Annotated in this window: 53 protein-coding genes, 3 tRNA genes and 2 pseudogenes (1 of these 58 running past the window's edge); 35 read left to right on the plus strand and 23 right to left on the minus strand. The window is 49.0% G+C overall.

Annotated features, from left to right (window positions below; translation table 11 throughout):
* From ACTHSA_RS09695 to ACTHSA_RS09735, 9 genes and pseudogenes are all read left to right on the plus strand, one after another.
* Positions 1-1,008: RHS repeat domain-containing protein (locus ACTHSA_RS09695; RefSeq protein WP_440378877.1), on the plus strand; the 1,008-nt coding region annotated here is incomplete at its 5' end.
* A 31-nt stretch (positions 1,009-1,039) separates the two neighbouring features.
* Positions 1,040-1,576 (plus strand): hypothetical protein, encoded by a 537-nt coding sequence (locus tag ACTHSA_RS09700; RefSeq protein WP_199900979.1) that lies wholly within the window; start codon positions 1,040-1,042, stop codon positions 1,574-1,576.
* Between the two features lie 140 nt (positions 1,577-1,716).
* Positions 1,717-2,400 (plus strand): annotated as a pseudogene (locus ACTHSA_RS09705) (RHS repeat-associated core domain-containing protein); the annotation flags it as partial.
* A 198-nt stretch (positions 2,401-2,598) separates the two neighbouring features.
* A complete protein-coding gene (locus tag ACTHSA_RS09710) occupies positions 2,599-2,991 on the plus strand; it encodes a hypothetical protein (RefSeq protein ID WP_108700234.1) in 393 nt (130 codons plus the stop codon).
* A gap of 252 nt (positions 2,992-3,243) precedes the next feature.
* Positions 3,244-3,408: a hypothetical protein gene (locus ACTHSA_RS09715; protein WP_159068261.1), complete on the plus strand. Its 165-nt coding sequence runs from the start codon at positions 3,244-3,246 to the stop codon at positions 3,406-3,408.
* Positions 3,409-3,421: 13 nt separating this feature from the next.
* Positions 3,422-3,640, plus strand: coding sequence for a hypothetical protein (locus tag ACTHSA_RS09720; RefSeq protein ID WP_159068262.1), 219 nt, complete (start codon positions 3,422-3,424; stop codon positions 3,638-3,640).
* 18 nt (positions 3,641-3,658) lie between these two features.
* Complete coding sequence (locus ACTHSA_RS09725) at positions 3,659-4,069, plus strand: tetratricopeptide repeat protein (RefSeq protein WP_224783393.1); 411 nt, start codon at positions 3,659-3,661, stop codon at positions 4,067-4,069.
* 40 nt (positions 4,070-4,109) lie between these two features.
* Positions 4,110-4,238, plus strand: a pseudogene (locus tag ACTHSA_RS09730) (colicin E3/pyocin S6 family cytotoxin); the annotation flags it as partial.
* A 449-nt stretch (positions 4,239-4,687) separates the two neighbouring features.
* Positions 4,688-4,843 (plus strand): hypothetical protein, encoded by a 156-nt coding sequence (locus ACTHSA_RS09735; protein WP_004521108.1) that lies wholly within the window; start codon positions 4,688-4,690, stop codon positions 4,841-4,843.
* Between the two features lie 210 nt (positions 4,844-5,053).
* Here the strand turns inward: ACTHSA_RS09735 and ACTHSA_RS09740 are convergent.
* Positions 5,054-5,128: transfer RNA gene (locus tag ACTHSA_RS09740), tRNA-Glu, on the minus strand.
* A 12-nt stretch (positions 5,129-5,140) separates the two neighbouring features.
* Positions 5,141-5,217, minus strand: a tRNA-Arg gene (locus ACTHSA_RS09745).
* Positions 5,218-5,332: 115 nt separating this feature from the next.
* On the opposite strand from ACTHSA_RS09745, the gene ACTHSA_RS09750 reads away from it, so the two are divergent.
* Together ACTHSA_RS09750 and ACTHSA_RS09755 are read left to right on the plus strand one after the other, a co-directional pair.
* Positions 5,333-6,724, plus strand: a complete 1,392-nt coding sequence (locus ACTHSA_RS09750; RefSeq protein WP_039862575.1) for a 3'-5' exonuclease family protein — start codon at positions 5,333-5,335, stop codon at positions 6,722-6,724.
* A gap of 198 nt (positions 6,725-6,922) precedes the next feature.
* Positions 6,923-7,714, plus strand: coding sequence for a Cof-type HAD-IIB family hydrolase (locus tag ACTHSA_RS09755; RefSeq protein ID WP_004521105.1), 792 nt, complete (start codon positions 6,923-6,925; stop codon positions 7,712-7,714).
* Between the two features lie 67 nt (positions 7,715-7,781).
* On the opposite strand, the gene ACTHSA_RS09760 is transcribed toward ACTHSA_RS09755, so the two are convergent.
* From ACTHSA_RS09760 to ACTHSA_RS09775, 4 genes are all read right to left on the minus strand, one after another.
* Positions 7,782-7,988: a DUF2788 domain-containing protein gene (locus ACTHSA_RS09760; protein ID WP_004521104.1), complete on the minus strand. Its 207-nt coding sequence runs from the start codon at positions 7,986-7,988 to the stop codon at positions 7,782-7,784.
* A gap of 89 nt (positions 7,989-8,077) precedes the next feature.
* Positions 8,078-9,247, minus strand: a complete 1,170-nt coding sequence (gene metZ, locus ACTHSA_RS09765; protein WP_004521103.1) for an O-succinylhomoserine sulfhydrylase — start codon at positions 9,245-9,247, stop codon at positions 8,078-8,080.
* A gap of 144 nt (positions 9,248-9,391) precedes the next feature.
* Positions 9,392-9,952: a DUF3465 domain-containing protein gene (locus ACTHSA_RS09770; protein WP_440378878.1), complete on the minus strand. Its 561-nt coding sequence runs from the start codon at positions 9,950-9,952 to the stop codon at positions 9,392-9,394.
* A gap of 121 nt (positions 9,953-10,073) precedes the next feature.
* On the minus strand, positions 10,074-10,880 hold the full coding sequence (locus tag ACTHSA_RS09775; protein ID WP_070624765.1) for a hypothetical protein: 807 nt from the start codon (positions 10,878-10,880) through the stop codon (positions 10,074-10,076).
* Positions 10,881-11,042: 162 nt separating this feature from the next.
* Here ACTHSA_RS09775 and ACTHSA_RS09780 point away from each other — a divergent pair, with 162 nt between their 5' ends.
* From ACTHSA_RS09780 to ACTHSA_RS09790, 3 genes are all read left to right on the plus strand, one after another.
* Complete coding sequence (locus ACTHSA_RS09780) at positions 11,043-11,294, plus strand: NGO1151 family protein (RefSeq protein WP_003680526.1); 252 nt, start codon at positions 11,043-11,045, stop codon at positions 11,292-11,294.
* 76 nt (positions 11,295-11,370) lie between these two features.
* Positions 11,371-12,174 carry a basic amino acid ABC transporter substrate-binding protein gene (locus tag ACTHSA_RS09785; RefSeq protein WP_049332057.1) on the plus strand — a complete coding sequence of 268 codons (804 nt, stop codon included), beginning with the start codon at positions 11,371-11,373 and terminating at the stop codon, positions 12,172-12,174.
* 128 nt (positions 12,175-12,302) lie between these two features.
* A complete protein-coding gene (locus tag ACTHSA_RS09790) occupies positions 12,303-12,542 on the plus strand; it encodes a putative hemolysin (RefSeq protein ID WP_440368009.1) in 240 nt (79 codons plus the stop codon).
* A 65-nt stretch (positions 12,543-12,607) separates the two neighbouring features.
* Here ACTHSA_RS09790 and serS read toward each other — a convergent pair whose 3' ends face one another.
* Positions 12,608-14,104 carry a serine--tRNA ligase gene (serS, locus tag ACTHSA_RS09795; protein WP_440378879.1) on the minus strand — a complete coding sequence of 499 codons (1,497 nt, stop codon included), beginning with the start codon at positions 14,102-14,104 and terminating at the stop codon, positions 12,608-12,610.
* A 125-nt stretch (positions 14,105-14,229) separates the two neighbouring features.
* Positions 14,230-14,305: transfer RNA gene (locus ACTHSA_RS09800), tRNA-Glu, on the minus strand.
* A 133-nt stretch (positions 14,306-14,438) separates the two neighbouring features.
* Between ACTHSA_RS09800 and ACTHSA_RS09805 the strand changes: the two genes are divergently transcribed.
* The 4 genes from ACTHSA_RS09805 to dcd all read left to right on the plus strand — a co-directional run bounded on the left by ACTHSA_RS09805 (position 14,439) and on the right by dcd (position 17,346).
* Positions 14,439-15,338, plus strand: coding sequence for a recombination-associated protein RdgC (locus tag ACTHSA_RS09805; RefSeq protein WP_049347929.1), 900 nt, complete (start codon positions 14,439-14,441; stop codon positions 15,336-15,338).
* Between the two features lie 78 nt (positions 15,339-15,416).
* Positions 15,417-16,199, plus strand: a complete 783-nt coding sequence (locus ACTHSA_RS09810; RefSeq protein WP_036491306.1) for an ADP-ribosylglycohydrolase family protein — start codon at positions 15,417-15,419, stop codon at positions 16,197-16,199.
* A 22-nt stretch (positions 16,200-16,221) separates the two neighbouring features.
* Entirely contained in the window at positions 16,222-16,653 is a 432-nt protein-coding gene (locus tag ACTHSA_RS09815; protein ID WP_070624771.1) for a hypothetical protein, read from the plus strand.
* Positions 16,654-16,779: 126 nt separating this feature from the next.
* The gene (gene dcd, locus ACTHSA_RS09820; protein ID WP_003680541.1) at positions 16,780-17,346 is read left to right on the plus strand and encodes a dCTP deaminase; all 567 of its coding nucleotides are present in this window, start codon (positions 16,780-16,782) and stop codon (positions 17,344-17,346) included.
* A 55-nt stretch (positions 17,347-17,401) separates the two neighbouring features.
* Here dcd and ppsR read toward each other — a convergent pair whose 3' ends face one another.
* Complete coding sequence (ppsR, locus tag ACTHSA_RS09825) at positions 17,402-18,223, minus strand: posphoenolpyruvate synthetase regulatory kinase/phosphorylase PpsR (RefSeq protein WP_070588146.1); 822 nt, start codon at positions 18,221-18,223, stop codon at positions 17,402-17,404.
* Between the two features lie 412 nt (positions 18,224-18,635).
* Between ppsR and ppsA the strand changes: the two genes are divergently transcribed.
* From ppsA to ACTHSA_RS09850, 5 genes are all read left to right on the plus strand, one after another.
* The gene (ppsA, locus tag ACTHSA_RS09830; protein ID WP_004520518.1) at positions 18,636-21,020 is read left to right on the plus strand and encodes a phosphoenolpyruvate synthase; all 2,385 of its coding nucleotides are present in this window, start codon (positions 18,636-18,638) and stop codon (positions 21,018-21,020) included.
* A 270-nt stretch (positions 21,021-21,290) separates the two neighbouring features.
* Entirely contained in the window at positions 21,291-21,995 is a 705-nt protein-coding gene (locus ACTHSA_RS09835) for a peptidoglycan DD-metalloendopeptidase family protein (RefSeq protein WP_070624773.1), read from the plus strand.
* A 170-nt stretch (positions 21,996-22,165) separates the two neighbouring features.
* The gene (locus tag ACTHSA_RS09840; RefSeq protein WP_049336190.1) at positions 22,166-22,648 is read left to right on the plus strand and encodes a hypothetical protein; all 483 of its coding nucleotides are present in this window, start codon (positions 22,166-22,168) and stop codon (positions 22,646-22,648) included.
* 205 nt (positions 22,649-22,853) lie between these two features.
* Positions 22,854-23,813, plus strand: a complete 960-nt coding sequence (locus ACTHSA_RS09845) for a DnaJ C-terminal domain-containing protein (protein ID WP_063068882.1) — start codon at positions 22,854-22,856, stop codon at positions 23,811-23,813.
* A 15-nt stretch (positions 23,814-23,828) separates the two neighbouring features.
* A complete protein-coding gene (locus tag ACTHSA_RS09850) occupies positions 23,829-24,119 on the plus strand; it encodes a chaperone modulator CbpM (protein ID WP_049336193.1) in 291 nt (96 codons plus the stop codon).
* A gap of 117 nt (positions 24,120-24,236) precedes the next feature.
* Here the strand turns inward: ACTHSA_RS09850 and ACTHSA_RS09855 are convergent, their stop codons facing one another.
* Both ACTHSA_RS09855 and ACTHSA_RS09860 read right to left on the minus strand, forming a co-directional pair.
* Positions 24,237-24,431, minus strand: coding sequence for a YbdD/YjiX family protein (locus tag ACTHSA_RS09855; protein WP_003747442.1), 195 nt, complete (start codon positions 24,429-24,431; stop codon positions 24,237-24,239).
* Entirely contained in the window at positions 24,421-26,502 is a 2,082-nt protein-coding gene (locus ACTHSA_RS09860; protein WP_049336196.1) for a carbon starvation CstA family protein, read from the minus strand. Before ACTHSA_RS09860 ends, ACTHSA_RS09855 begins: the two co-directional genes overlap by 11 nt.
* A 330-nt stretch (positions 26,503-26,832) precedes the next feature.
* Here ACTHSA_RS09860 and ACTHSA_RS09865 point away from each other — a divergent pair, with 330 nt between their 5' ends.
* On the plus strand, positions 26,833-27,576 hold the full coding sequence (locus ACTHSA_RS09865) for a pseudouridine synthase (protein ID WP_070624774.1): 744 nt from the start codon (positions 26,833-26,835) through the stop codon (positions 27,574-27,576).
* A gap of 59 nt (positions 27,577-27,635) precedes the next feature.
* Here ACTHSA_RS09865 and alr read toward each other — a convergent pair whose 3' ends face one another.
* Entirely contained in the window at positions 27,636-28,694 is a 1,059-nt protein-coding gene (alr, locus tag ACTHSA_RS09870; protein ID WP_295846513.1) for an alanine racemase, read from the minus strand.
* A gap of 216 nt (positions 28,695-28,910) precedes the next feature.
* On the opposite strand from alr, the gene ACTHSA_RS09875 reads away from it, so the two are divergent.
* Positions 28,911-29,372, plus strand: a complete 462-nt coding sequence (locus ACTHSA_RS09875; RefSeq protein WP_079453694.1) for a winged helix-turn-helix transcriptional regulator — start codon at positions 28,911-28,913, stop codon at positions 29,370-29,372.
* Between the two features lie 573 nt (positions 29,373-29,945).
* The gene (locus ACTHSA_RS09880) at positions 29,946-31,283 is read left to right on the plus strand and encodes a GTPase/DUF3482 domain-containing protein (RefSeq protein ID WP_440367246.1); all 1,338 of its coding nucleotides are present in this window, start codon (positions 29,946-29,948) and stop codon (positions 31,281-31,283) included.
* A gap of 74 nt (positions 31,284-31,357) precedes the next feature.
* Here ACTHSA_RS09880 and ACTHSA_RS09885 read toward each other — a convergent pair whose 3' ends face one another.
* The 3 genes from ACTHSA_RS09885 to ACTHSA_RS09895 are packed head-to-tail and all read right to left on the minus strand — an operon-like array spanning position 31,358 to position 37,313.
* A complete protein-coding gene (locus tag ACTHSA_RS09885) occupies positions 31,358-32,764 on the minus strand; it encodes an efflux transporter outer membrane subunit (RefSeq protein ID WP_107849056.1) in 1,407 nt (468 codons plus the stop codon).
* Positions 32,765-32,820: 56 nt separating this feature from the next.
* A complete protein-coding gene (locus ACTHSA_RS09890; RefSeq protein WP_440367249.1) occupies positions 32,821-36,033 on the minus strand; it encodes an efflux RND transporter permease subunit in 3,213 nt (1,070 codons plus the stop codon).
* A gap of 11 nt (positions 36,034-36,044) precedes the next feature.
* Positions 36,045-37,313 (minus strand): efflux RND transporter periplasmic adaptor subunit, encoded by a 1,269-nt coding sequence (locus ACTHSA_RS09895; protein WP_070646729.1) that lies wholly within the window; start codon positions 37,311-37,313, stop codon positions 36,045-36,047.
* 226 nt (positions 37,314-37,539) lie between these two features.
* Here ACTHSA_RS09895 and mtrR point away from each other — a divergent pair, with 226 nt between their 5' ends.
* Entirely contained in the window at positions 37,540-38,175 is a 636-nt protein-coding gene (gene mtrR, locus ACTHSA_RS09900) for a multidrug efflux system transcriptional repressor MtrR (RefSeq protein WP_440367251.1), read from the plus strand.
* 65 nt (positions 38,176-38,240) lie between these two features.
* Here the strand turns inward: mtrR and ettA are convergent, their stop codons facing one another.
* Complete coding sequence (ettA, locus tag ACTHSA_RS09905; RefSeq protein ID WP_049336209.1) at positions 38,241-39,917, minus strand: energy-dependent translational throttle protein EttA; 1,677 nt, start codon at positions 39,915-39,917, stop codon at positions 38,241-38,243.
* Between the two features lie 339 nt (positions 39,918-40,256).
* Between ettA and ACTHSA_RS09910 the strand changes: the two genes are divergently transcribed.
* From ACTHSA_RS09910 to pgmB, 3 genes are all read left to right on the plus strand, one after another.
* The gene (locus ACTHSA_RS09910; protein WP_049336211.1) at positions 40,257-41,609 is read left to right on the plus strand and encodes an SLC45 family MFS transporter; all 1,353 of its coding nucleotides are present in this window, start codon (positions 40,257-40,259) and stop codon (positions 41,607-41,609) included.
* A gap of 74 nt (positions 41,610-41,683) precedes the next feature.
* The gene (locus ACTHSA_RS09915) at positions 41,684-43,942 is read left to right on the plus strand and encodes a glycoside hydrolase family 65 protein (protein WP_049336213.1); all 2,259 of its coding nucleotides are present in this window, start codon (positions 41,684-41,686) and stop codon (positions 43,940-43,942) included.
* 12 nt (positions 43,943-43,954) lie between these two features.
* A complete protein-coding gene (pgmB, locus tag ACTHSA_RS09920) occupies positions 43,955-44,620 on the plus strand; it encodes a beta-phosphoglucomutase (protein WP_049336215.1) in 666 nt (221 codons plus the stop codon).
* A 161-nt stretch (positions 44,621-44,781) separates the two neighbouring features.
* Here the strand turns inward: pgmB and nadB are convergent, their stop codons facing one another.
* Together nadB and nadA are read right to left on the minus strand one after the other, a co-directional pair.
* Positions 44,782-46,290, minus strand: coding sequence for an L-aspartate oxidase (gene nadB, locus ACTHSA_RS09925; RefSeq protein WP_004520497.1), 1,509 nt, complete (start codon positions 46,288-46,290; stop codon positions 44,782-44,784).
* Positions 46,291-46,341: 51 nt separating this feature from the next.
* On the minus strand, positions 46,342-47,454 hold the full coding sequence (nadA, locus tag ACTHSA_RS09930; RefSeq protein WP_003747473.1) for a quinolinate synthase NadA: 1,113 nt from the start codon (positions 47,452-47,454) through the stop codon (positions 46,342-46,344).
* Positions 47,455-47,610: 156 nt separating this feature from the next.
* Here nadA and ACTHSA_RS09935 point away from each other — a divergent pair, with 156 nt between their 5' ends.
* Both ACTHSA_RS09935 and nadC read left to right on the plus strand, forming a co-directional pair.
* The gene (locus ACTHSA_RS09935; protein ID WP_049343932.1) at positions 47,611-48,549 is read left to right on the plus strand and encodes an NUDIX hydrolase; all 939 of its coding nucleotides are present in this window, start codon (positions 47,611-47,613) and stop codon (positions 48,547-48,549) included.
* Positions 48,550-48,624: 75 nt separating this feature from the next.
* Complete coding sequence (nadC, locus tag ACTHSA_RS09940; protein ID WP_004520494.1) at positions 48,625-49,506, plus strand: carboxylating nicotinate-nucleotide diphosphorylase; 882 nt, start codon at positions 48,625-48,627, stop codon at positions 49,504-49,506.
* A 62-nt stretch (positions 49,507-49,568) separates the two neighbouring features.
* Here nadC and murI read toward each other — a convergent pair whose 3' ends face one another.
* Both murI and ACTHSA_RS09950 read right to left on the minus strand, forming a co-directional pair.
* On the minus strand, positions 49,569-50,378 hold the full coding sequence (murI, locus tag ACTHSA_RS09945; protein ID WP_049343929.1) for a glutamate racemase: 810 nt from the start codon (positions 50,376-50,378) through the stop codon (positions 49,569-49,571).
* Positions 50,379-50,439: 61 nt separating this feature from the next.
* Positions 50,440-51,669, minus strand: a complete 1,230-nt coding sequence (locus ACTHSA_RS09950) for a multidrug effflux MFS transporter (RefSeq protein WP_440368023.1) — start codon at positions 51,667-51,669, stop codon at positions 50,440-50,442.
* 242 nt (positions 51,670-51,911) lie between these two features.
* On the opposite strand from ACTHSA_RS09950, the gene ACTHSA_RS09955 reads away from it, so the two are divergent.
* Positions 51,912-53,441 carry a helicase HerA-like domain-containing protein gene (locus ACTHSA_RS09955; protein ID WP_070711978.1) on the plus strand — a complete coding sequence of 510 codons (1,530 nt, stop codon included), beginning with the start codon at positions 51,912-51,914 and terminating at the stop codon, positions 53,439-53,441.
* Positions 53,442-53,508: 67 nt separating this feature from the next.
* On the opposite strand, the gene ACTHSA_RS09960 is transcribed toward ACTHSA_RS09955, so the two are convergent.
* The 3 genes from ACTHSA_RS09960 to ACTHSA_RS09970 form a co-directional block, all read right to left on the minus strand.
* Entirely contained in the window at positions 53,509-54,864 is a 1,356-nt protein-coding gene (locus tag ACTHSA_RS09960; RefSeq protein WP_070711977.1) for a PFL family protein, read from the minus strand.
* A gap of 15 nt (positions 54,865-54,879) precedes the next feature.
* The gene (locus ACTHSA_RS09965) at positions 54,880-55,152 is read right to left on the minus strand and encodes an ACT domain-containing protein (protein ID WP_003680574.1); all 273 of its coding nucleotides are present in this window, start codon (positions 55,150-55,152) and stop codon (positions 54,880-54,882) included.
* A gap of 107 nt (positions 55,153-55,259) precedes the next feature.
* On the minus strand, positions 55,260-56,399 hold the full coding sequence (locus tag ACTHSA_RS09970) for a polyamine ABC transporter substrate-binding protein (protein WP_440367948.1): 1,140 nt from the start codon (positions 56,397-56,399) through the stop codon (positions 55,260-55,262).
* Between the two features lie 328 nt (positions 56,400-56,727).
* Between ACTHSA_RS09970 and ACTHSA_RS09975 the strand changes: the two genes are divergently transcribed.
* Positions 56,728-57,264: an RNA pyrophosphohydrolase gene (locus ACTHSA_RS09975; protein WP_049343910.1), complete on the plus strand. Its 537-nt coding sequence runs from the start codon at positions 56,728-56,730 to the stop codon at positions 57,262-57,264.
* A gap of 68 nt (positions 57,265-57,332) precedes the next feature.
* Positions 57,333-57,671: the 5' end (the start) of a DNA topoisomerase IV subunit B gene (parE, locus tag ACTHSA_RS09980; protein ID WP_440378880.1), read on the plus strand. Its footprint extends 1,647 nt past the window's final position; the window shows 339 of its 1,986 coding nt (coding positions 1-339); it begins with the start codon at positions 57,333-57,335; its stop codon lies beyond the right edge, outside the window.

A 57,671-nucleotide genomic window follows, 5' to 3' on the forward strand; every position in this document is an offset into this window, starting at 1 on the left:
GAAATCTTCAAAAAAGACGGTACGAAAGAAACTTGGGCCTACACCTACGATGCCTTGGGCAGAAGGATAGGCAAAGGCCGTCTGAAAAACGAAGAAGCTTCAGACGGCCTCGAAGAAGAAACCGGATTCGTCTGGGACGGCAGCCACCTCTTGCAGGAAGTCCAACCGGACGGCAGGTATACCTATCTCTACACCGACCCGGATTCCTACGAACCCTTGGCGCAGGTACGCAACCACACCAATGCCGAAGGCGAAAGCAAACAGGAAATCCACTACTTCCACTGCGACCAAATCGGCATCCCGCGTGAAATGACCGATGACGAAGGCAACCTGGTTTGGTTTGGCAACTATACCGGCTGGGGTCGTCTGAAAGAGGAAACCAAGGTAACGGATAGCGCTTACCAACCCTTCCGCCTGCAAAACCAGTATGCCGACCGTGAGACGGGGTTGCATTACAATTTCTTTAGGTATTACGAGCCTGATGTGGGTCGGTTTATCAACCAAGACCCGATTAGACTGTGGGGTGGAAACAATTTTTATCAATTTGCGCCGAACGTGCAGGGATGGGTTGATATTTTTGGTTTATATAATGCTCAGAAATGTGCATCAATTGCAGCTAGAATAGAAAATCTTAAATACGAAATATACGTAAAACGTATTCCCGCACTTGAGAGTAATCCAAATAATTTACCGTGGCGAATTGGTCCAGGGGAAGCTCTTAGAGATACTGTCCGAGGTCATGTAAAGCTACTGAATGCTGCGTATAGTAAACTAGCTAAAGCCGAAAAAGAGTGGGTGGATAATGATTGCGACAAACCACCACCTCCTTCTTCTCCCGTAACAAAATGCACTAATTGCTCCACTGAAGACAAAACATCTACTAATAATGATGCTTTAACAGCAATCGCCCTTGTTGGAACTGTTGTGCTAGTTAGTGTTTGTATATATTCAACGGCGGGAGTATGTGGTGCTTTTGTGGCAGGAGGAAGTTTTGTAGGAGCAATGTGAAGTTTAATATTGATATAGGAGCATGATAATTATGCGCAATAGTGATTTTTATATACAAAATATGATTGAAGCTTCTTTAGAACAAGAAGATTTCAGTCAAATAATTATACTACTAGATTCGCTACCATCTAAAAATATACGTAGAGCATTGTATTTATTATCAGAAATATTCCCAAATAAAATAGAAATTACTGAGAATGAATTTAAATTTATTAAATATATATTATCTAATAATAAATTTATAGTAGTTCAAAGCATCTCTGATTTTCTGAGAGCAATATCTATACTCAACTTTAATGACCTACAAAAACAGGAAATTGCTGATTTGATTTTTCAAAATCTAAATATTTTAAGCAAAAATTGTGATTTTGAGTTAAATGTACTAATAACAAAATTAATAGAACCCAATAAATTTTTTATGCAAGTTGAGAAAATTAAAAATAATTTAGATGATTATTCAAGAAAATATTTATTAGATTTTATTTTTTATGAGAAAGAATATCTTGAAAATGGCTTTAATGAAGATGAAATAAATGATTTCATAAAATTTTTGAGCTACCCTAGATAAAATAGCAAGCCGTAGCCCGCACGTAGTATGTGTGCCCAAAGGCATGCACGCGGGTTTTGTTCTTACAATTTAAAAGGCCGTCTGAAAATCTTTCAGACGGCCTAACCAATGGAGAAACAGTCACCGTCGTCAGCCTTTGCTACGGCTACGACTATACCGGCAACCTGATCCACCGCAAACTGCCGGACGGCGAAGTGCAGAACTATTTCTACGATCTGCACGACCAACTGGTTAAAGCGGAAATCTTCAAAAAAGACGGCACGAAAGAGACTTGGGCCTACACCTACGACGCCTTGGGCAGAAGGATAGGCAAAGGCCGTCTGAAAAACGAAGAAGTTTCAGACGGCCTGAAAGAGGAAACCGGATTCGTTTGGGACGGCAGCCACCTCTTGCAAGAAATCCACCCGGACGGCAGGTATACCTATATCTACACCGATCCCGACAGCTATGAACCTTTGGCACAGGTACGCAACTGGACCAACGAAGACGGCGAAAGCAAACAGGAAATCCACTACTTTCACTGCGACCAAATCGGCATCCCGAGAGAGATGACCGATAAAGACGGCAACCTGGTTTGGTTTGGCAACTACACCGGTTGGGGCCGTCTGAAAGAGGAAACCAAGGTAACGTATAACGCATACCAACCCTTCCGATTGCAAAACCAGTACGCTGACCGTGAGACAGGGCTGCATTACAACTTCTTCAGGTACTATGAGCCTGATGCGGGTCGATTTATCAATCAGGACCCGATTAGGTTGTGGGGCGGGGATAATTTTTATTGGTTTGCACCAAATTCTAGTGCTTGGATTGATGTTTTAGGTTTAGCAAGTATTTTTGAGAAACTTAAAATTACAACTTCTGATGGATTTTTGTTTAAAGGATTTACTGTTAAGGCACCATTTAACATACCTGTACAGAGATTTGGAGATTTGCATCTTAATTCAAGTCGTGGAGATTTTTGGGGGCTACGTATAGGAACTAACAAATTCATAAAAAATTAAAAGAAAGGGAAAGTGTTAGAAATGCCTAAGTTAAAAATTTTGAATGAAACTCCTTTAGACTTTCAAGAAAAATTTTTGTTTGACAAATGGGAAGTCAGCTACCTTGATTTGATGGAAGTAAATCAAGGTTCTCCCTTAGTTGGGAGTCTATCCATTAACGGTCAAGTTATTATTAAAGAACAGGGGTTTGGAGGGCCTTTGTTGTATTTCAATAGAAAAATATATATTCCAGTTTTCATTAGACGATTTTGCGTTGTTGGATTTAGGCTTGCAACATTAAATTTAGATGATTTATCAATTAAGTATATTGGGGGTATTGAAGACTTGGTTTATCTGAAAGAGATAAAAGGTAATAGAATTTATTTCTATACAGATATATATAAAAGCACAGAAAAGAATTTAACTTTATATTAACAAATATATCTCAAGAATATGCTGTAAACTGAAGCGTGCCGAGATAAATAAGACGATTTTTTGAGAAAAATGAAGTGCTGTTTTATTTCATAATGTGAAAGCTATTTTCAAATCCTGCCGATCTTAAGGCAGGATTTTTAATTAAGCGATGGCGTCGTCGCTATCCGATAGGGTTGATGGGTGGGATAATCTTTATCAATTGCACCTAATACCCAAGTATGGGTCGATTGGTTAGGTTTAGCTGGAGTTGATATGAATTTATTCCCAAGTAATGAAGACATACACTCTTACGCTCAAAAAGTTGCCAATAAACCGAATACTTTCCAAGTAGGAGGGCATGGTAATCCTTCATTGATGGTAGATGGGGCTACAGGTGAAAGATTAGATGCTAAAAAATTAGCAGCGAGAATTACCTAACTATAAATCAGGTATGACAGTTGAGATTTTATTCTGTAATACAGGAAAAGGAGCAAACCCTCTTGGACAACAACTTGCTAATGAATTAAATACTACAGTTAAAGCACCAAATGAATATCTTTGGTTTTCAAGTAACGGGGAATTAACACCGATGGGAATGAAGGCTGATCGCTCGCAAGATACAAGCAAACCAGGCACCATGAGAAGCTTTACTCCTCAAAGTAAAAAATAAGTAAGGAACATGCTAACTATGGAAATACTGAAAAATTTCTTAATTTTATTTTTGTTATTAACCCCTTTAATATCATGTAAACAACATCCGGAAAGAAATGAGAAAATGACTGACTTCATATCAACAGGTAGTACTTATTGGATTCCAGATGAAGAAATTCAAATTCTCGAAAAGAACGCCACTAATGGAGATAAAAACTCAGCATTCAAATTATATCAATACCATATGTTTGTATCTTTAGATCAAGATTTGGAATTTAAATGGCTAGAGATAGCGGCAAAAAATGGACATCCAATTGCCCAATCCAATTTAGCCGATTTATTTTTCACACAAGGCAATAAAGAAAAAGCCATATTTTGGGCTAAAAAGGCATATATAAATGGTGCCAAACTACCAGACGAATTAAAAATATTGATAAATATCAATTAATTAATAAGATTTAGCGGACTATCGTTACAAACCTAAAACTTCTGGAGGAGGATTAAGAAAATGTTGGAAACTTCCTAAGGGGCACATTATCGAACAGGACTCATTCCATGGAGAATATTTGATATCAAATAAAGTTTCAAAAATTAATCTTACTTATTTAAGAAATTAGACACAAAAAATTATGACTATTTTTTGCCCTGTTAAGAAGATATTATTTACCCAATAATGTGAAGATAATATCTTAACAGAGCATTAAGTTTGTCTGGAAGGAATGTTTTAAGACAACCTTAATGCCATAGCTCATAATACCTGAAAAAGTTGTAATGCATAATCGAAATGGTTAGCGAGCAGTTCCAGATATATCCATTTCTCTTTTTAGTTTGCCCCAGTCGTAATAATTCCCAAACCAGAGGTTATCTTCACAGTCGGTCATCCCTCTTGGGATACCAATTTGATTACAGAGGAGGTAGTGTGTCTGTTGGCTGCTTTCTTCTGCAGTTGTCTAATCGTGAATTTACACCAGTAGCTTGACTCTTTCGGCACCTGAAAACCAGAAAGAGAAGATAGTACTGGAATAGAGGCAAGCCCTAATGGGTCAATCTATCTTTCCCCAAAAAATTGAACCTAATTCAACAAATCGTCCCTCATATACCGGACAACCCCCTTAAAGAATACAACGGCAGCAACTATTACTACGACCACTTCGGCAACCTGATCCACCGTGAACTGGCCGACGGCGAAGTACAGAACTACTTCTGCGATCTGCATGACTAACTGGTCAAAGCCGGAATCTTCAAAAAAGACGGCACAAAAGAGACTTGGGCCTACACCTACGATGCTTTGGGTAGAAGGATAGGCAAAGGACGTCTGAACAACTAAGAAAGCTATTTAAAAAATTAAATAACTATAAACTTATAAATGTAAAAATAAATGTAAAAAAATAAGCCATCACTATTCTTTAGTGATGGCTTATTTTAAAGTAACTGGCACGCCCACGGGGAATCGAACCCCGGTTACCGCCGTGAAAGGGCGATGTCCTAACCGCTAGACGATGGGCGCGGAGATTTTCTGTGGCGCACCCGGAGCGATTCGAACGCCCGACCCTCTGGTTCGTAGCCAGATACTCTATCCAACTGAGCTACGGGTGCATCAAGAAAGATTCGAATTATAAAGAGAGGGCTATTTATTGTCAAGCGTTTTATTTGGAAAACTTGCAGACAGCGTGTAAAATGCGCATTTGCTATTGAATTTACAGAGAATAAAATGTCAGATTTCGCACGCTGGCCGCTCTTATCCGAAGCATTTTCCCGTTTGGGACGGCCTGTGGTCGTGGTGGATTTGGAGACGACCGGTGGAAATTTCTATCAAGACAGGATAACGGAAGTCGCCCTTGTTCGCTTTGAGCAAGGACGCGCCTCACATTACGAGCAATTGGTCAATCCTTGCCGCAGCATTCCCGAATTTGTTGCCAGGCTGACCGGAATTCATGATGAAACGGTAAAAAACGCGCCTGTCTTTGCCGATATTGCAGGCGATTTGTTGCCGCTGCTGCAAGGTGCAGTGGTTGTTGCCCACAACAGCCGCTTTGACTACACCTTCCTGCGCCACGAGTTTGCCCGTATCCATACTGACTTTGCCGCTCCCTCGCTCTGTACGGTTCAACTGTCGCGCCGCCTGTATCCTGAGTTTTACAAACACAGCCTCGACAGCATTATCGAACGCACCGGCATTCAGACGACCAACCGCCACCGCGCCATGACCGATGTGGCCGCATTGTGTGATTATCTCGAATTAAGTCTGACAGAAAAAAATCATCAACAATGGGACGAACACGTCCGTGTATTGATGAATCCGAAAATGTTGCCCACTTGGCTGCCTGATTCGCTTGCCCAACAGCTCTATGCCCTGCCCGACAGTTACGGCGTATTGGTTTGGTTTGACTATTTCGGCAAAGCCCAAGCCATTGAAGCACATGAACGCACATACAGTGAAACCGCTACCCTGCTGCACAGCAAAAAACTGCCGCCGCACATCAAAGCCGCAGCCTCCATCCGTTTTATTCCGGCAGTCGGGCAGCTCCATACATTATGGCTCAAAGCCCAGACTATGCAGGAATACCAACTGATGCCGTCTGAAAAGTCCACATCGTTTTCTACCGTCCGCTTTATCGCTGACGAACACGGCGGCCTTCAAGCACGCATTGTCTTGTTAAACAGCGGCACCAGAAACTGGCGTCCTTACGGTTTGTTTGCCCACAAAAAAGCAGCCAAACGCGCTTTGACGCAATGGTCGCAAGAACACAGACTCTGCCCAGATTCGCTCAATATTTTGCCGACCGGCTACGCAAAGGGCGAACCCTGCCCTGTTGAGGCTGTCGGAAAATGCAATGGCAACTGCCGCCAGCCAAACGGCATCAAACATCAAAACCAACGCATTACCGAGCTTGCTGCCCTACTCCCCGTAACTGATTGGGGCAAAGCGCACGAAATTGAAATTACCGAAACCGACCCCCTGACCGGAAACAGCATTACCCTGCTCTGCGCCGGCGGCGCGTTGGCATTGCCTGATGGAAGCTGGTATTTCGACAGCAGCCTGCCTCTCGTGATTAAAAACAAATTCAGACAAGACAAAGAAAATATCCGTTTGATTGCTTAAAACAAGGCCGTCTGAAAACCAAATTTTCAGACGGCCTATTGTGAATAACTTTCCGCTTTATTCTCAAAATAAAACTCTGCCTAAATTTTAATCAGAACTTATTTTTATAATAGCAATCAAATACTAAACCAATTTATACACAAGCTGTTCACACAATTTTCAATGAAAGCTGTGTATACCCAGCCCGATGAGTAAACCATGAACAATCCTGAAATCATCTTCTTTGACATCGACGACACCCTCTACCGCAAATACACGGATACCCTGCGTCCTTCGGTTGCCCAAGCCATGCGCGCATTGAAAGCCAAAGGCATTTTAACTGCCATTGCCACCGGCCGTCCGAAAGCCGCCATTCCCGCCAAAGTCAAAGCCTTGATTCAAGAATGCGGTATCGACATGCTCGTTACCATCAACGGCCAATATATTTCCTTTCGCGGCGAACCTCTGCAAAGCTACCCCTTGGACATTGCCGACATCGAAACCGCCATCAACCTGCTTGAACAACACAAAATAGACTACGCCTTTGTCAACAACCAAGAAATTGCCGTTTCCTCCCATTCGCCACGCGTTGTCGAAGGCTTATCGCATATCCTGCCCAACTTCCTGACTGACAAAGAATATTTCCGCAAACAACCTGTTTATCAAATGTTGGTCTTTGTGGATAAGGAAGAAGAAAAAATCCTGCAACCGCTAACCCAGCAACACGGCTTCAAATCCGTCCGCTGGCATGAATATGCTGTGGACCTGCTGCGCAAAGAAGGTTCAAAAGCACGGGGCATCGCCCACGCAGTGGAAAAACTGGGGATTGATATGAACAAAGTGATGGCATTCGGCGACAGCTTCAACGACTTGGAAATGCTGTCAACCGTCGGCTTTGGTGTTGCCATGGGCAATGGCGAAGACGCTGCCAAATCTGCCGCACAATTCGTCTGCCCAAGTGTTGATGAAGACGGCGTCTTGCGCGGCTTGCAAGAATTGGGCGTAATTTAAAACATCAAATCAAAAGGCCGTCTGAACATTTTTTCAGACGGCCTTGTTCTATCAATAAACTTCCTGCCTACTTCGGCAATACCAAAAAGCTAATCAGCAATTCTTTAAATACGAACCCAAACACACCCAAGCCCAAAACCAAGAAGAGCATGGCAATGCCGAATTTGCCGGCTTTGGATTCTTTACCCAAGTTCCAAACGATAAAGCCCAAAAAGATAATCAGGCCACTCAGTAGGATTTTCATTGCCCATGAGGCGAATTCTGCTTCAGACATTATTTTTTTCCTTTTATTCTTAAGATGTGTGTTTAATTGCTTTCAGACGGCCTATTAAAATTTAAGGCCGTCTGAAATTTGTTTTTAGATTATTTGTTCAATGCTTGTTGCAAATCATCAATCAAATCGTCGATGTGTTCCAAACCGACAGAGAGGCGGATCAAGCCCGGGCGGATATTCGCGGCGAGTTTTTCTTCAGGCTGCATCCGGCCGTGCGTGGTTGTCCACGGATGGGTGATGGTCGAGCGCACATCGCCGAGGTTGGCAGTACGGGAAAAGAGCTCTACGCCGTCCACGATTTTCCATGCCGTTTCTTGGTCTGCGACTTCAAAACCTACCACAATACCGCCGCCATTTTGCTGTTTGCGGATCAGTTCGGCTTGCGGATGGTCGGGCAAACCGGTGTAGTACACAGCTTGGACTTGCAGCTGCTCTTTCAACCATTGTGCAATTTTCAGCGCATTGTCGTATTGTTTTTCCATACGCAGCGACAAGGTTTCCACGCCGCTCAACAGCTGCCATGCGTTAAACGGAGACATCGCCAAACCGCAAGAGTTGCAATACATGGCTACTTGCGTCATCAATTCATCCGAACCGGCCAACACGCCACCCATCACGCGGCCGTGGCCATCAATGGCTTTGGTTGCGGAAGACACGGAAATATCCGCACCGTGTTTCAAAGGTTGCGAACCGGCTGGCGACAAGAGACTGTTGTCCACCACCAAAAGCGCGCCGATGCGGTGTGCCAGTTCAGCTAAAGCTTCCAAATCGGCAACTTCGCCCAAAGGGTTGGACGGCGTTTCCAAGAAAAACAGTTTGGTATTGGGCTTGATGGCAGCTTTCCATTCATCCACATCAACCGGCGATACATGGCTGACTTCGATGCCGAACTTGGTAACGATGTTATTGATGAAACCGACAGTTGTACCAAACAGGCTGCGGCTGGAAATAACATGATCACCGGCTTGCAAGAAGGTAAAAAACGCTGCCTGAATCGCGGACATACCGGTCGAAGTGGCTACCGCGCGCTCTGCGCCTTCCAATGCAGCAATGCGTTTTTCAAAAGCGGCAGTAGTCGGATTGGCTGTACGGGTATAGGTAAAGCCTTTAATTTTTTTGGAAAACAAATCTGCCGCATGTTGCGCGCTTTCCCACATGAAGCTGCTGGTCAAAAACAGCGCCTGATTGTGTTCGCGATATTCGGTTTGCTCTTTGCCGCCCCGGATGGCCAGCGTTTGCGGATGAAGTTTTTTGTTCATTTATTTTCCAATCTACTGTGTATTCCAATGGACGGAACAATATTTTTCCGTCTGTTTAACTTGTTAACATTTTGCGCCGATTTCTACTATCTTTCAAGCCGAAGGCCGTGTTTCGGACCGTCTGAAAAAACAGGAAAACCGTTTTTACTGATAAAGGCGGCCGTCGTGTTTCAACCAGCCGTCAGTATGCCGGGCTGACGGGTCATGGTGCGTCCAATGGATAACGCCGCCCTGCTCCGACCATTCGTATTCGCCGTAAAACGCTACTTTATCGCCTTTTTTCAAACCCTTAATCTTATCGGCAAGGTCGATATTGTGTGCCACCAAAAGCGTCTGACCGCTGGAGAGCTTCAAGATAAAGCGTTGGTGGCGCGTGCCTTTGTTGTCATCCGGCAGGGTTTTCCATACCGTGCCCTCGCCCTCAACCTGAATATCGCTTTGCTCGTTTTCAAACGCCTGTTTCAAAACCGCTTCTGCCGATTGTTTGCCCGAACCGGTTTGCTGTTGAGCCGTATCGGCGTTTTCTCCGCCCGCATTGTTTTGTTTTTGAACGGCTTCTATTTTCTGCTGATGCTGCGATTGTAGCGGCTGCTTGTTTTGCATTTTTTGATAGGCAAATACGGCAACCAAAGCAATCAGCAATACAATGATTTTGTTTTTATTCATAACAATCTCAAAAAAAATGCCCGATTCTGCATCGGGCATATCAACTATTTAGAAAGGATATTTATCACGAAAACGTGAGCCGCCATTATACACGCTTCGCAAAATTTTAAGGGAAATTTATGCCAAAGGCCGTCTGAAACTTTTCAGACGGCCCGGATGCTCAGCGACGGTATTTCATTTCAACCTTCATATCGTCCAGAATACGTTTGACGTTGTGTTCCAATACATCTTCCACCAAACCCGGCGCCTGCTCGTTGAGCATTTGCTGCAACTGGTAAGTGAACACGGCCATTTGTTTTTGCACGGCAATCCGAATCATGCCGTTGACCGCATCGGCCACATGGGGGCGCAAACGTTTAATCAGACGCTCGGTCAAATCTTTTTCGGAAACGCAGAACACTTCCCGACGGCCAATCGCCTGCGGGTTCAAAACATTGATATGGACATTGACGGCCGGTTCTTTTTCAGGTTCAAGGCCGTCTGAAACCGCCCCTTCAGCCGCTTGCTCATCATCATTTTCCGGCTTTTCAGTTTCTTCTGCTTCAGGCACATCAAAATCTACGGCACCCGATTTCGGATTCAGTCTGACGGTGCGCGTCGATTCGATATGGCGGTCTGAAGCCGCAGCCTGCAACGCTGATTGCGCGCTCAACCAGTTGTCCTGCAAAACCACCATCGCATCGGTTTCCACTGCCTCGCCCTCGTCGGCAAGGGCAGTATTGTGTTCCAACTGCCAGCGGTACAAATATTCTTCCAATACTTTTTCACGATTGTCCGCATCTAATTTATATTCTTTTTTAGGCGCGGTTTTGGGCGCGGCATCGACAGCCTCTTCCGATTTTTTGACCAATGGCGCATGAGTCGGCGCGGTATTGAATTGTCGTGCCTGACGCAATCTTTCCAAGCGTTTTTCCCAATTCAGGTCTTCTTCCTCGAGGGCTGTGGGGTCAAGACGGTTGTTTTCCATAATAATCTCGTTTTTTCATTTTTATTGTGAACCGCATTCAAACCTAAAATCACTTGAAATACGGCCGATGGTTGGACATATCCGGCAAGCCGGCGCAAGCGTCACATTTTAATATTAATTCGCTATATAATCACTATTTTATTTAATACTCAAGGATACATCATGAGCAGCATCGAACAACGCCTCGAATATCTGGAAGAGGCCAACGACGCTTTGCGTATGCAAAACCACGTCCTCGCCACCGCCCTCAAAGGCCTCATCCGTTCCCTGCCCTCCGACATGGCCAACGATGCCGTAGAATCCATCCAGCTTGCCTTTGAAGACGCATTGGCGGAATTGAGCTACGAAGACAGTCCGCACACCGACCTCTTCCATGACGTAACCTACGCATTTTTCCGAGAAAAAGACCACTGATTTCGGCTAGTTTGTTCACAAAATTATGCTAAACTAAGATTTTATCCGTTAACATTTTATTAAGAAAGCACATATCATGAATATGAAAAAATGGCTGGCCACTGCTCTCGCTTGTTCCGCCCTTGCCCTGACTGCCTGCGGCGGTCAAAGCAACAATGCCTCTGCTCCTGCCGATAAAGTGTACCGTGTCGGCTCCAATGCCGAGTTTGCCCCATTTGAATCTTTGGATTCTGCCGGCAAAGTAGAAGGTTTTGACGTAGATTTGATGAATGCCATGGCTAAAGCCGGCAACTTCAAAGTCGAATTCAAACACCAGCCATGGGAAAGCCTCTTCCCTTCGCTGAACAACGGCGACGTGGACATCGTTATGTCCGGCGTAACCATCACTGACGACCGCAAACAAAGCATGCTCTTCAGCGATCCATACTTTGAAATCACCCAAGTCGTCCTCGTTCCGAAAGGCAAAAAAGTAGCTTCTTCCGAAGACCTGAAAAACATGGCCAAAGTCGGCGTGGTAACCGGCTACACCGGCGACTTCTCCGTTTCCAAACTCTTGGGCAACGACAATCCGAAAATCGCCCGCTTTGAAAGCGTTCCCTTGATTATCAAAGAGTTGGAAAACGGCGGTTTGGATTCTGTAGTCAGCGACAGCGCGGTCATTGCCAACTATGTGAAAAACAACCCGACCAAAGGCCTGGATTTCATCTCCCTGCCTGACTTCACCATCGAAAACTACGGTATCGCTGCACGCAAAGGCGACGAAGCCACCATCAAAATGTTGAACGATGCGCTGAAAAAAGTACGCGAAAGTGGCGAATACGACAAAATTTACGCCAAATACTTTGCTAAAGAAGGCGAAAAAGCAGAAGCAGCCAAATAATCCGGTTTGACTTCCCAAACTAAAGGCCGTCTGAAAACTTTTCAGACGGCCTTTTTCTGGTTAACCTCATTTAACTCAAGCATTCCCTATAATCCGCTGGTTTTTATCCCTCAAATGAAAGACACGCCATGATCAACCCCCTTATCCTCAGCCTCGCTGCCGCCACTGCTTTGGCCGCCTGCTCCGCTTCTGAAAAACAAGAATCCCCCAACGTCGGCGTGGCCAATCCGGCTTCCGAGTTCTGCATCAAACAAGGCGGTAAATCCGAAATCAAAAAAGACAAAGATGGCAACGAATACGGCGTGTGCCACTTGCCTGACGGTAAAGTCGTTGAAGAATGGGAATATTTCCGTCAACACAACAAATAATTGCCCAATCATATAAAAGGCCGTCTGAACCCAAGTTTCAGACGGCCTTTTCTTTTAAACAGCGATTATTTCACTTCCAATTTGGTCACGCCGCCCATATACGGTTGCAACGCAGCAGGAACATTAATGCTGCCGTCGGCATTTTGATGGTTTTCCAAAACCGCCACCAAAGTACGGCCTACAGCCAAGCCTGAGCCGTTCAAAGTATGTACCAAACGGTTTTTACCGTTTTCATCTTTGAAACGCGCCTTCATGCGGCGAGCTTGGAAATCTTCGCAGTTGGAGCAGCTGGAAATTTCACGGTAGGTATTTTGCGCTGGAACCCAAACTTCCAAGTCGTAGGTTTTGGTTGCGCCGAAACCCATGTCACCGGTACACAAAGTAATCACTCGGTATGGCAGTTCCAACGCTTTCAAAATATTTTCAGCATGGCCGACCATTTCTTCCAGCGCTTCGTATGATTTTTCCGGATGAACGATTTGCACCATTTCCACTTTGTCGAATTGGTGTTGGCGAATCAAACCGCGCACGTCTTTACCGTATGCGCCCGCTTCGGAACGGAAACATGGGGAATGCGCAGTCAGTTTCAACGGCAAATCGCTGCCAGCCACGATGCTGTCGGCAACGGTATTGGTCAGCGTTACCTCGGCAGTCGGAATCAGATATTGCGTTTTCTTGCTCTCGTCGCCGCCGCGGGTAACGTGGAACAAATCTTCTGCAAATTTAGGCAGTTGGCCCGTACCTTGCAGGGTGGTGTCGTCCACGATGTAGGGTGTGTAATGCTCGGTATAGCCGTGTTGCAGCGTGTGCGTGTCCAGCATGAATTGCGCCAGTGCGCGGTGCAGACGGGCGATTTGACCTTTCATCACGGTAAAGCGTGCGCCGGACAGTTTCGCACCGCCTTCAAAATCCAAGCCCAAAGGCTCGCCCAAATCAACATGGTCTTTAATTTCAAAGTCAAATTCGCGCGGCGTGCCGACTTTGCGGACTTCAACGTTTTCAGTTTCGTCTTTACCGACAGGCACGCTTTCGTGCGGCAGGTTCGGAATGCTCAGCAGCCAAGCATCCAATTCCTTCTGAACGGCATCCAAATCAGCGGCAGCCTGCTCCAAATCGGTTTTCAACTCATTAACACTTGCTGTCCCATCTTTCACAAGAACATCGATAACGCCATCCTGCTGCACAATATATTCTGGCTCATCACTGTTGAATTTTTTGATAAATTCACTTGTACCAGCTCCGATACCTGCACCCAATAACGCTGCTTGAAATTTCGAGCCTTCTTTTGCCACAGATCCTCCAACTAAAGCACCTATCAAAGCCAAAGCAAGGGTCGGAGTATAATCAGGGGATTTTTCTAGTTTCTTTTGTTCAGAGCGTAATCCGCCAATATCTTTAGATACGGCATTTCTTGTGGCTTGTAGATCTTCCACTTTAATCTGCAACTGACGTCTTTTTTCTTCAAGCTCATTGAAACGCGCGGTATCAAACTCGTAACCGCGGGCGGCCAAACGTTCGGCAACTGCGGCGGTATTGCTGCGGAGCAATTGGATGTCTAACATTGTTTTCTCTCGTTTAGATTCAGAATGGCATTATTGTAAACCAATTTAAAGATATTTTCACAGCGACAGGCCGTCTGAAAACAAAAAACGCCCCTGCAAAAAGCAGGAGCGTTTTTTAAGAATTCTGGCACGCCCACGGGGATTCGAACCCCGGTTGCCGCCGTGAAAGGGCAGTGTCCTAGGCCTCTAGACGATGGGCGCGTAACCGAAGCGCGAACTATACAGAAAGCCTTTTCTTCTGTCAACAACTTTACTGCATTTTTAAAGATGCTGCCGATTTCCGTATGTTATTTTCCCTGTATAATGCCGGTTTTAATAAAAAGGAAAACTCGCCATGTGGTTTAAGCAAATCAGTTTTTATCCGCTCAACAAAGACAAGTTGCCCGAATTGGAAGTCCTTGCCGACAAATTGGCGCAATCCGAATTTGCCCATTGTCAGGGTTTGGACTGGTTTAGCGAAGGCTTTGCCACGCCGGTTTCCTTTTCGCCCGAGTTGGTTTTCCCTGCCGATTACACTTGGCGCGTTGCTCTGAAAAAAGAAGAAAAAGTCCTGCCCGCCGGCGTAATCCGCGATATTTTGGATGAAAAGGTTTTGGAAATCCAAAACAACGAAGCGCGCAATGTTGGCCGTAAAGAAAAACAAGAGCTGAAAGAGCAGATTACCGACGACCTGCTGCCCCGTGCTTTTACGCGCAGCAGCCGCACACAGGCGATTTTCGACACGCGCCACGGGTATCTTTTGGTCAACAATGCCGCCTCTGCCAAAGCGGAAAACATCTTGACCAAACTGCGCGAAGCGTTGGGCGGTTTGGAAGCCTCGCTGCCCAACACCAAACAATCGCCCTCTTCCCTGATGACCAGCTGGCTGCTGCAAGGCCATTGCGAAGGCGGTTTTGAATTGGACAGCGATTGCGAACTCAAAGGCGTAGGCGATGTTGTTCCGGTCGTCAAAGTTTCCAAACAAGACCTGACCGCCGACGAAGTGGTACAACACGTCAAAAACGGCAAAACCGTTACCCAGCTGGGCTTGGTATGGCGCGAACAAATCGCGTTCATCCTAACCCAAGACTTTACGCTCAAACGCATCCAGTATCTGGACGTTTTGCAAGAAGAAGCGGAAAGCAACGGCGACGATGCCGCCAGCCTCGCCTTTGCCTCGCAAATCCTGATGACCGAAGCCATCAGCACCATGTTGGAAGAACTGGTTTCTTATTTGGGCGGCTGGCAAGAGTAATTTTTCAGACGGCCTTTTGATTGGGAAATATCAAAGGCCGTCTGAAATATAAATAGAAGTATCAGAAAGGATGTCATGATGTTGGGCGCAGTCATCGGCGATATTGCCGGATCACGATTTGAGTTTGACAACTACCGTCACACCGATTTCGATATTTTCAGCCCCGACAGCGACTTTACCGATGACACGATTTGCACTGTTGCCATTGCCGATTGGGTTTTACAAGGTTGCAACGATCATTTGGCCTCTATTTTGCAAGGCTGGTGTAGGGCATATCCCTGCCCCAAAGGCGCATATGGCGGACGCTTCTCACAATGGATAGAATGGAAAGATCCAGAACCTTATAATAGCTGGGGCAACGGCTCGGCCATGCGTGTTTCTGCCGTTGGCTGGGCATTTGCCACATTGGAAGAAACCCTGCATTTTGCCGAACAATCCGCCGCCGTAACGCACAACCACCCGGAAGGCATTAAAGGCGCGCAAGCCGTAGCCGCCGCCATCTTTTGGGCGCGTACCGGCATGGGCAAAGCGCAAATCAAAGAAAACATTACGCGACAATTCGGCTATGATTTGAGCCAAAGTTGCGACCAAATCCGCCCGCATTATCATTTCAACGAAAGCTGTCAGGACACCGTACCTCAAGCAGTTACCGCCTTTCTTGAAAGCGATGATTTTGAACACGCCATCCGACTGGCGGTTTCCCTGGGCGGAGACAGCGATACCTTGGCGGCCATTACCGGTAGCATTGCCGAAGCCTACTACGGTATCCCTGCATCCATGCGCGAACACGCTTTAGCCATATTGCCACGCCGCATTGCTGAAACCCTGCTGACTTTTGAATCCCAATATCAGGCCGTCTGAAACCGCCTGCAAAAAGGAATGAATGATGAAATACCTTGCCCTACTCCCTATCGCCTTCATGCTGGGTACGCCTGCCATTGCCGAAACCATCAATCCTTATCAGGAAAAAGGTTGCGTTTACGATGGCGATGTCGGCAAAGACGGCAAACCATCCGGCAAAGGCACATGGAAATGCCAAGACGGCCGCAGCTATGTCGGCGCCTTTAAAAACGGCAAATTTGACGGCAAAGGCGTATATACCGTCTCCGGCAACAGCGAAACCTTTATCGAACCTTTCTCCTCCAACAGCGCCAAATTACGCAATATGACGCTGGAGGGCATGTTCAAAAAAGGCAGGGCGCACGGAAACTTTACCGCTTCCCAAAACGGCACACCCGTCTTCATCATGAAATGCGAAGACGGTATGATTAAAGAAGTCAAACTGGCTAAGAAATCTGCTTCCAAAACCAAATAAACAGCCTTTCAGACGGCCTTATCCGGCTTTTAGGCCGTCTGAAACATCAATGAACAAGCCTGCTTATAAGGCTGTTGTGTTGATTTTAAAGAATTTCCAAACAACCCTTACCCCAGGACAACCACCATGAGCATTAAATCCGACAAATGGATACGCCGCATGGCCGAAGAACACGGCATGATTGAGCCGTTCGAGCCCAACCAAATCAAAGAGGCCAACGGCCAACGCATCATTTCCTACGGCACATCCAGCTACGGCTACGACATCCGTTGTGCCAATGAATTCAAAATCTTCACCAATATCAACAGCACCATCGTTGATCCAAAAAACTTCGACCCAAAAAACTTCGTTACAGTCGAAGACGACTGTTGCATCATTCCGCCCAACTCCTTTGCACTGGCGCGCACAGTCGAATATTTCCGCATCCCGCGCAACGTCCTAACCGTCTGCTTGGGCAAATCCACCTATGCTCGCTGCGGCATTATCGTCAACGTTACCCCGTTCGAGCCTGAATGGGAAGGCTACGTTACGCTTGAGTTTTCCAACACCACCCCCCTGCCTGCCAAAATCTATGCAGGCGAAGGCGTGGCTCAAGTCTTATTCTTTGAAAGCGATGAAGTCTGCGAAACTTCATACAAAGACCGAAACGGCAAATACATGGGGCAAACCGGTGTTACCCTGCCTAAGACTTAATACACAAAATAAAAAAAGGCCGTCTGAAATTTCAGACGGCCTTTTTTTATTTCATTTAGAAACGGCGTTTCAACTTACATGCCTGCAAGATATGAACGGCGAGTTCTTCCACAGATTTATCCGTTGTATTGGTAAACGGCACTCCGTGGCGTTTGAACATATTTTGCGCATCGGCAATCTCGCTGCGGCAAGTATCGATTTTGGCATAGGTCGAATTAGGACGGCGCTCATGACGGATAGCCTGCAGACGCTCAGGCTGAATGGTCAAGCCGAACAGCTTGTCTTTATAAGGTTTGACCATACGCGGCAAATCGGTCGATTCCAAATCATCGGGAATCAATGGATAGTTTGCGGCGCGGATACCGTATTGCAGGGCCAGATAGAGACAGGTCGGCGTTTTGCCCGAACGGGACACGCCCATCAAAATCACATCCGCTTCCTGCAGGTTTTTATCGCTGACGCCGTCATCATGATTCAGTGAAAAATTGACCGCCTCCATACGCGCATCATAGCGTTGGGTATTGCCGATACTGTGGTGCCCCTGCCGGGCGGCAACCGCCTCCGTATTGAGTTCCTTTTCCAAAAGACCGAGAAAGGTTTCAAAGAAATTAATATGGAACGCATTGGCTTTCTTGATGATTTCACGGATTTCGTCATTGACCACACTGACAAAAGCAATCGGGCGCACGCCGAATTTTTCAGCTGACTGGTTGACTTTGTCTACAACAGCACGCGCTTTTTCAGGCGTATCAATAAACGGATAGGTATGGCGTTTGAACTCAACATTGCCAAATTGGTTCAGCAAGGCTTCACCGATATTTTCAGCGGTCAGACCGGTTCGGTCGGAAATATAGAAGACTTGGCGTGGATCAGTCATAATGAATCCTCTTGAGGGTAACGTTTCAGACGGCAATCATAGCAGTTACAGCCTTTGCAATAAAGCAATTCCCGATAGATTACACAGGATTACAACAAATTTGAACAATTTTTAAATTGGCACAAAATTTTATTTTTTGCTATTTTGTAGAATTTTATTCTAAAATTGCAAAATAAATCTTGTTTATCAAATTTATTAACTTATTTTGTTTTCCATATTTAACAAGAAGATAACACGTAAAAACATGAATCTGATATTCACATTTCAGAAGGCTACACGCCTGAAAAGCACAATATCACAGACGAATTTGTGATTTTTAAAAAGATAAAACACATGACAGCCATCAAACGAATGGCTACAATAAGCAGGCGGATTTGTTTCTTTTTTAACATTTTTTGGATTGGACACACAAATGGCCGAAAACTACGTTATTTGGTTTGAAAACCTGCGTATGACTGACGTTGAGCGAGTGGGCGGTAAAAATGCCTCTTTGGGCGAAATGATCAGCCAACTGACTGAAAAAGGCGTGCGCGTTCCCGGCGGTTTTGCAACCACAGCCGAAGCTTATCGTGCTTTCCTGGCTCACAATGGTCTGAGCGAGCGTATTTCCGAAGCCCTGAAACAACTGGATGTTGAAGACGTTGCTGAATTGGCACGCGTGGGTAAAGAAATCCGTCAATGGATTTTGGATACCCCGTTCCCTGAGCAACTGGATGCTGAAATCGAAACAGCTTGGAACAAAATGGTTGCCGATGCCGGCGGTGCGGACATCTCCGTTGCCGTACGTTCTTCTGCAACAGCAGAAGACTTGCCGGACGCTTCTTTCGCCGGCCAACAAGAAACCTTCCTGAATATTAATGGTTTGGATAACGTTAAAGAAGCGATGCACCATGTATTCGCTTCCCTGTACAACGACCGTGCCATTTCTTACCGTGTCCACAAAGGCTTCGAACACGACATCGTTGCCCTTTCTGCCGGCGTACAACGCATGGTGCGCTCTGACAGCGGTGCCTCCGGTGTGATGTTCACCATCGATACCGAATCCGGTTACGACCAAGTCGTTTTCGTTACCTCTTCTTACGGCCTGGGCGAAAACGTCGTACAAGGCGCGGTAAACCCTGACGAATTCTATGTATTCAAACCTACTTTGAAAGCAGGCAAACCGGCTATCCTGCGCAAAACCATGGGTTCGAAACAAATCAAAATGATTTTTACCGACAAAGCCGAAGCCGGTAAATCTGTAACCAACGTTGATGTACCTGCAGAAGACCGTCAACGCTTCTCCATTACCGACGCCGAAGTAACCGAGTTGGCTCATTACGCGCTGACCATCGAAAAACACTACGGCCGCCCAATGGACATCGAATGGGGGCGCGATGGTTTGGATGGCAAACTCTACATCCTGCAAGCACGCCCTGAAACTGTAAAATCTCAAGAAGACGGCAGCCGCAACCTGCGCCGCTTCTCTATCAACGGCGAAAAAGTTGTCTTGTGCGAAGGCCGAGCTATCGGTCAAAAAGTTGGCCAAGGTAAAGTTCGCTTGGTGAAAGATGCTTCAGAGATGGATTCCGTTGAAGCAGGCGACGTACTCGTTACCGACATGACCGACCCGGATTGGGAACCGGTAATGAAACGTGCTTCTGCCATTGTTACCAACCGTGGTGGCCGTACCTGCCACGCAGCGATTATCGCGCGTGAATTGGGTATTCCGGCTGTTGTAGGTTGTGGCGATGCTACCGACCTGCTTTCAGACGGCCAAGAAGTTACCGTATCTTGTGCCGAAGGCGATACCGGCTTCATCTACTCCGGCCTGCTGGACGTACAAGTTACCGATGTTGCTTTGGACAACATGCCTAAAGCCCCTGTCAAAGTGATGATGAACGTTGGTAACCCTGAATTGGCATTCAGCTTCGCCAACCTGCCTAGCGAAGGCATCGGCTTGGCACGTATGGAATTCATCATCAACCGTCAAATCGGTATCCATCCTAAAGCCTTGTTGGAATTTGACAAACAAGACGACGAATTGAAAGCGGAAATTACCCGCCGCATCGCTGGCTACGCTTCTCCTGTCGACTTCTATGTCGATAAAATCGCAGAAGGTGTGGCAACTTTGGCTGCTTCGGTTTATCCACGCAAAACCATCGTCCGTATGTCTGACTTCAAATCCAACGAGTACGCTAACTTGGTAGGTGGCAGCATCTACGAACCGCACGAAGAAAACCCAATGTTGGGCTTCCGTGGTGCAGCGCGTTATGTTGCTGACAGCTTCAAAGACTGCTTCGCACTCGAGTGCAAAGCCTTGAAACGCGTCCGTGACGAAATGGGTTTGACCAACGTCGAAATCATGATTCCATTCGTCCGCACTTTGGGTGAAGCCGAAGCTGTTGTCAAAGCCCTGAAAGAAAACGGTTTGGAACGCGGCAAAAACGGCCTGCGCCTGATCATGATGTGCGAGTTGCCAAGCAACGCTGTATTGGCAGAACAATTCCTGCAATACTTCGACGGTTTCTCCATCGGCTCTAACGACATGACCCAGCTGACCCTCGGCCTCGACCGTGACAGCGGTTTGGTATCTGATTCCTTCGACGAGCGCAACCCTGCCGTTAAAGTGATGTTGCACTTGGCAATCTCTGCCTGCCGCAAACAAAACAAATACGTCGGTATTTGCGGTCAAGGCCCGTCAGACCATCCGGACTTTGCCAAATGGCTGGTTCAAGAAGGTATCGAGAGCGTATCGCTCAACCCTGATACCGTGATTGAAACTTGGCTGTATCTGGCTAACGAATTGAACAAATAAGTTCGATGAGACAAAAATCCCCTGCCCGTTTATCTCGGCAGGGGATTTTTATTGCCTTATTCAATACCGTCTGAAAAAACTTTCACTTTCTTTTACCTTATCAAAAAAATCCTTTATCATCAAAATGATAAAAAAATATACCGCCATATCCACAAATTTTCAATGTTAATATGCTGCCTTTATGCAGTTTATCCCATGCCTTTTGAGTGAACCTTTTTCCACTCTTCCTATCTATCATACACAACATAACGATACATTTTGAAACAACCCATGAATACAAATTTTATTTCCACCTTTCAGACGGCCTTAAAACGTCTGGCCCTCATCAGCACCATTGCCGTCTTAGCAGCCTGCGCTGGCAACAATACCTCTTCCAACCGAGCTGTACCTGACGGCTACTACAAAGTCCGCCCCGGCGATACCCTGACCCAAATTGCCAAACGCTACGGACAAAACGTCAATACACTGGTTGCATGGAATAACCTTCCCAACGCCTCACAAATCGAAGTCAGTCAAGTATTGCGAGTCCGCCGTCATGTTGCCTCCCGCAATACTGCTACGCAGCAACGCCAAGCAACCGCCGTTACCCCAATCAACCGGTTAAGCTTGCAATGGCCGACCGATAACGCCTCATCCTCCATTATCCAACGCTACAACGGCACAAGCAGCAAAGGCATAGATATTGCAGGCACGCAAGGCCAACAAATCCGTTCTGCCGCAGCCGGTACCGTCATCTACGTTGGCGAAGAAGTACGCGGCTACGGCAAGCTGATTTTAATCAGCCACAACGACTACACCATTACCGCCTATGCCCACAACGACACGCTTTTGGTACAAAAAGATCAAAAAGTCCAAGCAGGTCAAGTTATCGCGACCATGGGCAGCAGCGATACAGACAGCGTCAAGCTTCATTTTGAAGTTCGTCTAAACGGCAAAGCAGTCGATCCCCTGCCTTATTTGACTAGAACAAATTAATGCCCCAATCAAAAGGCCGTCTGAATAGCAGTATTTCAGACGGCCTTTTGATTATCTTGCTATAACAGCTATTTCAACAAAATCTTTTCCTATTTAACTTATGTTGATTGAGTGTAAATACCGTTATACAATAACAACTCTTTTTAACATTCCATTTCAGGTACCCTACTATGTCTCCTAGCAGTATCCTTGCAACCGCATTCTTGTTTGCATCTGCATTTGCCAGCGCAGATGTCCATATTGATGAAAGCATTCCTTACCGCGATAAAGAAGAAATCGATACCCGTATTGTTTCTGAGTGTTTAGAAGTGGGCAGCATCATGTCCAAATCTTTGCAAGAAACTGCAGCCAAAAGCGATGTAACAGTTGTCCGTGACGGTAAAAAACAAGGCACATACGCAGATATCGCTATCACTTCCGCCATGAGTGCAGGCAATGCCTTTATCGGTCACGCCAAAGGGATGGCGGTTTCAGCCACTTTGTATGTTGACGGCAAACAAGTTAATAAAAAAACCTTTACCCGCAACTCTTCCGGTGGCATGTTTGGCGCTTATAAAAGCTCTTGCGCCGTCTTGAACCGCACTTCTAAAGTATTGGGTTCAGATATTGCCCAATGGGTGGTTCGCGAACAAAAAAATGCTCAAGACAAATAAAACCCCAATTTGATAAAGGCCGTCTGAAAAACCGTATTTCAGACGGCCTTTATATTTTCTATTTCTCTAAAAACAAAGAAATAAATTACCCATTAATCATTGTCAGAAATAGAGAATTTTATTTCCAATGCCCTTGATTTTAGAATATCTACCCTCAATTATTAAAACTATAAGAATTTTGTATATTAGCAGTCAAAGGAATAACATGGCAGAAAAAAACTATTATGAAATACTAGGCGTTGCCAAAGATGCGGATGAGGCCGAAATCAAAAAAGCCTACCGAAAACTGGTGCGCAAATACCACCCCGATGTCAGCAAAGAACCTGACGCAGCCGAACGTACAGTAGAAATCAACCGTGCCTACGAAACGCTTTCCGATAAAGAAAAGCGGGCCGAATACGATGAAATGTTGGCTAATCCTTACGGACGCAGCGCCGGAGGCAATCCGTTCGGTCAAGGCGGCAATCCGTTTGGCAATGGATTTAACGGTGGCGGCTTCCACTATGAACGTCATGAAGGCGAACCGTTCGGAGCGGGAGACTTCAATTTTGAAGATCTGTTTTCATCATTCCGCCAATCCCACACTCGTTCCGAGCAACCCCGCGGCCCAATAAAAGGCGAGGATCAACATGCTGAATTGAGTATTGATATTTACGCAGCGTATGTTGGCGCAGAACGTAGCATGACTTTGAATGTGCCAACTCTAGACGAATACGGACGTGCGGTTTATCAAAATAAAACCCTCAACGTCAAAATCCCCAAAGGCATTGCAGAAGGCCAACAAATCCGTTTGGCCGGTCAAGGTTTGCCGGGATATAACGGTGGAGAAAACGGTGACTTGTACTTAAAAATCAAGTTCCACGACCAACCTGATTTATACGTCAAAAACAGGAAAGACGTATATCAAACAATAGATGTCAAACCTTGGGAAGCCGTATTGGGCGGCAAAATCATCGTCCCTACCGCTTCAGGCCGCTTGCAGGTCAATCTGCCTGCCAACAGCCAAAGCGGTAAAAGCATCCGCCTCAAAGGCAAAGGTATTCCTGCAAAAGAAGCCGGAGACCTTTATCTCAATATCCGCATTAATGTTCCGCCAGTAGAGAGCGAAGCCGACCGTGCCGCATGGGAAAAATTAGCCGAACACTTTGCCGCGAAACAAGCATAAGAGAAAGGATAAATTATGATTCAGTCCTCCGATGTTACCCTTACTTTTGAAGAAATCGTTGCCGCCAGCCGCTGCCGTCGTGATTGGCTGTTGGAACTTATAGCAGAAGACATCATCAGCATAGATGGAGTGCCCGAAAAAAGCACCTTCAGTGGTTTTCATCTTGCCCGCATCCGTCGCGCACAACGCTTAAGCCGTGATTTTGAGGCCGGCATTCCTGCATTGGGGCTGATTATGCGGCTGTTGGACGAGGTGGAAGAACTCAGAAAAATACAGCGTCCGCTGGTCCTGCTCGAAGAAGAGTAAATATTGGCAAGTTGTTCAATTAAATATTGATGACAAGACAAAGTTTTTGATTTTTATTGATATTCCATAATGAAAGGCCGTCTGAAAATATTTTCAGACGGCCTTTTTATGCCTTCATTAACAACAGCGTCCACCGTTGCCGCCGCAACGGCGTTTGCGGCAGTAGTCTTGGAATTGCAGCTCGGTCATGACCGGCGCGTTGGGATTATGTTTGCGCTGGCGGGCAACGTAGTTTTCATAATCTGGGACACCGGCCATCAAGTTCGCTGTCAACTTGATGGTTTTCCACCAAGATGCGAGCTTATGCTTCACTTTGAGTCTCCGGCTGTTTACCGTCGCGGTACACTGCTGGAATTTCTTTAGCAGTTGGCCAACCGACTTTGCGGGCTTTCATGGCAGTACGGAAACCGTACACGGCGACAATCACGACAACTGCCAAGAACAAAGCGGTCAAACCGGCATTGATTTGGTCGTTGAAGATGATTTGTGACATTTCGCCAATGTCTTTAGCAGGAGCGAGGACTTCGCCTGAAGCCAAGGCATCGCGGTATTTGCCTGCGTGAGCCAAGAAGCTGACGCGCGGGTCGCTGTGGAACAGTTTTTGCAAACCGGCATAGCAGGTTACAAACAATACGCCGACAGCAGGAACCAAAGTTACCCAAACATAGCGGTCGCGTTTCATTTTCACCAATACGACGGTACACATAATCAACGCTACGCCTGCAAGCATTTGGTTGGCGATACCAAACAACGGCCAGAGCGAGTTAATACCGCCCAGAGGGTCGGTTACGCCGGTATAGAGGAAGTAACCCCACAATGCCACAGCAAAGAATGTGGCAACCAAGTTGGCAGGGATTGAGTCGGTGTTACCGAATGGTTTGTAGAAGATACTGCCCAAGTCTTGAATCATGAAACGGGCAACGCGTGTACCGGCGTCAACTGCGGTCAAGATGAACAAGGCTTCAAACAGCAAGGCAAAGTGATACCAGAACGCCATCATGGCTTCGCCCGGAATCAGACGGCTCATGATGTGTGCCATACCGACTGCGAGGGTTGGTGCACCGCCTGCGCGGGATAGAATGGTGTTTTCGCCCACTTCTTTAGCAGTGTGCAACAGGGTTGCGGCATCAACAGAGAAATTCAGTTTAGTGGTGATGACTTCGGCAGCTGTGTTGGCATCTGTACCAATCAGCGCGGCCGGGCTGTTCATCGCAAAGTACACGCCTGGCTCAAGCGAAGCGGCGGCAGCCAGCGCCATAATAGCCACAAAGCTTTCCATAATCATGCCGCCGTAACCGATCATGCGGACGTGTGTTTCGTTTTCCACCATTTTTGGAGTGGTACCTGAAGAAATCAGCGCATGGAAGCCTGAAACTGCACCACAAGCAATGGTAATGAACAAGAATGGGAACAATGCACCAGAGAATACCGGGCCTGAACCATCGATAAAGTGGGTAACTGCAGGCATTTGCAGAGTCGGGTTAACAATAACGATACCCAAAGCCAAAGCTGCAATCGTACCGATTTTCAGGAAGGTAGACAGATAGTCGCGCGGAGTCAGCAAGAGCCAAACCGGCAATACGGAAGCCACGAAACCGTAAATCATAATCGCCCAAGTCAGCTGAATGCCGTCAAGGTCGAACCAGTGACCGAAGGAGCTGTGGGCAACATCTTCACCGTAAATCACGGCCAACATCAGCAAAATAAAGCCGACGATGGAAATCTCGCCAATTTTGCCCGGACGGATATAACGGGTGTAAATACCCATAAACAGAGCAATCGGCATAGTCGCTGCGATGGTGAACGTACCCCAAGGGCTGTGAACCAATGCTTTCACAACAATCAGCGCCAACACCGCCATAATGATGACCATAATCATCAAAATACCAATGGATGCAATCACGCCGGGAACGGTACCGAGTTCTTGTTTCACGATATCGCCCAAAGACTTACCGTCACGGCGCATAGAAACAAATAGTACCATCATATCCTGTACGGCACCGGCAAATACCACGCCGAAGATAATCCACAAAGTACCGGGCAGATAACCCATTTGCGCTGCCAATACAGGACCAACCAGAGGGCCTGCGCCGGCAATAGCGGCAAAGTGGTGGCCGAACAGTACGCCTTTATGTGTGGGAACATAGTCCAAGCCGTCATTGTGGCGTTCTGCCGGAGTCAGACGGTTAGGATCAAGCTGCATCACACGGTTGGCAATGTAAAGACTGTAGAAACGGTAGGCAATGCAGTATACCGAAATGGCGGCCGTAACCATCCAAATCGCACTGACTTGCTCGCCACGGCTGAGAGCTAAAGTAGTAAAGGAGGCCAAGCCTACCAAAACCACAATGCCCCAGATCAAAAATGATTTGAGCGATTTCATTGATTTATCCTTAAAACGTGATGCACCAAGGCTTGCTTTAGCGACAAACTGCCTTAATGCGCTTCAGAAAGACCAGTCATTATAGTCTTCATGATTTCATGAGTGAAATGTCATTTCAACCCAAATTCGACTGAAAACAAAATGATTAGTTCGTCCGTAAGGTTAACACAAACAGACAATATACCCTTCATTTTTTACTTCAAAACTAAATATTCCTTAACATATAACAAACGAAAGGCCGTCTGAAAACCCAAAAATTCAGTTTTCAGACGGCCTGACAAACAGTCAATGCTATAATCCGACATTCCCATTTCTCTATATTGCCATACCATGCAAAACAACGATTCCGAAACCATGCGCCTCTCCAAACGCATGGCGCAATTGGGCTTATGCTCGCGCCGCGAGGCAGACAGTTACATCGAGCAAGGCTGGGTCAAAGTCAACGGTCAAACCGCCGTACTCGGTCAAAAAGTCACCGAGCGCGACCGCATCGACCTCAACAAACAAGCCCATGAAAAACAAGCAGCGCGCGTAACCATCCTTCTGAATAAACCCGTCGGCTACGTCAGCGCGCAGGCAGAAAAAGGCTATAAATCCGCCGCAGAACTCATTACCGCCGAAAACCATTGGGAAGGCGATGACAGCCATATCCCTTTCAGCGAAAAACACAAATTCGGCTTAGCCCCTGCCGGCCGCTTAGATATCGACTCCGTCGGATTGTTAGTACTCACTCAGGACGGCCGCATTGCCAAACAACTGATTGGTGAAAACAGCAGCAGCGAAAAAGAATACCTTGTCCGCGTCCGTGGCAAACTGGACGATAAAGGCCTCGCCCTACTCAACCACGGCTTGAGTTTGGACGGAGAAAAATTGCGCCCCGCCAAAGTCGAATGGCAAAACGAAGACCAGTTGCGCTTTATTTTGCGACAAGGCAAAAAACGCCAAATCCGCCGCATGTGCGAACTGGTCGGCCTGCGTGTCGTCGGTTTGAAACGCATCCGCATGGGTAAAGTCAAACTCGGCAGACTGCCGCCGGGCAAATGGCGTTATCTACGCGCTGACGAATCGTTTTAATTGCAGCTAATAAAAAGGCCGTCTGAAAACACATTTCAGACGGCCTCATCTTTTACTGCTTACTCGATATAAGTAAACTTCGCACGTTTGATATTGCAGAGAATTTCGTACGGAATCATACCGGCAACTTCGGAAACTTCATTGATATTAATCACATCGCCCCAAAGCTCGACTTCCGCGCCCAAGCCCTCTTTCGATGCTTCCAGCTCAACCGTAATCATATCCATAGATACCCTGCCGATAATACGGCTGCGTTTGCCATCCACTGCCACAGGGGAATTAGTGGAAGCGCGACGCGGATAACCGTCGGCATAGCCGCAGGCAATCAAACCGACACGGGTAGATTTGCTGGTGTAGAACGTTGCGCCGTAGCCAATCGGAGAATGCGGTTGCAACACGCGCTCGCCGAAAACACGGGAAGTCAGGCGCATAACAGGTTTCAAACGCTCATCCACGCCGCCGAAAGGCGAAATACCATACAAGGCCAGACCGGCACGTCCCCAATCGCGCCGCGCTTCAGGCACGTTCAAAATCGCGGCGGAATTCGCCAAGCTCTCTTCGCCTTCCAAACCCTCACACGCCAAATCAAACGCTTCAAGCTGCATTTCGGTCATGCCGTTTTCCGGTTCGTCCGCGCAGGCAAAATGGCTGAATTTCACAATGTTTTCAACCGATTCGGATTGTTTCAATGCAGTATAGGCGGCGGCATAGTTATGCGGAAAGAAACCGGCACGGTGCATACCCGAGTCCATTTTCAGCCATACGGTCGTCGGACGTTGCCACTCATGATGCACAAACGCCTCCAACTGCCATTGGCTACCGATTGCCGGCCACAAATCATAACGGTCAACATCCGCATATTCCGTAGCCTCAAACACGCCTTCCAACAAAACAATCGGATTTTTAATGCCGTTTTGACGCAATTCCACGCCTTCATCTACCGTTGCCACCGCAAAGCCGTCGGCAATATCCGCCAACGCGTGTGCACATCTGACCGCACCATGCCCGTAAGCATCGGCCTTAATCACGGCCAACAATTTATTGCCATGCAACTCTTTGAGAAAACGATAATTTTGACGTAAATTATCCAAACGGATTTGCGCATTGAGCGGACGCATAATGTATTCCTCTTATCGGCATTCCGTTTCAGACGGCCTGCCCTATTACTTTGAAGTAAATATTATAGGTCAAAAACTACACAGGATTCCATGAAATACACAAGAATAATCTATTCATATTTTAGAACTCATGCGCACCTTTAGGCATTTATGCTTCTTCTCAGCCTGTTTTAAGGTTATGATTCAATCCAAATGAAAACGACAGACATCAAGGCCATGAAAGAACTCGACAAAACCGACTTAAAAATCCTCAAGCTCCTACAACAAAATGCACGTATCCCCATGACTGAATTGGCTGAAAAAGTCGGCCTCTCCACTACGCCAGTAACCGAACGCGTCCGCCGCTTGGAACGCGACAACCTCATTACCGGCTATCACGCCCATCTGAATCCTCATGCTTTAGGCCAAAGCCTCTTGGTCTTTGTCGAGCTGAAACTGCGTTCCAAATCCGGCAATATTTTTGAAGACTTCAAACGCGAAGTGCTGAAGATTCCGCAAATTCTGGAATGCCACTTAGTATCCGGCGAATACGACTACCTTATCAAAGTCCGCCTGCCCAATATGTCCGCCTATCGAGATATGCTCGGCAATATCCTGCTGCAACTGCCGGCTGCTTCCGAAAGCCGCAGCTATGTTGTCATGGAAGAAGTCAAAGAAGAAGTAGTATTAGACATCTAATTCTATTCAACAAACAAAGGCCGTCTGAAAGATTACAACATTCAGACGGCCTTTATTTTAAATAGGCAAAAAAAATGCACACATCCGACAGAATGTGTGCCAAGTCTACAAAGGAGAAATAGAGGAGAAACTATTAACTGACTACTCGAACCAGCTAACGAAACGAATTATGCAACAAGATATTCAACCGCGCAAGTATTTTTCTTGTAAAGTTTCTTAATTATTCAATTAACAGATCTTAAATGTAATCATGTTTCAATGTAGATAAAAAAATGCGCATACCGTTTTGATATGCGCCAAGTCTACAAAGGAGAAATAGAGGAGAAAAATCAAGCTGCATCAAGCAACTCAACGGCGCGAATTATCCTAGCCTTCTACCCTCCTGTCAACTGTTTTCCCATCTATTTTCAAGTATTTTGCTAAAAAACAACAAATCCACTATTCCCCTCTTTTTCTTGCTATTTTCGCCCATATATAAAAAGAATTTAGGGCCGTCTGAAACATATATTGCCACTAAAGATAAACGGCTCCATACTCACACATTCATAGTCCATATCAACCCAACCCACAACCATGACCACCCCACTTTCCCTTGCCGTCGTCGGCCATACTAACACAGGCAAAACCTCGCTCTTACGTACGCTTTTGCGCGACAGCACCTTCGGCGAAGTGAAAAACGCGCCCTCCACCACGCGCCATGTCGAAGAAGCCCTTATCAACGACGGCGACGACAGCCTGGTTTATCTCTACGACACACCCGGCCTTGAAGATGCCGGCGGCGTGTTGGACTGGCTGGAAACCCATACATCCGCACGCGATGACGGCATTGAGCGCATCCAGCAATTCCTCAACAGCCATGAATCGCATCACGAGTTTAACCAAGAGGCCAAAGTTCTGCGCCAAGTCATGCAAAGCGATATGGCCATGTACGTCATCGATGCGCGGGAACCCGTCCTCGACAAATACAAAGACGAGCTGACTATTTTGTCTTGGTGCGCCAAGCCCATCATGCCCGTGTTCAACTTCACCCAAAATCAAGACCTGACCGCTTGGACCAATATGCTCGCCCGCAGAAACCTGCATGTTTACGCCGGTTTCGATACCGTTGCCTTCGACTTTGAAGGCGAAATCCGATTGTGGGACAACCTTGCCACCATGTTACCCAAGCGCGACATCCTCGACCGCCTCATCAATATGCGCCGTCGCGAGTGGCAACTGCTGGATACGGAAGCGCGCCGTGAAATTGCCGATTTTCTGCTGGATGCCGCCGCATTTACCCAAGAAATTGCCGAAAACGACGACCCTGCCCCGACTTTGGAAGTCATGCAATCGGAAATCCACCAACTTGAGCGGCAAATGCAACAACGCCTGTTCACACTTTACCGCTTCTATCACGACGAAGTCGGCAGCGACAGCACATGGATGCCCAAAGCCTTCAAACAAGATCCGTTTGACAGCGAATTGCTCAAACATTACGGCATCCGTACCGGTACCGGCGCAACCGCAGGTGCACTCATCGGCTTAGGCTTGGATATTGCCACGCTTGGCGGCTCACTTGGTTTGGGTACGGCCATCGGCGGCCTGTTAGGCGGCATTTTGCCCAATGCCCAAGACATCACCGACAAAATCAACGGCAGGCAAACCCTGCATACCGATCCGGAAACCCTTACCCTGCTCGCCGCACGCGCACTGGATTTGTTGCACGTCTTGCAAACGCGCGGCCATGCGGCTCAGTCGCATATCGAGCTAAAAGAACGCAAAGCGCCATGGAATGCGGCCAAATTGCCAAGCGAACTCAACAAAGCGCGTAGCAACCGCAAATGGTCTTCGCTCAACACACACCAGCCCGAAGCCAGCCGTAACGAACGCGCAGCCTATGCAGCCACTTTAAGCGAAAAATTAAAAGCTTAGAATTGCCGCATAACAAAAAGGCCGTCTGAAACCTAAATGTTTCAGACGGCCTTTTGATTTTAGAAGGAAAATACTTATTCAGCAGCTTTGGTTTCTCGTTTCAAACCGCCGCCAAGTGCTTTATACAAGTCGGCAAGGTTTTCCAGACGGGTCAGCTGATTGGCTAAAAGAGCAGTATCCGCGCTATAACTGCTGCGCTCGGCATCCAGTAAATCCAATGCGCTGGATACGCCATGTTTGTAGCGCAGGCTGATAAGGCGCAGGCTGTCGTTGTAGGCACGGCTTTGTTTGCTCAAAGCGGCATAGCTTTTATCCAGCTGTTCGCGTGCAACCAACGCATTGGAAACGTCTTTGAATGCGGATTGAACAGCGGCTTCATAAGCAACGATTTGTGCCTGTTGGCGCAGTTTGGCTACGTCAAGATTGGCTTTGTTTGTGCCCCAGTCAAAGATAGGCAATGTGATGGACGGTGCAAAAGCCCAAATACCTGTGCCGCTCTTAAACAGGCCGCTCAACTCGCCGGAAGCGGTACCGACCGAACCGGTTAGGCTGATGCGTGGGAAAAACGCCGCACGTGCCGCACCAATATTGGCATTGGCTTGTTTGAGCGCGTGTTCGGCCGCACGGATATCCGGACGGTTGAGCAACACATCCGAACTCAAACCGGCAGGCAGTTTAGTCATTTTGAACTGCTTGCTCAAAGGCAAACCGGCAGGCAGATCTTCGGGTAAAGGTTGATTAATCAGCATAGCCAAGGAATTGCGCGCTTGCTCGCGGTTTTTTACCGCGGATGCGTAATCGGCTTTGGCTGATTCAATCAGGGCTTCCTGTTGGCGCAAATCAACGGCGGAAATCACGCCGGCCTTATGGCGTAATTGTGAAAGCTTGTAAGTCGCTTCACGGGTTTGCAATACGCGTTGTGCCAATGCCATGGTTTCTTCAGCGTAGCGTTCATTAAAGTAGGCTTTGGCAACGGTAGAAATCAGGGTCAGATGCGCGGCATCGCGGTTGGCGGCCACATTGAAATAACCTTGCAACGCGGCTTCGCTGGTGCTGCGGACACGGCCGAAAAGGTCAAGTTCATAAGAGGCTGCGCCCAAACCCACGCTGTATTGGCTGCTGACGCTGCCGCCGCTCAAGCTGCCTTGACGCGAACCTGTACCGCTGGCATTGACGGTTGGCAACAAATTATTACGCGCAATCATATATTGCTTGCGATAGATTTCCGCATTCAGCGCGGCTGTACGCAAATCGGTATTGCGTTCCAATGCGATGTCGATCAGGCGGTGAAGGCGAGGATCGGCAAAGTAATCTTGCCAACCCAATTCGGCTGCACGGATACCGTCGTCAACAGTGTCGTATTTAAACGTATCGGCCACGGCAACTTGAGGCTGCTCATATTTCGGCATCATGGTACAGGCCGACAAAGCCACGGCGGCGGCAACGGCGGTCAGTACAGGTTTGAATGTAATCTTCTTCATTTTAGAATCCTTTAGCATTTTGAGGCCGTCTGAAAATTTTTCAGACGGCCTTTGCTTTAGTGCTTGTCTGAATCGTGTTTACCGTCTTCAATCATGCCGGCTTCAGCGGCGTGTTTGGCGGCCATCTCATGCTCGTGTGCGGTTTCTTTAAAGAATTTGCGCACAACCACATAGAACAAAGGCACAAGGAACACAGACAGAATCGTACCGATCAACATACCCCAGACCACGGTCGTACCAATCGCACGTTGGCTGGCGGAGCTGGCACCGCTGGCAACATAAAGCGGTACCACGCCCAAGATGAAGGCAAACGAAGTCATGATAATCGGACGGAAACGCAAGTGTGCGGCGGCAAGCGCAGCTTCAAGCGCGCTCTTGCCTTGCGCTTGCAGGTCTTTGGCAAACTCGATAATCAAAATCGCGTTTTTCGCACTCAAACCCATCACCGTAACGAAACCGACTTGGAAGTAGATATCGTTGGCGTATGCCGGAATACTGCCCAGTAATGCTTCAAACATGTTACGGCCAGTCACACCCAATGCCGCGCCAATCAAGCCCAACGGAATCACAAGGATAACCGCCAACGGGATAGACCAGCTTTCGTACAAAGCAGCCAATACCAAGAATACAGCGGCAGCGGCCAATGCGTACAATACGACAGTTTGCGAGCCGCCTTTAGCCTCTTCACGAGACTGGCCTCCCCATTCCAGACTGTAACCGCCGCCCATGTCATCAACCATTTGCTGTACCGCAGCCATGGCTTGACCGGAAGATACGCCATTAACAGGCGAGCCGGAAAGCTCCATTGCCGGATAACCATTGAAGCGGACGCTTTGTTCCATACCGTTTTCCCAAGAAACAGTAGCAATGGTAGAAAGCGGTACGGCAACGCCGGATTTATTCGGTACAGTCAGGTTCAGAATATCGGCAGGCTGCATACGGGCACTCGCATCAGCTTGTACCATCACGCGTTGCAGACGGCCTTGATTCGGGAAGTCGTTTACATAAGACGAACCCAAAGCAGAAGCCAAAGCAGTACGGATGTCAGAGAACGAAATACCTTGTGCTGCTGCGGCAGAGCGGTCGATGTCGATTTTCAACTGCGGCGCATCTTCCAAACCGCTCGCACGAACGGTACTTGGGTTAAACAAACCGCTTTTGCGCATTTTGTCAATCAACTCATTGCGCTTGGCCAATAATGCGGCATGGCCGCTGTTGTTACGGTCTTGCAGGTAAATCGTCAAGCCGGAGCCTGTACCCAATTCCATAATGGCAGGAGGCACAATCGCCAAACCGAAACCGTCTTTCAGCGTAGCCATCATCATGCCGGTCAACTTACCGGAAATAGAAGTCGCATCGCTGCCCGGAGCAGTACGTTCGCTCCAGTCTTTCAGAATGACAAAGCCCAAAGCCATGTTTTGGCCGGAACCGCTAAAACTAAAGCCGGAAACGGTAATAATGTTCTCGATCTCAGGTACAGATTTCGCCAGTTGAGTGATTTGAGCCAAAGTTGCATCGGTACGCTCTTTGGTCGCGCCGGCAGGCAGCTGTACGCTCAACATCAAGTTACCTTGGTCTTCAGTCGGCAAGAAGGAAGTCGGCAGACGCATAAACAGGAATACGCCCACAACAGTCAAACCGATATAGACAACCATCATGCGCAAAGTCTTGCGCAAGACTTTGGCTACCCAGCCTTCGTAGCCGTGTGTCCAGTTGTCGAATTTCTTGTTAAACCAACCGAAGAAACCTTTTTTCTCTTCGTGATGACCATTCTGAATCGGCTTGAGCATGGTGGCACACAATGCCGGAGTCAGCGTCAAAGCAAGGAATGCGGAGAAGCCGATCGATGCCACCATGGTCAGGGCAAACTGTTTGTAAATGTTACCGGTTGCACCGCTAAACATTGCCAGCGGCACAAATACGGACATCAACACGGCAGTAATACCGATCACCGCGCCGGAAATCTGACTCATCGCTTTTTTGGTTGCAGCCTTAGGCGGCAGACCTTCGCTCGCCATAATACGCTCAACGTTTTCAACGACCACAATCGCATCATCGACCACAATACCAATTACCAATACCATCGCAAACATGGTCAATACGTTAATCGACATACCCATATATGAGATAAAGGCAAAACCGCCCAACAGGGAAATCGGCACGACAATAGTCGGAATCAGCGTATAGCGGATATTTTGCAGGAAGAGATAAATCACCAAGAATACCAATACGATGGCTTCCAAAAGTGTATGGATTACTTTCTCAATCGAAATTTCCACAAATTTGGAAGTATCGTAAGGAATTTTCCAGCTCATGCCGTCTGGAAAATACTTCTGCAAAACCGCCATTTTTTCTTTCACGGCAGTCGCCGTTGCCAAAGCGTTACCGCTGTTAGACAACATCACTGCCATACCGGTGGTGTTCACACCGTTCAAGCGGGTGGAAGAAGAATAATCCTGCATACCCAAGCTGACTTTGGCAACGTCTTTCAGATAGACATTAGAACCATCGGTATTGGATACCAAAATGATGTTGCCAAACTCTTCAGCAGTGCTCAGCTGACCTTGCGCCGTCACAGTTGCTGAAATAGTCTGACCTGCAGCCGCCGGCAAAGAGCCGATAGAGCCTGCAGAAATTTGGATATTTTGTGTCGCAAGCGCATTGGTTACCGTTGCAAAAGACAGGTTGTAGTTTTGCAGTTTTTTCGGGTCAACCCAAATACGCATGGCGCGTTGCGCACCAAACAATTGTACCTGCCCTACCCCGTCAATACGCTGCAGTTCAGGAATGATATTGCGCTGGGCGTAATCGTTCATTTCCTCAATGGATTGCTTTTCAGAAGAAAGCATGACCACTTGCAAGAAGTTGGAACGCGCTTTAGATACGGTTACACCATATTGCTGTACGGTAGACGGCAATGTGGACAACACTTCCGACAATTTGTTCTGCACGTCTACCTGCGCCAAATCTTCATTGGTTTCCGGTGTAAACGTCAGACTGACGCTGCCGCTGCCACTGGAATTGGCAGAAGTCGTCATATAGTCCAAACCTTCCACACCGTACATATTACGTTCGATAACGGCCAGTACGCTGTCTTCCATTACCTGAGCCGAAGCGCCCGGATAAGTAGCGCGCAAAGTAATAGTCGGTGCAGCAACGGACGGATATTGGGAAATCGGCAGTTTTTGAATGCCGAAAATACCCGCTGCGATGATAAAAATCGCAATAACCCATGCAAAGATGGGGCGGTCAATAAAAAACTTAGACATTCACGCGTTCCTTATTTGGCTTCAGATGCAGCTTTAGCTTCAGGCTTGGCCTCGGATGCAGCTTGGCCGTCTGAAACTGCCGGTGTTGCTGCCGCAGCGCTTGCAGGCGGCGTCCATTCTTTCGGCGTTACCTGTTTAGCACCCGACATAGCGGCAATGCTGATGCCTTCAACAATCACTTTGTCGCCGTCTTTAAGGCCGTCTGTAATAACCCAATTGCTACCTTGCTGTTGGGCAATGGTCACGACACGCGCTTCCATTTCGCTCTTGTCATTCACTACCATCACAGTATCTTGCGAACCGCGGGTAACTGCTTGTTGCGGCACTACAAATGCATTATCTACTGCCACTTGCTCCATCAACACGCGCACATACAAGCCCGGCATCAAGATATTTCTGTCGTTAGGAATGGCGGCGCGCAAGGTAATTTGACCGGTTGTTTCGTTGACAGTCGGATCTGCAAACAGCAGACGGCCTTTTTCAGGGTAAACGGTACCGTCGTCAAATTTGATATCCACTGCAATCGCGCCGTTTGCCGCCAACAATTTGCCTTCGGCAACCTGTTGACGCAGTTTCATGACCTCACTCGCAGACTGGGTAACGTTGACATACATCGGATTGGTTTGTTGGATCGTAGCTAAAACAGTAGTATCACCGGAATTCAACAGCGTACCTTCAGAAACTTTAGATTGACCGATAAAGCCGGAAATCGGCGCAGTAATGCGGGAGCGGTTCAGGCTGATACCGGCAGATTTGATGGCTGCTTGTGCAGATTTGACGCTTGCCTCTGCTGAACGCTTGGCGGTTACGGCCGCATCGTATTCTTGTTGGCTGATGGCATCGGCGGCAACCAGCGGTTTGTAGCGGGCCAAGTCGGCATTCGCTTTAGCCAAAGTCGCTTGCGCACTCGCCAACTGGGCGCGTGCGCTTTCTAAGTTTGCTTCATAAGATGAGCTGTCGATTTGGTACAAAGGCTGACCGGCTTGCACATAGCTGCCTTCTTGGAACAGGCGTTTTTGCAAAATACCGCCGACTTGGGCGCGAACTTCGGCAGTACGCAACGATTCCAGACGGCCCGGCAACTCGGTTGTCAATGCAACGGTTTCCGGATGCACGGTAACCACGCGGACTTCAGGCGCAGGTTGTTTTTGCTGTTGCTGACTGCCTTGCGCCTGTTGGCCGGCTGCTTTTTCATCGCCTTTGCCGCAAGCGGAAAGCGCCAACGCAGTAGCTGCTGCAATCGCCGCGACACGCATCATTTTAGAAGCATAAAGAGCCATAATTTTCCTATCTCTATGATAAATAAGGGTTTGACTAATTAAAAATTGATTACTTTAATCTCATATTTCGCAAACAGAAATTGCCTGCTTTTATGAAAAACAGGCTGACTATATAGTGTTGAGAAACAATATCAAGTATTGAATTGAATTATACATACATTCTTGCATGTTCAGAAGTAATTTTTTATAATCCGAACCATAAATTTACATTTCCCACAAAACAACTATGAGAAGAACCAAAACCGAAGCCTTAAAAACCAAAGAATATCTCATGCTTGCCGCATTAGATACGTTTTATCAGAAAGGCATTGCCCGCACTTCGCTCAACGAAATCGCCCAAGCCGCAGGCGTAACGCGCGGCGCGCTGTATTGGCATTTCAAAAACAAAGAAGATTTGTTTGACGCCTTGTTCCAACGGATTTGCGACGACATCGAAAGCTGCATAAAAGGAGACTCGAACAACAATAACGAACAGGCTTGGTCAAGCTTCCGACTGACCCTGACCCGTTTTTTCGAGCGGCTGCAACACAACGAGCTTCACTATAAATTCCACAGCATTTTGTTTTTAAAATGCGAACACACCGAGCAAAACGAGGCGGTCATTGCCATCGCTAAAAAACACCAATCACTATGGCGTGAAAAAATCGTTGCCGTCCTGACTGATGCGGTACAACAAAAAGCATTGGCGGATAATTTGGATATCGATATGGCAGTCATCTTCATCAAGTCTTCATTAGACGGCTTGATTTGGCGCTGGCTTTCTTCAGGTCAAGGCTTCGATTTGGCGCAAACTGCCCCACGCATGATTGAAATCATCATTGATACATTGGAAAACCATCCGCAATTAAGAAAACAATCATAAACATCAAAAATAAAAGGCCGTCTGGAACATTAAAAGTTTCAGACGGCCTTTTGGTTCAAACCTGCTTAACGTGTTACCGGTTTGTAACGGATACGTTTCGGTTTCGCGCCTTCTTCACCCAAACGGCGTTTCTTGTCGGCTTCGTATTCTTGATAGTTGCCGTCAAAGAACACCCATTTAGAGTCGCCTTCACAAGCCAAAATATGCGTAGCGATACGGTCGAGGAACCAGCGGTCGTGCGAAATCACCATCACGCTGCCGGCAAATTCCAGCAATGCATCTTCCAGCGCGCGCAGGGTTTCCACGTCGAGGTCGTTAGACGGTTCGTCCAGCAGCAACACATTACCGCCGCTCAACAAGGTTTTTGCCAAGTGCAGACGGCCGCGTTCGCCGCCCGACAATTGACCTGCAATTTTGCTTTGGTCGCTGCCTTTGAAGTTGAAGCGTCCCAAATATTGGCGGGCTGGAATTTCAAACTGGCCAACCTGCAAAATGTCGCGGCCTTCGGCAATATTGTCGAACACGGTTTTGTCGTTTTGTAAACCTGCGCGGCTTTGGTCAATCAGGCTCATTTTCACGGTTTGGCCGATTTTTACTTCGCCGGAATCAGGCTGCTCTTTGCCTGAAATCATTTTGAACAGCGTAGATTTACCCGCGCCGTTCGGGCCGATGATGCCGACAATCGCGCCAGCAGGTACTTTGAAGCTCAAATCGTCAATCAGCACTTTATCGCCAAACGATTTGGAAACGTTCACAAATTCAATCACTTCGTTACCCAAACGCTCGGCAACAGGGATAAAGATTTCCTGCGTTTCATTGCGTTTTTGGTATTCGTAGTTGCTCATTTCTTCAAAACGCGCCAAACGCGCTTTGGACTTGGCTTGGCGGCCTTTGGCATTTTGGCGCACCCATTCCAATTCCTGCTTCATCGCTTTCACGCGTGCAGCTTCGGATTTTGCCTCGTTTTCCAAGCGTTTTTCTTTCTGCTCCAGCCAAGACGAGTAATTGCCTTTCCACGGGATACCGTATCCGCGGTCGAGTTCCAAAATCCATTCGGCGGCGTTGTCGAGGAAGTAGCGGTCATGTGTTACGGCAACGACTGTACCTGGGAAGCGTACCAAGAATTGCTCCAGCCATTCGACAGATTCTGCGTCCAAGTGGTTGGTCGGTTCGTCCAGCAGCAGCATATCGGGCTTGCTCAACAAGAGTTTGCACAAAGCGACGCGGCGTTTTTCACCACCGGACAGATTGCCGATTTTGGCATCCCAATCAGGCAGGCGCAACGCGTCGGCAGCAATTTCCAATTCATGCTCTGCACCGCCGCCGGTAGATGAACCCGCCGCAATAATCGCTTCCAAACGGCCTTGTTCTTCCGCCAACGCGTCAAAATCCGCATCAGGATTGGCATACTCGGCATATACTTCTTCCAAACGTTTTTGTGCGGCAGCCACTTCGCCCAAACCGCTTTCCACTTCCTCGCGCACAGTTTTCTCAGGATCAAGCTCAGGCTCTTGCGGCAAATAGCCGATTTTAATGCCGCCCATCGGCACGGCTTCGCCCTCAAATTCTTTATCCACGCCCGCCATAATCCGCAGTACAGTAGATTTACCCGCACCGTTCAAACCGAGCAAACCGATTTTTGCACCGGGGAAAAATGAAAGGGAAATGTCTTTAATAATGGTTTTTTGCGGCGGCACAACCTTGCTCACGCGCAGCATAGAATAGACGTATTGTTGGGACATAGTTTTCTCGTTTTCATCAAACAAATTTCAGACGGCCCATTTTAACCTATTGCCCCAATACTTGCTTGTTCAAATGCCGTCTGAAAATAGAAATAAGCATCAAAATATACACCGAGCCGAACCGATACCCTCATTGCCCGACGGTATCAATGCCAAACCGCAAAAAATTTGATTTAAGCCAGTTTATCCTTGAACTGGCATTGCCAATATCCGGCGCGCTTCATAAAATGCACCTATATCCTTGAAAGTACGCACACAAACAATAACGACAGAGAACGCCACACCAAGGAACCTTTCAGATTTCTCAATAAAAATACTTTTAAAAAAAGGATTTACCTCATGTCGGAAAATACGCAAAAAACAGCAAAACAAGGTTTGCCGTCACTGGCAAAAAGTACGATTTGGATGCTGAGCTTCGGCTATCTCGGCGTTCAGACGGCCTTTACCCTGCAAAGCTCACAAATGAGCCGAATTTTTCAAACTTTAGGCGCCGACCCGCATAATTTGGGCTGGTTTTTCATTCTGCCGCCGCTAGCCGGTATGTTGGTTCAGCCGATTGTGGGCTACTACTCAGACCGCACTTGGATGCCGCGCCTGGGCGGTCGTCGTCTGCCCTATCTGCTTTATGGCACGCTGATTGCAGTTATCGTCATGATTCTGATGCCGAACTCGGGCAGCTTCGGTTTTGGCTACGCTTCTTTGGCGGCTTTGTCGTTTGGCGCGCTGATGATTGCGCTGTTGGACGTATCCTCCAATATGGCAATGCAGCCGTTTAAAATGATGGTCGGCGACATGGTCAACGAGGAGCAGAAAAGCTACGCCTACGGGATTCAAAGTTTCTTAGCGAATACGGGCGCGGTTGTGGCGGCGATTCTGCCGTTTGTGTTTGCGTATATCGGTTTGGCGAACACGGCCGAAAAAGGCGTCGTACCGCAAACCGTGGTCGTAGCATTCTATGTGGGCGCAGCGTTGCTGATTATTACCAGTGCGTTCACCATCTTCAAAGTCAAAGAATACGATCCGGAAACCTACGCCCGCTATCACGGCATCGATGTCGCCGCGAATCAGGAAAAAGCCAACTGGTTCGAACTTTTGAAAACCGCGCCTAAAGCGTTTTGGACGGTGACTTTGGTGCAATTCTTCTGCTGGTTCGCCTTCCAATATATGTGGACTTACTCGGCAGGCGCGATTGCAGAAAACGTTTGGCAGACAACCGATGCCTCTTCCGTAGGCTACCAAGAAGCAGGCAACTGGTACGGCGTTTTGGCGGCGGTGCAATCCATTGCTGCCGTCATATGTTCGTTTATTCTGGCAAAAGTACCGAATAAATACCATAAAGCCGGTTATTTCGGTTGTCTGGCTCTGGGCGCGCTCGGTTTCTTCTCTATTTTCTTTATCCACAATCAATACGCATTAATCCTGTCTTATACCTTAATCGGCATCGCGTGGGCAGGTATCATTACCTATCCTTTGACGATTGTAACCAATGCCCTCTCCGGCAAACACATGGGTACTTATTTGGGTCTGTTTAATGGCTCTATCTGTATGCCTCAAATCGTCGCCTCCCTGCTGAGCTTTATCCTCTTCCCTATGCTGGGCAGCCATCAGGCAACCATGTTCTTGGTTGCAGGCGCAGTCTTGCTGCTGGGAGCCTTCTCTGTATGTCTGATTAAAGAGACCCACGGCGAATAATCCATCCATACCATCGGCAAAGGCCGTCTGAAACCTTTGCCGAACTTACGATTTTAATAACAGGAGCTTCATAAATGTACACAAGAATCATGGAAATCAGCCCTTGGACATTGCGTTCGGCAAAACTGGAAAAAGAATACAAACGGCTGCAAGAGAGCCTGACCAGTTTGGGCAACGGCTATATGGGTATGCGCGGCAACTTTGAAGAAACCTACTCCGCCGACAGCCACTTGGGCACCTACATCGCCGGTGTTTGGTTCCCCGACAAAACCCGCGTCGGTTGGTGGAAAAACGGCTATCCTAAATATTTTGGCAAAGCCATCAATGCGCTCAATTTCAGCAAAGTTAAAATCTTTGTCGACAATCAGGAAGTGGACTTGGCGAAAAACGACGTTGCCGACTTCTCCATCGAACTCGATATGCAGCACGGCGTGTTGCGCCGCTCGTTCACCGTATTCGGCGTGCGTTTCGATGTGTGCAAATTCCTGTCCGTCGCGCAAAAAGAGCTGGCGGTTATCCGCTGGGAAGCCGTATCCGTTGACGGCAAAACCCACCAAGTCCGCATCGATTCCATCATCGACGCCGATGTGAAAAACGAAGACTCCAACTATGAAGAAAAATTCTGGCAGGTATTGGACAAAGGCGTTTCAGACGGCCTCTCCTACATTGCCACCCAAACCGTCGCTAATCCCTTCGGCGTGGAACAATTCATCGTCAACGCCGAGCAAACCTTCGCCGGCAGCTTCAAAGCCCTTGGCGGCAGCCAAACCGACTGGCAGGTCTCCAATTCTTTTGAAGCTAAAGTCGGCAGCACGCCCGAAACCTTTGAAAAACGCGTGATTGTTACTACCAGCCGCGATTATCAGGGCTTGGAAGCAGTGAAAGCCGCAGGTCGCGCCTTGTCGGAAAAAATCGCAGGCGTTGCATTTGAAACCTTGCTGGACGCACACAAAGCAGGCTGGCTGCACCGTTGGGAAATCGCCGACGTGGTCATCGAAGGCAGCGACGAAGCGCAACAAGGCATCCGCTTCAACCTGTTCCAACTGTTCTCCACCTACTACGGCGAAGACGCGCGCCTGAATATCGGCCCCAAAGGTTTTACCGGCGAAAAATACGGCGGCGCGACCTATTGGGACACCGAAGCCTACGCCGTGCCGCTCTACCTCGCACTAGCGGAACCCGAAGTTACCCGCAACCTGCTGCAATACCGCCGCAACCAACTGCCGCAGGCGCAACACAACGCGCGCGAACAAGGCTTGGCAGGCGCACTCTATCCGATGGTGACGTTTACGGGCATCGAGTGCCACAACGAATGGGAAATCACCTTCGAGGAAATCCACCGCAACGGCGCGATTCCTTACGCCATCTACAACTACACCAACTACACCGGCGACGAAAGCTATCTTGCCAAAGAAGGCTTGGAAGTCTTGGTCGAAGTGTCCCGCTTCTGGGCGGACCGCGTCCACTTTTCCAAACGCAACGGCAAATACATGATTCACGGCGTAACCGGCCCGAACGAATACGAAAACAACATCAACAACAACTGGTACACCAACACCCTCGCTGCATGGGTATTGGATTACACCCACGAAGCCTTGGCGAAATACCCGCGTCCGGATTTGAACGTGAGTGCCGCCGAGCTGGAAAAATGGGCGGACATCAGCGCGAATATGTACCGTCCGCATGACGAAGAACTCGGCGTATTCGTCCAACACGACGGCTTCCTCGACAAAGACATCCGCCCCGTGTCCGCGCTTTCGCCCGACGATTTGCCGCTCAACCAGAAATGGTCGTGGGACAAAATCCTGCGTTCGCCCTTCATCAAACAGGCGGACGTATTGCAAGGCATCTACTTCTTCGGCGACCGTTTCAATATCGACGAAAAACGCCGCAACTTCGACTTCTACGAACCGATGACCGTTCATGAAAGCTCGTTGTCTCCATGTATCCACTCCATCCTCGCCGCCGAACTGGGCAAAGAAGAAAAAGCCGTGGAAATGTACCAGCGCACTGCCCGCCTGGACTTGGACAACTACAACAACGACACCGAAGACGGCCTGCACATTACTTCTATGACCGGCTCGTGGCTCGCCATCGTCCAAGGTTTCGCCCAAATGAAAACTTGGGGCGGCAAACTCAGCTTCGCACCGTTCCTGCCGAGCGCATGGACAGGCTACGCCTTCCATATCAACTACCGAGGCCGTCTGATTAAAGTCGCCGTCGGCAAAGAAAACGTCGTCTTCACCCTGCTCAAAGGCGAGCCGCTAGATTTGCAGGTGTACGGCAAAGACATCACGCTCAACGGCAGCCACACTGTCGCGTTGGAAAAATAAGGAGGGCACAAAATGACTTTTACCGCAGTCCTATTTGACCTCGACGGCGTCATTACCGACACCGCCGAATACCACTACCGCGCATGGAAAAAGCTTGCCGAAGAACTGGGCATCAGCATCGACCGCAAGTTTAACGAGCAGCTCAAAGGCGTATCGCGCGACGATTCGCTCAAACGCATCCTCGCGCACGGCGGCAAAACCGTCAGCGAAGTCGAGTTTGCCGAACTGACCCGCCGTAAAAACGACAACTACGTCGAGATGATTCAGGCAGTCAAACCCGAAGACGTATACCCCGGCATTTTGCCGCTGCTGGAAGCATTGAGAGCAAACGGCAAAAAAATCGCCCTCGCGTCCGCCAGTAAAAACGGTCCGTTTCTGCTGGAACGCATGGGGCTGACCCACTTCTTCGACGCCATTGCCGACCCTGCCGCCGTCGCGCATTCCAAACCCGCCCCCGACATCTTCCTCGCAGCAGCCGAGGGCGTAGGCGCGGACATCCGCCAATGCATTGGCATTGAAGACGCCGCCGCCGGCGTCGCCGCCATCAAAGCCGCCGGCGCATTGCCCATCGGCGTGGGCAAAGCCGAAGATTTGGGCAGCGACATCGCGCTGGTATCCGACACTGCCGACCTGACCTACGCCTACCTGCAAAACGTATGGGAACAATCAGACAGATAAAATATTAAGGAAGTAAAAGGCCGTCTAAAAAATATTTCAGACGGCCTTTCTGATTTTAGAACAGAATGATAACCCAACTTACGCAACCATAAAGACTGAATACCAACTTTTCAACCATGCTATTCAAATTTATTTGAACGACTTTCTATGACCTGCCAACCTTAACAATCACTATTAAAATGCGCGCCTATGTTCTGTCTCCGCCTGTATGCGGCTTGGGCGACAGCGAGGCTGCATTCGAGTAGGTTGCGGTTTTCGTATTCAGACGCGGTGTGCGGCTCGGCTTGGTTTTGCTTCCAAAGCCGCAGTTGGGCGATGGCGCGGCTCAGGCCGGTATCGTTGCGGAGGATGCCGAGATGGCGTTGGTTGAACGCTTGCAGGGCGGGACGGCTGAAGGTGTTTTGGAGGTCGTCTGAAAAGATACCTGCTTCAACAGAGGGGCTTTCAGACGACCTTTGGGACGGTACAGCTTGGAATGCTTGTCCGTCCGCGATGGTTTGGGCGGCAAGTCTGGCGGTAACGACGCATTCGAGTAGGGAGTTGCTGGCGAGGCGGTTGGCTCCGTGCAAGCCGGTGCAGGCTGTTTCACCTAAGGCGTAGAGCTGCGGCAGGGAGGTTCTGCCGCTGGGGTCGGTTTGGATGCCGCCGCAGGTATAGTGTTGCACGGGGCGGACGGGGATGGCTTGGCGCGTGATGTCCAAGCCGCATTGGGACAGGCAGTGCCGATGGATGGACGGGAAATGCTGGCGGACGAACGCTGCGGGTTGGCGGCTGATGTCGAGCGAGACGAAGTCTTGCGTTTGCTTGGCGATTTCGGCGGCGATGGCGCGGGCAACGATGTCACGCGGCGCGAGTTCGGCGCGGCGGTCGTAATGCGGCATAAACCGTTCGCCCGCTTGGTTGGTCAGGATGCCGCCTTCGCCGCGTACGGCTTCGGAAATCAGGAAGGTACGGCCGTTTTCAGACGACCTTGCCAAGCCTGTAGGGTGGAATTGGATAAATTCGAGGTTTTCGACTGCGCAACCTGCGCGTATCGCCATGGCGATGGCGTCGCCCGTGCATTCGGGCGGCGTGGTGGTGGCGGCGTAAATCTGTCCCAAGCCGCCGCCTGCGAGTACGGTATGGCTGGCACGGATGCTGTAGGTTTCTTGCGCTCGGCGGTCGAGGACGGTCAGTCCGCACGCTGCACCCGATTCGGTTTGGATGTCCAACGCCATCTGCCGCTCGCAAACGCGGATGCTCGGGCGGCGGCGTATTTGGGCAATCAGGCTCTGCATGACTGCTTCGCCCGTGTAGTCGGCGACGTGGGCGATTCGGCGGCAGGTGTGCCCGCCTTCGCGCGTCAGGTGCAAGTCATTATTATTTTGGTCGAATGCCACGCCCTGCGCCAGCAGCCATTCGATTGCCGGTTTGCCTTGCGACAGGATGGTGCGGACGGCAGCTTCGTCGCACAAACCTGCGCCCGCTTCCAAAGTATCGGCGACGTGTTTTTCGATGTCGTCCTCTCCCGACCACGCCGCCGCAATCCCGCCTTGCGCATGACGGCTGGCGGTGTCGTCCAGCCGGTTTTTGCACAAAATGACGATGCGGAACGATTCAGGCAGCGACAGGGCGAGCGTCAGTGCCGCCAGCCCGTTTCCGGCAATCAATACGTCGCAATCGGTTTGCATGGTGTTGTCCTTGTTTGAGAGGCCGTCTGAAACGGCAATATTGACAGCAAATCAGGCGGGTCCCATGCCGTTGAACACATCTTTTTTCTTCAGCCCTGCCGCGAAGTCGAGCATACGCTGCAAAGGCAGTTTGGCGGCTTCGCCCAGCTTTCTGTCCAACAGGATTTCGTTGTGCCCGCTCGTCAGGGCGTGTTTGATGCCGCCCAGCGAATTCATTGCCATCCACGGGCAGAACGCGCAGCTTTTGCAGCTTCCGCCGTTGCCCGCCGTCGGTGCGGCGATAAATTCTTTGTCGGGCGCCTGCTTTTGCATTTCGTGCAGGATGCCCAAATCGGTCGCCACGATGAATTTTTTTTCGGGGCGCGATACGGCGGCTTTCAGTAGTTTGCTGGTCGAGCCGACCACGTCGCCCAGCTCGATGACGCTTTGCGGCGATTCGGGATGAACCAGTACCACCGCGTCGGGGTGTTCCGCCTTCAACGCTGCCAATTCCTGCCCTTTGAATTCGTTGTGGACGATGCACGAACCCTGCCACAACAGCATATCCGCGCCCGTTTCGCGGCGGATATAGTCGCCGAGGTGGCGGTCGGGTCCCCAAATCAGCTTCTCACCGCGCGATTTCAGATACGATACGATTTCCAACGCCACCGAAGACGTTACCACCCAATCGGCACGCGCTTTCACGGCGGCGGAAGTGTTGGCGTACACAACGACCGTGCGGTCGGGGTGTTGGTCGCAAAACGCTGAAAACGCTTCTTCCGGACAACCCAAATCCAAAGAACATTCTGCTTCCAAATCAGGCATCAGCACTGTTTTTTCAGGACAGAGGATTTTTGCGCTCTCGCCCATGAAGCGTACGCCCGCCACCACCAGCGTATCGGCTTCGTGTTCCGCGCCGAAGCGTGCCATTTCCAACGAATCGCCCACGCATCCGCCCGTTTCCAAAGCCAAATCCTGAATCAGCGGATCAACATAATAATGCGCTACCAAGACCGCGTTTTTCTCCTTCAGCAAAGCCTTGATTTCGTCTTTCAGACGACCTGCCGTTTCGCGGTCGGGCGTGTCGGCAACCTTTGCCCACGCCTGACGGATTTGGCAGGCGGAAGTCGGTGTTTGGATGAGGGGCATATCGTAATCGAACGAGCGGCGGGCGGCGGTTTGCATGAGACTTCCTTATGGCTGGTTTTTCAGACGGCATAAAGATTTGCCGTTTATATTTTGAAATATTTTTATATTATGCTCAAATTGAGTATAATAAGCAAGGTCGTCTGAAAACCGCTTTGGTTTACAATAAGGTTTCCTCTTGAATGAAAGCCACGCATGGATGCCTATCCTGAAACAGCAGCCAATACGCAAAGTATCGTCGAGCTTGTTCCTGTACTGATTGCCATTACAAATGGCAGCTTGAGGGTTTTGACAGTTGCCAAAGGAGAGCTATTACCCAATGGCCTGCTTGCACCGCTTCGCCACTCTCTGCAAGCAGGAGTCAGGATGTGGGTTGCCAAACAGACATCACAGCCTATGGGCTATGTAGAACAGCTTTATACGTTTGTAGATACGCGCCGTCAAAACGAGCAAGGCCTACCTGTCTTGTACGTCAGCTATTTGGGACTGGTGCGCGAGGCAGCCGACAGCATCCTGCACCCGGATGCGAAATGGCAGGACTGCTACTGCTATTTTCCGTGGGAAGATTTGCGCACTGACGGCGGGCTGCGCGATACCATCGTCAGCCGCCTGCGCATTTGGGCAAACTCGGCGGATACGGAGGAAGTGCGCCAGAAGCGGCTCAAGCGCATTCAATTGTGCTGGGGGGTAGAACCTGAAAATTGGTCGGAAGAATACGTTTTGCAACGCTATGAAATGCTATACGAAAGCGGCCTGATAGCGGAAGCAGCCGAGTCTCAGGAAAACTTCAATTTCTCACTCACGGGGCAGCCTATGCGCCACGACCACCGCCGCGTACTGGCGACAGCCTTATCCCGCCTACGAGCCAAAATCAAATACCGCCCCGTGATTTTTGAACTGATGCCGCCCGAATTCACACTGCTGCAACTGCAAAACAGCGTCGAAGCCATCAGCGGCAGATTGCTGCACAAGCAAAACTTCCGCCGCCAGATTCAGCAGCAAAACCTCATCGAGCCGTCGGATACCGGCGTATCAGGCAGTAAAGGCCGTCCTGCACAGCTTTACCGATTCCGCGACGACGTCCTACCCGATCAGCTGATTTCTGATATTGGACTGCCGCTGGGTAGCCACTAACTGATTTTCAGACGGCCTCAAATTAAATTTTGTCCCATCAGGCAAATATCAATATTTTTCAACAAAGGAACCTTCATGTCGTCTGAAAACAATCTTCTTCCTCTACCCGATACCCTGTTGCGCCCCATGGTAGAACAAGCCTTGAGCGAAGATTTAGGCAGGCGAGGCGATGTTACGTCCGCCGCCGTTATCACTCCCGACAAAACCGCCAAACTTTTCCTCGTCAGCCGCAAAGACGGCGTTATCGCCGGCATGGATTTGGCGCGTCTTGCCTTTCAGACGATGGATCCGTCCGTCCGTTTCCAAGCCGAAATCCAAGATGGGCAAGCCGTTTGCGTAGGTCAGACACTTGCCACCATCGCAGGAAACGCCCGCGCGCTGCTCGCCGTCGAACGTACTGCGCTCAACTATCTTACGCACTTGAGCGGCATCGCCACCGCCACCGCACATGCAGTAGCCGAAGTTGCTGGTTACAATGTGGACATCGTGTGCAGCCGCAAAACCATCCCACTGCTTCGCGTCCTGCAAAAATACGCCGTAAGGGCAGGCGGCGGCGTAAACCACCGCATGGGCTTGGACGACGCCGTACTCATCAAAGACAACCACCTCGCCTATTGCGGCAGCATCGCCCAAGCCGTTCGGCAAGCGAAGCAGGCGGTCGGACCGTTGACTTGCGTGGAAATCGAAGTGGACACGTTGGCACAACTGGACGAAGCCATCGCGGCTGGCGCGGAACGGATTTTGCTGGACAACATGGACGACGAAACCTTGAAAGAAGCGGCAAACCGCTGCCACACACAAACCGTCCACACACACACCATCTATTGCGAAGCATCGGGTGGCATCGGCTTCGACCGCCTGAAGCGCGTGGCACAAACCGGCGTGGACGGCATCGCCCTCGGCTATCTGACCCACAGCAGCCGCTCGTTGGATATAGGTTTGGATTTCGTGGCTTAAATTTCGAGTTTGCTATAAAGCAAAGGCCGTCTGAAATTTCAGACGGCCTTTAATATTTCCCATCAACCCAACGTTACCATTTCAATCTGCTCCATACTTCTGCCTAAGAAGCGTTCGCCGATGGTACGGAAACGCAGTGGGATGTCGCTGACATAGAAGCGGTAATCCGGGTTGTCGTTTTCTGTATTCAGCAAACCTGCTTGCGCTAAGGCTTTGGCGGTGGCTTCGGCGGTGGTGATGGCGGAGTCGACCAAGGTAACGTTTTGTGCTTCGCAGCCGATAAGCGGTTTGAGCAGTGGGAAGTGGGTACAACCCAACACCAGCGTATCAATGTCGTCGGCCAAAAGCGGCTTCAAGTATTCGCGCACGGTCAGGCGGGTGACTTCGTGATCGAGCCAGCCTTCTTCTACCAATGGCACAAGCAGGGGCGCGGCTTGTGTGCGCACCAGCGTGTCGTTGTTTTTTGAATGGATGGCACGCGCGTAGGCATTGCTGTTGACGGTGGTGTTGGTCGCGATAATGCCGATTCGGTTGTTTTTAGTGGTTTGCAAAGCAGCTTCCGCACCGGCGGAAATGACGTCCAATACGGGCATATTGCCTGCTTTTTGGCGGATTTTTTGTCCGGCAACGGCAGCGATGGTGTTGCACGCGATGACGAGTGCTTTGACATCGTTTTCCAGCAGGAAATCGACAATCTGCATGGCGAAGGTTTCGATGGTGGCGCGGGATTTGGTGCCATAGGGAACGCGTGCGGTATCGCCGAAATAGATGATGTTTTCCATCGGCAGGCGTTCCATCAGGGCGCGGACGTTGGTCAAGCCGCCGACACCGGAATCGAATACGCCGATGGGGCGTTGTTTGCTGGTACTCATGGTTAATTTCTTCAATATAAAGTCGAGGCCGTCTGAAACCGTTTTTCAGACGGCCTGAAGGTTAAACATATTCTTTTTTATCGTTTTCCATCCAAGCCTGATGCGAGCAAATCCACAACAGTACGATACCGCATACGGTCGAGCTTAACATCATACCGGCCATTACCAAGGCGGAACCATTATGCAGCCAAGTCGTTGCCATACCGACCGATGCGCCGACAAGGGATTGGAACACGCCTAAAACCGCATTTGCGCTGCCGCCCTCTGCACTGAAATAGCTCATAAAGCAGGCCTGAGTGTTCGCTCCGACCAAGCCTTGCGTACCGACTGAAAACATCACGCATGGTACCAAAGCCCACAAAGGCGGCAGAGACAGCGACAATACCAAAACTGTCATCAGCAGATTGGCGGCAAATTGGACGATAATGCCCCATTTGAGGATATTTTGCGGATGCGTACCAGTTTTCAAACGCCATGCGGTAACGCGGTTAAACGACATCATGGTAATGATATTGAGCGCAAATATCCAAGCATATTGGTTTGGTGAAACATGATACAGGTGTTGGTACACAAACGACGATTCGGTCAAAAAGGCAAACATCGAACCGAAACTGAAAGCTTGAAAAAACAAATAGCCCATCGCGGCACGCGTTCTCAAAACGCGTTTAAACCTGCCTGCCACCACACCGAACACGTCCATGCTGATTTTGCCTTTTTGATGCGGCTTGGGCAGGAAATACCACATCAAACCCCAAAGCAGCAGCGAATAGCAGGCCAGAAAGCCGAAAATCATGCGCCAGCCACCCAAATTCTGCAAGCCTGCACCAATCATCGGCGCCATCAATGGCACAATCATCAGAATGATGCCGATTAAGGCAAACATCTGCGCGGCTTTGCGTCCGGAATAATAATCGCGCACTATCGCGCCGGAAATCACCACGGTCATCCCCGCACCAAACGCCTGCAAGGCACGCAAGTTCAATAGCTGCTCGACATTATTCACCATCGTCAAACCGACAACGGCGGCAAAGTAAATGCTCAATCCCACCAAGGCGACAGGTTTACGGCCTTTAATATCCGAAATCGAACCGCCGACCACCTGGCCAAATGCCACGCCAAACATAAAAAAGCTCAGGCTTTGCTCGATGCGGTGGATGTCCGAACCCAGCGACTTTGCCATTTCGGGAATTGCAGGCAGATAAGCATCGACAGAAAACGGCATCAGCGCGACCAACATCGCCATCAGCACGGCCATGGTTTTTTCGCCCAAAGGGGCTTGTTGTACAGTCATTCCGATTTTCGCTTTCGTAACAAACTATTCAAAAAACAAAGAAAACAACCGCCTTGTCAGACGGTTGCGTGTTGGATGGAATTATAGCAGATTTCAACCCTATCCAATCACTGCAAAAAAACCTTTGCAAAACTTAAGGCCGTCTGAAACTTTGCTTGGTTGAATCCCCCCGCTGCAAACGTTAAAATGCTTGTTTTTTAAGACAACACATTGTTTCACATCACGGATTCTAAGGAATAATCATGACTACATTTCAAATTGCGCGTGCCGACGGGAAAACGCTCGAAATCCAAGGCAAAATGGCCAACCGCCACGGCTTGATCGCCGGTGCGACCGGTACGGGTAAAACCGTTACCCTGCGCCGTATGGCGGAAGCCTTCAGCAGCGAAGGCGTCCCAGTATTCTTAGTCGATGTCAAAGGCGATTTGTCGGGCATCGCGCAAGCCGGTGCCAACAGCGGCAAAGTGGGCGAACGCATCGCCGAGTTTGATTTGGGCGAACAATGGCTGCAAAGTTTCCCCGTGCGCTTTTGGGATGTTTACGGCGAAACCGGTATTCCCGTACGCGTAACCGTTTCGGAAATGGGTCCTATGCTTTTGGCCCGTCTGATGAATCTGAACGACACGCAAGAAGGCCTGCTCAACCTTGTGTTCAAAGTTGCCGACGACAGAGGCTGGCACATTCTGGACTTGAAAGACCTGCGCAGCATGTTGAAACACGTTTCCGACCATGCTTCGGAATACCGCACGCAATACGGCAACGTTTCCGCCGCCAGTATCGGCGCGATTCAGCGTCAGCTTTTGACGCTGGAGAACGAAGGCGCAGAAAAATTCTTCGGCGAACCTTCCCTCAACCTGCAAGACTGGATGCAAACCGACAACGGCAAAGGCATCATCAACATCCTCAATTCCGAAAAACTGATGCGTTCGCCGCGTATGTACAGCGCATTTTTGCTGTGGATGCTGGCAGAATTGTTTGAAACCCTGCCCGAAGTCGGCGATTTGGACAAACCAAAATTCGTGATGTTCTTCGACGAAGCGCATTTGATGTTCGACAATGCCGCCAATGCGCTGGTCGAACAAATCGAACAAGTTGTGCGCCTGATCCGTTCCAAAGGCGTGGGCGTATATTTCGTTACCCAAAACCCGCTTGACTTACCCGATACCATTCTCGGCCAACTGGGTAACCGCGTACAACACGCCCTACGTGCCTTTACACCGCGCGACCAAAAAGCAGTCAAAGCCGCTGCCGAAACCTTCCGTAGCAACCCAAACATCAAAGTTGCCGAAGCGATTGCCGAACTCGGCGTCGGCGAAGCCCTTGTTTCCTTCCTTGATGAAAAAGGTATGCCCGAGCCGGTAGAACGCGCCCTCATCCTGCCGCCGCAATCTTCCTTAACCCCGCTTGCCGCAGAAGAGCGCAACCGTTTGTTCCAAAACGACGATTTGTATCCGACCTATAAAGACATGGTGGACAACTACTCCGCTTTTGAAGCCTTAGCCGAAGCAGACAGCCAAGCAGCCGCGGAAAAAGAAGCCGCAAATGCCGCCAAAGAGCAGGAAAAAGCACAAAAAGCCGCAGAAAAAGAAGCCACCAATGCCGATCCCGGCATCCTCGGCGGACTAATCGGCGGTTTGAGCGGCGGACGTAAAAAATCCGGCCAAGGTTTGGGCTACAACGTTGCCGACGCCATCGGCAGCCAAATCAACCGTCAAGTGACCAACGCCATTTCCCGCAGCGTAATGGGCATTATTAAAAATATGTTCAAATAATCAGCCTGCAAACACAAAAAGGCCGTCTGAAAATCAATTTCAGACGGCCTTTTATTTATCAATCCAATCAGTTTTTCATCGATTGAACCGGAGCCGGGATTCTACCGCCTCGGTTGACGAACACTTCGCATGAGCCTTCTTTGACCGGCATTACAGGCGCGTAGCCTAACAGGCCGCCGAACTCGACGCTGTCGCCGACGGTTTTTCCGGTTACCGGAATAATGCGCACGGCAGTGGTTTTGCTGTTGATCATGCCGATGGCGGCTTCGTCAGCGATGATACCGGAAATGGTATGAGCAGGCGTATCGCCGGGTACGGCAATCATATCCAAACCAACGGAGCAGACAGCGGTCATCGCTTCGAGTTTGTCCAGCGTCAGCACGCCTGCTTCGGCGGCGGCAATCATGCCTTCATCTTCGGAAACGGGGATAAACGCGCCGCTCAAACCGCCGACCGCGCTGGAAGCCATCATGCCGCCCTTTTTCACGGCATCGTTCAGCAATGCCAAGGCAGCCGTCGTGCCGTGCGTACCGCAGACGCTCAAGCCCATTTCTTCAAGGATGCGCGCCACCGAGTCGCCAACAGCGGGGGTCGGTGCCAGCGACAAATCGAGAATACCAAACGGGATATTCAACATTTTTGAGGCTTCGCGGCCGATAAGTTCGCCCACGCGGGTAATTTTGAAAGCGGTTTTCTTCACGACTTCCGCAACTTCGGTCAATGTCGTTGCATCTGAATTTTCCAATGCGGCTTTTACGACACCCGGGCCGGATACGCCGACATTGATAACGGCATCCGCTTCGCCCGAACCGTGAAACGCGCCCGCCATAAATGGGTTGTCTTCCACCGCGTTGCAGAACACGACGATTTTGGCGCAGCCGAAACCTTCGGGCGTAATTTCAGCCGTGCGTTTGATGGTTTCGCCTGCCAACTTGACCGCATCCATATTGATACCGGCGCGCGTGCTGCCGATATTGATGGAGCTGCACACGATATCGGTGGTTTTCATCGCTTCGGGAATGGAACGGATCAACACCTCATCCGAAGGCGACATGCCTTTTTGCACCAGCGCAGAAAAGCCGCCGATAAAGGACACGCCGATGGCTTTGGCAGCCTTATCCAAAGTTTGCGCCACGCTGACATAGGAATCGGCATGGGTGGCCGCCGCGATTTGGGCAATCGGCGTAACGGAAATGCGCTGATTCACAATCGGCACGCCGTATTTGGCAGACAGATATTTTGCCGTTGCTACCAAGTCCTTACCGGCAGTGGTGATTTTGTTGTAAATGTTTTGGTTCAATACATTGATATCGCTGCTGATACAGTCGTGCAGATCAATGCCGATGGTAATGGTGCGCACGTCAAAATTCTGGTCGGCCACCATTTTGACGGTTTCTAAAATCTCGCCGGATTGAATACTCATGGCTCTCCCTCCGACTTAAATACGGTGCATGGCTTGGAAAATTTCTTCGTTTTGCATACGAATATCAAGCGCGAGTTTTTTGCTCTCTTCCGCAAACAAATCCAAAACTTCTTGACGCGATTTGGTGCATTTTGAAGTGTCCACCAAAATAATCATGGTAAAAAAATCGTCCATCAGCTGTTGGCTGATGTTGAGAATATTGATTTGGTTTTCCGCTAAAATTTTGGAAACGTCGTACACAATGCCCACACGGTCTTTACCGATGACGGTGATGACTGAATTGTTCATAACGCTGTTTCTCCTCATAGGATATTTGAAAAGTGTTGACAATTATAACACTCAGGCCGTCTGAAAAACTGTTTCAGACGGCCTGAGTATTCAAATTTCAATTTTAATTATCGTCCTGCTTTCAAAGCCTGCCATAGGCGAACGCTGAGTTTGCTCGCATCGGTTGACTTGGGAGAGACGATGAAGCTTTTTTCCATCAATTCTTTACTTGGGAAAATCGATTCGTCAGAGGTGTATTTTTCATCCATCAAATCACGCGCCGGACGGCTGGCCGGAGCATAAGTCACATAGTTGCCGTTTTTGGCCGCTGTTTCTGGATTGAGCGTGTGATTGATGTATTTGTGTGCATTGGCCACATTTTGCGCATCACGCGGAATCATCAACGAATCCACCCAAATACCGACACCGCTTTTCGGCGCCAATACTTCGACTTCGACGCCGTTTCCTGCTTCTTTGGCACGGGTTTTGGCAATATTGAGGTCGCCGCCGTAGCCTACCGATACGCAAAGATTACCGGCAGCCATATCGTCGATATAGCCGGATGAGGTAAAGCGTTTGATATCGGGGCGCACTTTTTTCATCATATCGACAGCTGCTTTGATGTCATCAGGGTTTTCGCTGTTCGGATCTTTGCCCAAATAATGCAAAGCCAAAGGAACTTGCTCGATGGCGCTGTCGAAATAGCTGATGCCGCAGGATTTCAGTTTTTGGGTGTATTCAGGATTGAACACCAAATCCCATTCATTTTCAGGCAGCTTGTCCGTACCCAAAGCCTTTTGAACCTGCTGTTTGTTAATCGCCAGCGTATTGATGCCCCAGAAATAAGGGACGGCATATTCGTTGCCCGGATCGACGGTTTCCATCATTTTCAACAAATCGAGATCGATATTGGCGTAATCGGGAATTTGCGATTTGTCGATTTTTTGATACGCGCCTGCTTTAATCTGACGGCCGACATTAGCAATAGACGGCGCAACCAGGTCATAACCCGACTTGCCGGTCAGCAGCTTGGCTTCCAGCGCTTCGTTGCTGTCGTAGTAATCGTAGCGGACGTTGATATGTGTTTTGTTTTCAAACGCAGACAGCGTGGCCGGATCGACATAATCCGACCAGTTGTAGATATTGAGTTTATCGGTTTGGGAAGAGGAGGTTTGAGATGCGGAAGATTCTGCGGCGGTTCCTTGTCCGCCGCCGCACGCAGTCAAGACGAGGCTCACGATTGCCGCCGCCATCAAAGATTTTTTCATGGTTTCAGACCTTTTGTTCGGGGGGTAAAAATATTGCAGCGGTGGCAGATGCCACTTACAAAAGGGAAACTGTGGGGGCGGCCGGCATGTGTCCTTTGCCCTTGATTCAGCAAGGTTTGCATTAAACGGCAAAAAGCTTTTGAATGCAAGACCTTAAAGCAGAAAAAAATTTCATTTTTCAGACGGCCTGAAGCTATGGTTTTATTCATAAACAACATTTTTTGAAAAACGGTTTCATGCCGTCTGGAAAAAACTGTGGGCTTATTCAGACGGCCTCAAGATTTGTCAAAACCGCCCAATTTGTGGGAAAATTGCACGATTAAATTTAATGAAGGGCGACCCCGTGTTAGACAGAGAAGGCTATCGCCCCAATGTCGGTATTATCCTGATTAACGAACGTAACGAAGTCTTTTGGGGCAAACGCGTACGCGAACATTCATGGCAATTTCCGCAAGGCGGCATCAAGCCGGGCGAAAGCCCTGAGACCGCCATGTACCGCGAGTTGTACGAAGAAGTCGGCCTGCTGCCGCAACATGTCAAAATCGTTGGCCGTACGCGCGACTGGTTGCGTTATGACGTTCCCAGCCACTGGGTGCGCCGCGAATGGCGCGGTTCATATCGCGGACAAAAACAGATTTGGTATCTTTTGCGTTTGGTCGGCCGCGACAGCGACGTCAACCTCCGCGCCTGCCATCATCCTGAATTTGACGGCTGGCGCTGGCACCAATACTGGGCGCCGGTTGACGAAGTCATCGACTTCAAGCGCGGCGTGTATTTGGACGCATTAACCGAACTCTCCCGTTTCTTGCGCGGCATAGAAAGCTATGAAGACTTTATCCGGCGCAATCCAATAGAAAACCTATAATCCAAACGCTTTCAGGCCGTCTGAAAGCGTTGTTTTTCATCCTTTCAGACGGCCTTTACATTATTCCTATGGCTAAAAACAATCAATACAGCGAATCCAGCATTACCGTCCTCAAAGGCTTGGAGCCGGTCAAAGAACGTCCCGGCATGTACACCCGTACCGACAGCCCGACCCATATCTGTCAGGAAGTAATTGATAATGCGGCGGACGAGGCGTTAGGTGGTTTTGCAACTGCAATCGACGTGCAAATTCATGAAGACGGTTCGCTTTCCGTCCGTGATAACGGCCGCGGCATTCCCGTCGGCCTGCACCCTGAAGAAGGCGTACCCGTAGTCGAACTCGTCTTCACCCGTCTGCACGCAGGTGGCAAGTTCAACAAAAAAGACGGCGGCAGCGCCTATGCCTTT

The sequence above is a fragment of the Neisseria sp. P0008.S002 genome (assembly GCF_051962805.1).
In the GTDB taxonomy this organism is placed as follows: domain Bacteria; phylum Pseudomonadota; class Gammaproteobacteria; order Burkholderiales; family Neisseriaceae; genus Neisseria; species Neisseria perflava.

Coding starts and splice junctions, on each gene's coding strand:
- ACTHSA_RS09700 (WP_199900979.1), top strand. CDS start 1,040: ATGCGCAATAGTGATTTTTATATACAAAATATGATTGAAGCTTCTTTA.
- ACTHSA_RS09710 (WP_108700234.1), top strand. CDS start 2,599: ATGCCTAAGTTAAAAATTTTGAATGAAACTCCTTTAGACTTTCAAGAA.
- ACTHSA_RS09715 (WP_159068261.1), top strand. CDS start 3,244: ATGAATTTATTCCCAAGTAATGAAGACATACACTCTTACGCTCAAAAA.
- ACTHSA_RS09720 (WP_159068262.1), top strand. CDS start 3,422: ATGACAGTTGAGATTTTATTCTGTAATACAGGAAAAGGAGCAAACCCT.
- ACTHSA_RS09725 (WP_224783393.1), top strand. CDS start 3,659: ATGGAAATACTGAAAAATTTCTTAATTTTATTTTTGTTATTAACCCCT.
- ACTHSA_RS09750 (WP_039862575.1), top strand. CDS start 5,333: ATGTCAGATTTCGCACGCTGGCCGCTCTTATCCGAAGCATTTTCCCGT.
- ACTHSA_RS09755 (WP_004521105.1), top strand. CDS start 6,923: ATGAACAATCCTGAAATCATCTTCTTTGACATCGACGACACCCTCTAC.
- ACTHSA_RS09760 (WP_004521104.1), bottom strand. CDS start 7,988: ATGTCTGAAGCAGAATTCGCCTCATGGGCAATGAAAATCCTACTGAGT.
- metZ (WP_004521103.1), bottom strand. CDS start 9,247: ATGAACAAAAAACTTCATCCGCAAACGCTGGCCATCCGGGGCGGCAAA.
- ACTHSA_RS09770 (WP_440378878.1), bottom strand. CDS start 9,952: ATGCCCGATGCAGAATCGGGCATTTTTTTTGAGATTGTTATGAATAAA.
- ACTHSA_RS09775 (WP_070624765.1), bottom strand. CDS start 10,880: ATGGAAAACAACCGTCTTGACCCCACAGCCCTCGAGGAAGAAGACCTG.
- ACTHSA_RS09780 (WP_003680526.1), top strand. CDS start 11,043: ATGAGCAGCATCGAACAACGCCTCGAATATCTGGAAGAGGCCAACGAC.
- ACTHSA_RS09785 (WP_049332057.1), top strand. CDS start 11,371: ATGAATATGAAAAAATGGCTGGCCACTGCTCTCGCTTGTTCCGCCCTT.
- ACTHSA_RS09790 (WP_440368009.1), top strand. CDS start 12,303: ATGATCAACCCCCTTATCCTCAGCCTCGCTGCCGCCACTGCTTTGGCC.
- serS (WP_440378879.1), bottom strand. CDS start 14,104: ATGTTAGACATCCAATTGCTCCGCAGCAATACCGCCGCAGTTGCCGAA.
- ACTHSA_RS09805 (WP_049347929.1), top strand. CDS start 14,439: ATGTGGTTTAAGCAAATCAGTTTTTATCCGCTCAACAAAGACAAGTTG.
- ACTHSA_RS09810 (WP_036491306.1), top strand. CDS start 15,417: ATGTTGGGCGCAGTCATCGGCGATATTGCCGGATCACGATTTGAGTTT.
- ACTHSA_RS09815 (WP_070624771.1), top strand. CDS start 16,222: ATGATGAAATACCTTGCCCTACTCCCTATCGCCTTCATGCTGGGTACG.
- dcd (WP_003680541.1), top strand. CDS start 16,780: ATGAGCATTAAATCCGACAAATGGATACGCCGCATGGCCGAAGAACAC.
- ppsR (WP_070588146.1), bottom strand. CDS start 18,223: ATGACTGATCCACGCCAAGTCTTCTATATTTCCGACCGAACCGGTCTG.
- ppsA (WP_004520518.1), top strand. CDS start 18,636: ATGGCCGAAAACTACGTTATTTGGTTTGAAAACCTGCGTATGACTGAC.
- ACTHSA_RS09835 (WP_070624773.1), top strand. CDS start 21,291: ATGAATACAAATTTTATTTCCACCTTTCAGACGGCCTTAAAACGTCTG.
- ACTHSA_RS09840 (WP_049336190.1), top strand. CDS start 22,166: ATGTCTCCTAGCAGTATCCTTGCAACCGCATTCTTGTTTGCATCTGCA.
- ACTHSA_RS09845 (WP_063068882.1), top strand. CDS start 22,854: ATGGCAGAAAAAAACTATTATGAAATACTAGGCGTTGCCAAAGATGCG.
- ACTHSA_RS09850 (WP_049336193.1), top strand. CDS start 23,829: ATGATTCAGTCCTCCGATGTTACCCTTACTTTTGAAGAAATCGTTGCC.
- ACTHSA_RS09860 (WP_049336196.1), bottom strand. CDS start 26,502: ATGAAATCGCTCAAATCATTTTTGATCTGGGGCATTGTGGTTTTGGTA.
- ACTHSA_RS09865 (WP_070624774.1), top strand. CDS start 26,833: ATGCAAAACAACGATTCCGAAACCATGCGCCTCTCCAAACGCATGGCG.
- alr (WP_295846513.1), bottom strand. CDS start 28,694: ATGCGTCCGCTCAATGCGCAAATCCGTTTGGATAATTTACGTCAAAAT.
- ACTHSA_RS09875 (WP_079453694.1), top strand. CDS start 28,911: ATGAAAGAACTCGACAAAACCGACTTAAAAATCCTCAAGCTCCTACAA.
- ACTHSA_RS09880 (WP_440367246.1), top strand. CDS start 29,946: ATGACCACCCCACTTTCCCTTGCCGTCGTCGGCCATACTAACACAGGC.
- ACTHSA_RS09885 (WP_107849056.1), bottom strand. CDS start 32,764: ATGAAGAAGATTACATTCAAACCTGTACTGACCGCCGTTGCCGCCGCC.
- ACTHSA_RS09890 (WP_440367249.1), bottom strand. CDS start 36,033: ATGTCTAAGTTTTTTATTGACCGCCCCATCTTTGCATGGGTTATTGCG.
- ACTHSA_RS09895 (WP_070646729.1), bottom strand. CDS start 37,313: ATGGCTCTTTATGCTTCTAAAATGATGCGTGTCGCGGCGATTGCAGCA.
- mtrR (WP_440367251.1), top strand. CDS start 37,540: ATGAGAAGAACCAAAACCGAAGCCTTAAAAACCAAAGAATATCTCATG.
- ettA (WP_049336209.1), bottom strand. CDS start 39,917: ATGTCCCAACAATACGTCTATTCTATGCTGCGCGTGAGCAAGGTTGTG.
- ACTHSA_RS09910 (WP_049336211.1), top strand. CDS start 40,257: ATGTCGGAAAATACGCAAAAAACAGCAAAACAAGGTTTGCCGTCACTG.
- ACTHSA_RS09915 (WP_049336213.1), top strand. CDS start 41,684: ATGTACACAAGAATCATGGAAATCAGCCCTTGGACATTGCGTTCGGCA.
- pgmB (WP_049336215.1), top strand. CDS start 43,955: ATGACTTTTACCGCAGTCCTATTTGACCTCGACGGCGTCATTACCGAC.
- nadB (WP_004520497.1), bottom strand. CDS start 46,290: ATGCAAACCGATTGCGACGTATTGATTGCCGGAAACGGGCTGGCGGCA.
- nadA (WP_003747473.1), bottom strand. CDS start 47,454: ATGCAAACCGCCGCCCGCCGCTCGTTCGATTACGATATGCCCCTCATC.
- ACTHSA_RS09935 (WP_049343932.1), top strand. CDS start 47,611: ATGGATGCCTATCCTGAAACAGCAGCCAATACGCAAAGTATCGTCGAG.
- nadC (WP_004520494.1), top strand. CDS start 48,625: ATGTCGTCTGAAAACAATCTTCTTCCTCTACCCGATACCCTGTTGCGC.
- murI (WP_049343929.1), bottom strand. CDS start 50,378: ATGAGTACCAGCAAACAACGCCCCATCGGCGTATTCGATTCCGGTGTC.
- ACTHSA_RS09950 (WP_440368023.1), bottom strand. CDS start 51,669: ATGACTGTACAACAAGCCCCTTTGGGCGAAAAAACCATGGCCGTGCTG.
- ACTHSA_RS09955 (WP_070711978.1), top strand. CDS start 51,912: ATGACTACATTTCAAATTGCGCGTGCCGACGGGAAAACGCTCGAAATC.
- ACTHSA_RS09960 (WP_070711977.1), bottom strand. CDS start 54,864: ATGAGTATTCAATCCGGCGAGATTTTAGAAACCGTCAAAATGGTGGCC.
- ACTHSA_RS09965 (WP_003680574.1), bottom strand. CDS start 55,152: ATGAACAATTCAGTCATCACCGTCATCGGTAAAGACCGTGTGGGCATT.
- ACTHSA_RS09970 (WP_440367948.1), bottom strand. CDS start 56,399: ATGAAAAAATCTTTGATGGCGGCGGCAATCGTGAGCCTCGTCTTGACT.
- ACTHSA_RS09975 (WP_049343910.1), top strand. CDS start 56,728: ATGAAGGGCGACCCCGTGTTAGACAGAGAAGGCTATCGCCCCAATGTC.